Annotated in this window: 35 protein-coding genes and 7 pseudogenes (1 of these 42 running past the window's edge); 22 read left to right on the top strand and 20 right to left on the bottom strand. The window is 68.9% G+C overall.

The window, feature by feature from the left end:
• From V1J52_RS22160 to V1J52_RS22150, 3 genes and pseudogenes are all read left to right on the top strand, one after another.
• Nucleotides 1–98, top strand: a pseudogene (locus V1J52_RS22160) (IS5/IS1182 family transposase); the annotation flags it as partial.
• A 271-nt stretch (nucleotides 99–369) separates the two neighbouring features.
• Nucleotides 370–810 carry a hypothetical protein gene (locus V1J52_RS22155; protein WP_330141704.1) on the top strand — a complete coding sequence of 147 codons (441 nt, stop codon included), beginning with the start codon at nucleotides 370–372 and terminating at the stop codon, nucleotides 808–810.
• A 41-nt stretch (nucleotides 811–851) separates the two neighbouring features.
• Nucleotides 852–1,941, top strand: a pseudogene (locus V1J52_RS22150) (M20 family metallopeptidase).
• A gap of 132 nt (nucleotides 1,942–2,073) precedes the next feature.
• Here V1J52_RS22150 and V1J52_RS22145 read toward each other — a convergent pair.
• Together V1J52_RS22145 and V1J52_RS22140 are read right to left on the bottom strand one after the other, a co-directional pair.
• Nucleotides 2,074–2,556 carry a hypothetical protein gene (locus tag V1J52_RS22145; protein WP_330141703.1) on the bottom strand — a complete coding sequence of 161 codons (483 nt, stop codon included), beginning with the start codon at nucleotides 2,554–2,556 and terminating at the stop codon, nucleotides 2,074–2,076.
• 365 nt (nucleotides 2,557–2,921) lie between these two features.
• The gene (locus V1J52_RS22140) at nucleotides 2,922–3,314 is read right to left on the bottom strand and encodes a hypothetical protein (RefSeq protein ID WP_330141702.1); all 393 of its coding nucleotides are present in this window, start codon (nucleotides 3,312–3,314) and stop codon (nucleotides 2,922–2,924) included.
• Between the two features lie 590 nt (nucleotides 3,315–3,904).
• Between V1J52_RS22140 and V1J52_RS22135 the strand changes: the two genes are divergently transcribed.
• Nucleotides 3,905–4,336: a DUF6283 family protein gene (locus tag V1J52_RS22135; protein WP_330141701.1), complete on the top strand. Its 432-nt coding sequence runs from the start codon at nucleotides 3,905–3,907 to the stop codon at nucleotides 4,334–4,336.
• Between the two features lie 432 nt (nucleotides 4,337–4,768).
• Here V1J52_RS22135 and V1J52_RS22130 read toward each other — a convergent pair whose 3' ends face one another.
• The 3 genes from V1J52_RS22130 to V1J52_RS22120 all read right to left on the bottom strand — a co-directional run bounded on the left by V1J52_RS22130 (nucleotide 4,769) and on the right by V1J52_RS22120 (nucleotide 8,199).
• Nucleotides 4,769–7,180, bottom strand: a complete 2,412-nt coding sequence (locus V1J52_RS22130; RefSeq protein ID WP_330141700.1) for an ABC transporter permease family protein — start codon at nucleotides 7,178–7,180, stop codon at nucleotides 4,769–4,771.
• On the bottom strand, nucleotides 7,177–7,857 hold the full coding sequence (locus tag V1J52_RS22125) for an ABC transporter ATP-binding protein (protein ID WP_330141699.1): 681 nt from the start codon (nucleotides 7,855–7,857) through the stop codon (nucleotides 7,177–7,179). Before V1J52_RS22125 ends, V1J52_RS22130 begins: the two co-directional genes overlap by 4 nt.
• A 114-nt stretch (nucleotides 7,858–7,971) precedes the next feature.
• Complete coding sequence (locus tag V1J52_RS22120) at nucleotides 7,972–8,199, bottom strand: hypothetical protein (RefSeq protein ID WP_330141698.1); 228 nt, start codon at nucleotides 8,197–8,199, stop codon at nucleotides 7,972–7,974.
• Between the two features lie 837 nt (nucleotides 8,200–9,036).
• Here V1J52_RS22120 and V1J52_RS22115 point away from each other — a divergent pair.
• The 4 genes from V1J52_RS22115 (at nucleotide 9,037) to V1J52_RS22100 (ending at nucleotide 12,118) form a co-directional block, all read left to right on the top strand.
• A complete protein-coding gene (locus tag V1J52_RS22115) occupies nucleotides 9,037–9,627 on the top strand; it encodes a lytic polysaccharide monooxygenase (protein ID WP_330141697.1) in 591 nt (196 codons plus the stop codon).
• Between the two features lie 141 nt (nucleotides 9,628–9,768).
• Entirely contained in the window at nucleotides 9,769–10,287 is a 519-nt protein-coding gene (locus V1J52_RS22110; protein WP_330141696.1) for a DoxX family protein, read from the top strand.
• A gap of 49 nt (nucleotides 10,288–10,336) precedes the next feature.
• On the top strand, nucleotides 10,337–11,551 hold the full coding sequence (locus V1J52_RS22105; RefSeq protein ID WP_330141695.1) for an ABC transporter ATP-binding protein: 1,215 nt from the start codon (nucleotides 10,337–10,339) through the stop codon (nucleotides 11,549–11,551).
• Between the two features lie 213 nt (nucleotides 11,552–11,764).
• Nucleotides 11,765–12,118: a DUF6233 domain-containing protein gene (locus tag V1J52_RS22100; RefSeq protein WP_330141694.1), complete on the top strand. Its 354-nt coding sequence runs from the start codon at nucleotides 11,765–11,767 to the stop codon at nucleotides 12,116–12,118.
• 245 nt (nucleotides 12,119–12,363) lie between these two features.
• On the opposite strand, the gene V1J52_RS22095 is transcribed toward V1J52_RS22100, so the two are convergent.
• Nucleotides 12,364–12,936: a hypothetical protein gene (locus V1J52_RS22095; RefSeq protein ID WP_330141714.1), complete on the bottom strand. Its 573-nt coding sequence runs from the start codon at nucleotides 12,934–12,936 to the stop codon at nucleotides 12,364–12,366.
• A gap of 179 nt (nucleotides 12,937–13,115) precedes the next feature.
• Nucleotides 13,116–13,454 (bottom strand): annotated as a pseudogene (locus V1J52_RS22090) (hypothetical protein); the annotation flags it as partial.
• A gap of 394 nt (nucleotides 13,455–13,848) precedes the next feature.
• Between V1J52_RS22090 and V1J52_RS22085 the strand changes: the two are divergent.
• Nucleotides 13,849–14,757 carry a helix-turn-helix domain-containing protein gene (locus V1J52_RS22085; RefSeq protein WP_330141693.1) on the top strand — a complete coding sequence of 303 codons (909 nt, stop codon included), beginning with the start codon at nucleotides 13,849–13,851 and terminating at the stop codon, nucleotides 14,755–14,757.
• 742 nt (nucleotides 14,758–15,499) lie between these two features.
• Nucleotides 15,500–16,033, top strand: a complete 534-nt coding sequence (locus V1J52_RS22075) for a hypothetical protein (RefSeq protein ID WP_330141692.1) — start codon at nucleotides 15,500–15,502, stop codon at nucleotides 16,031–16,033.
• On the opposite strand, the pseudogene V1J52_RS26195 reads toward V1J52_RS22075, so the two are convergent.
• Nucleotides 16,015–16,329: pseudogene (locus tag V1J52_RS26195) on the bottom strand (NucA/NucB deoxyribonuclease domain-containing protein); the annotation flags it as partial. The gene V1J52_RS22075 and the pseudogene V1J52_RS26195 sit on opposite strands and share 19 nt — an antisense overlap.
• Nucleotides 16,330–16,491: 162 nt before the next feature.
• Between V1J52_RS26195 and V1J52_RS22070 the strand changes: the two are divergent.
• Together V1J52_RS22070 and V1J52_RS22065 are read left to right on the top strand one after the other, a co-directional pair.
• Nucleotides 16,492–16,797, top strand: a complete 306-nt coding sequence (locus tag V1J52_RS22070; protein ID WP_330141691.1) for an SDR family oxidoreductase — start codon at nucleotides 16,492–16,494, stop codon at nucleotides 16,795–16,797.
• Nucleotides 16,797–17,324, top strand: coding sequence for an SDR family NAD(P)-dependent oxidoreductase (locus tag V1J52_RS22065; protein WP_330141690.1), 528 nt, complete (start codon nucleotides 16,797–16,799; stop codon nucleotides 17,322–17,324). Before V1J52_RS22070 ends, V1J52_RS22065 begins: the two co-directional genes overlap by 1 nt.
• On the opposite strand, the gene V1J52_RS22060 is transcribed toward V1J52_RS22065, so the two are convergent.
• Nucleotides 17,276–18,049: a transposase gene (locus tag V1J52_RS22060; protein WP_330141689.1), complete on the bottom strand. Its 774-nt coding sequence runs from the start codon at nucleotides 18,047–18,049 to the stop codon at nucleotides 17,276–17,278. The two genes, V1J52_RS22065 and V1J52_RS22060, sit on opposite strands and share 49 nt — an antisense overlap.
• A 46-nt stretch (nucleotides 18,050–18,095) precedes the next feature.
• Here V1J52_RS22060 and V1J52_RS22055 point away from each other — a divergent pair.
• Both V1J52_RS22055 and V1J52_RS22050 read left to right on the top strand, forming a co-directional pair.
• A pseudogene (locus V1J52_RS22055) lies at nucleotides 18,096–18,326 on the top strand (transposase); the annotation flags it as partial.
• Between the two features lie 85 nt (nucleotides 18,327–18,411).
• Nucleotides 18,412–19,473, top strand: coding sequence for a short-chain dehydrogenase/reductase (locus V1J52_RS22050; RefSeq protein WP_330141688.1), 1,062 nt, complete (start codon nucleotides 18,412–18,414; stop codon nucleotides 19,471–19,473).
• Nucleotides 19,474–19,514: 41 nt separating this feature from the next.
• Here the strand turns inward: V1J52_RS22050 and V1J52_RS22045 are convergent, their stop codons facing one another.
• On the bottom strand, nucleotides 19,515–19,844 hold the full coding sequence (locus V1J52_RS22045; RefSeq protein WP_330141687.1) for a lipocalin-like domain-containing protein: 330 nt from the start codon (nucleotides 19,842–19,844) through the stop codon (nucleotides 19,515–19,517).
• Nucleotides 19,845–20,234: 390 nt separating this feature from the next.
• Between V1J52_RS22045 and V1J52_RS22040 the strand changes: the two genes are divergently transcribed.
• Genes V1J52_RS22040 through V1J52_RS22030 form a run of 3 tightly spaced genes read left to right on the top strand, consistent with a single transcriptional unit; the run spans nucleotide 20,235 to nucleotide 28,225 of the window.
• Nucleotides 20,235–27,845 carry an SDR family NAD(P)-dependent oxidoreductase gene (locus tag V1J52_RS22040; protein ID WP_330141686.1) on the top strand — a complete coding sequence of 2,537 codons (7,611 nt, stop codon included), beginning with the start codon at nucleotides 20,235–20,237 and terminating at the stop codon, nucleotides 27,843–27,845.
• Nucleotides 27,846–27,890: 45 nt separating this feature from the next.
• Entirely contained in the window at nucleotides 27,891–28,019 is a 129-nt protein-coding gene (locus V1J52_RS22035; protein ID WP_330141685.1) for a hypothetical protein, read from the top strand.
• Nucleotides 28,020–28,057: 38 nt separating this feature from the next.
• Nucleotides 28,058–28,225, top strand: a complete 168-nt coding sequence (locus tag V1J52_RS22030; protein ID WP_330141684.1) for a hypothetical protein — start codon at nucleotides 28,058–28,060, stop codon at nucleotides 28,223–28,225.
• Nucleotides 28,226–28,562: 337 nt separating this feature from the next.
• Here V1J52_RS22030 and V1J52_RS22025 read toward each other — a convergent pair whose 3' ends face one another.
• Nucleotides 28,563–28,916, bottom strand: a complete 354-nt coding sequence (locus V1J52_RS22025) for a hypothetical protein (protein WP_330141683.1) — start codon at nucleotides 28,914–28,916, stop codon at nucleotides 28,563–28,565.
• Between the two features lie 467 nt (nucleotides 28,917–29,383).
• On the opposite strand from V1J52_RS22025, the gene V1J52_RS22020 reads away from it, so the two are divergent.
• Nucleotides 29,384–30,201 (top strand): IS5 family transposase gene (locus tag V1J52_RS22020; protein WP_330141713.1). Its coding sequence is split into 2 segments (ribosomal slippage): nucleotides 29,384–29,984 and nucleotides 29,984–30,201, totalling 819 coding nucleotides; the frame shifts between segments, so codons are not numbered across the junction.
• Nucleotides 30,202–31,068: 867 nt separating this feature from the next.
• On the opposite strand, the gene V1J52_RS22015 is transcribed toward V1J52_RS22020, so the two are convergent.
• The 9 genes and pseudogenes from V1J52_RS22015 to fabG all read right to left on the bottom strand — a co-directional run bounded on the left by V1J52_RS22015 (nucleotide 31,069) and on the right by fabG (nucleotide 39,930).
• A complete protein-coding gene (locus V1J52_RS22015; RefSeq protein ID WP_330141682.1) occupies nucleotides 31,069–31,305 on the bottom strand; it encodes a hypothetical protein in 237 nt (78 codons plus the stop codon).
• Nucleotides 31,306–31,357: 52 nt separating this feature from the next.
• Nucleotides 31,358–33,100, bottom strand: a complete 1,743-nt coding sequence (gene ilvB / locus V1J52_RS22010) for a biosynthetic-type acetolactate synthase large subunit (protein ID WP_330141681.1) — start codon at nucleotides 33,098–33,100, stop codon at nucleotides 31,358–31,360.
• Between the two features lie 140 nt (nucleotides 33,101–33,240).
• Entirely contained in the window at nucleotides 33,241–33,648 is a 408-nt protein-coding gene (locus tag V1J52_RS22005) for a hypothetical protein (RefSeq protein ID WP_330141680.1), read from the bottom strand.
• A gap of 260 nt (nucleotides 33,649–33,908) precedes the next feature.
• A pseudogene (locus tag V1J52_RS22000) lies at nucleotides 33,909–34,338 on the bottom strand (transposase family protein); the annotation flags it as partial.
• Nucleotides 34,339–34,652: 314 nt separating this feature from the next.
• The gene (locus tag V1J52_RS21995; RefSeq protein ID WP_330141679.1) at nucleotides 34,653–36,002 is read right to left on the bottom strand and encodes an acetyl-CoA carboxylase biotin carboxylase subunit; all 1,350 of its coding nucleotides are present in this window, start codon (nucleotides 36,000–36,002) and stop codon (nucleotides 34,653–34,655) included.
• Entirely contained in the window at nucleotides 36,002–36,499 is a 498-nt protein-coding gene (locus V1J52_RS21990; protein WP_330141678.1) for an acetyl-CoA carboxylase biotin carboxyl carrier protein, read from the bottom strand. Before V1J52_RS21990 ends, V1J52_RS21995 begins: the two co-directional genes overlap by 1 nt.
• A 17-nt stretch (nucleotides 36,500–36,516) precedes the next feature.
• Nucleotides 36,517–38,325 (bottom strand): carboxyl transferase domain-containing protein, encoded by a 1,809-nt coding sequence (locus V1J52_RS21985; RefSeq protein ID WP_330141677.1) that lies wholly within the window; start codon nucleotides 38,323–38,325, stop codon nucleotides 36,517–36,519.
• The gene (locus V1J52_RS26190) at nucleotides 38,322–39,062 is read right to left on the bottom strand and encodes a wax ester/triacylglycerol synthase domain-containing protein (RefSeq protein WP_443075898.1); all 741 of its coding nucleotides are present in this window, start codon (nucleotides 39,060–39,062) and stop codon (nucleotides 38,322–38,324) included. The genes V1J52_RS21985 and V1J52_RS26190 overlap by 4 nt, the downstream gene beginning before the upstream one ends.
• 154 nt (nucleotides 39,063–39,216) lie before the next feature.
• The gene (gene fabG / locus V1J52_RS21980) at nucleotides 39,217–39,930 is read right to left on the bottom strand and encodes a 3-oxoacyl-ACP reductase FabG (RefSeq protein ID WP_330141676.1); all 714 of its coding nucleotides are present in this window, start codon (nucleotides 39,928–39,930) and stop codon (nucleotides 39,217–39,219) included.
• Nucleotides 39,931–40,210: 280 nt separating this feature from the next.
• On the opposite strand from fabG, the gene V1J52_RS21975 reads away from it, so the two are divergent.
• From V1J52_RS21975 to V1J52_RS21960, 4 genes and pseudogenes are all read left to right on the top strand, one after another.
• A complete protein-coding gene (locus tag V1J52_RS21975; RefSeq protein WP_330141675.1) occupies nucleotides 40,211–41,464 on the top strand; it encodes an SDR family oxidoreductase in 1,254 nt (417 codons plus the stop codon).
• A gap of 127 nt (nucleotides 41,465–41,591) precedes the next feature.
• Nucleotides 41,592–44,660, top strand: a complete 3,069-nt coding sequence (locus V1J52_RS21970; protein ID WP_330141674.1) for a beta-ketoacyl synthase N-terminal-like domain-containing protein — start codon at nucleotides 41,592–41,594, stop codon at nucleotides 44,658–44,660.
• 77 nt (nucleotides 44,661–44,737) lie between these two features.
• Nucleotides 44,738–45,235, top strand: coding sequence for a MaoC family dehydratase (locus V1J52_RS21965; RefSeq protein WP_330141673.1), 498 nt, complete (start codon nucleotides 44,738–44,740; stop codon nucleotides 45,233–45,235).
• A gap of 93 nt (nucleotides 45,236–45,328) precedes the next feature.
• Nucleotides 45,329–45,897, top strand: a pseudogene (locus V1J52_RS21960) (transposase); its annotated part runs 82 nt beyond the window's last position; the annotation flags it as partial.

Below are 45,897 nucleotides of genomic sequence, written 5' to 3'. Positions count from 1 at the left end.
ACCTGAAGTCCTGGAGGATCTTCCGCAGATCCCGATGCAGCCCCAACCGCATGACGTCAATCGTCAAAGCTGTCCTCACCCTGGAGCGGCAACGCTGAAGAGGCTCAGTGGCCCGAACAGATCGGCTGCATCCTCGTGGAGCCCATGCTCGGCTCCGGCGGCCGCATCCAGTCCGCCCCCGACTTCCTCGCGGGCCTGCGCCGGATCTGCGACGAGGGGCCCCGTGCTGCTTTTCGATGAGGTGCAAACCTCCAGGATGTCGTACGGCGGGGCCCAGGACCTGTTCGGCGTACGTCCGGATCTCACCACCATGGGCAAATACCTTGGCGGGGGTTCGGCCTCGGCGTCGTCGGAGGCACCGAGCGAATCATGCTGCAGCTTGCCCGGGGTCAGCAGCCCTCGTACGACCACTCGGGCACCTTCAACAACAACCGCTTTTCCATGGCGGCCAGCGCCGCCATGTTGAGCTCAGTGCTCACCCAGGATTGCCCCGACGCGCTCTTCCGGCGCGGCGAGCAGCTGCGTAACCAAGCGGATTCGCTGCTGCGCGATCAGGGCTTCCAGGCCACCGGCTGGGGCTCGCTGATCGGGATTCACCCGACCGACATGCCGGTTGCGCGGGCCAGTGACCTGGCGGATGTGGACCGGCGGCCGATTGAGCTGCTCTTCCACGAGTTGCTCGGCCGTGGCATCTACATCGGCAAGAGCGGCTTCGTCACCCTGTCCCTGCCGCAGACTCCGGAGACCGACGCGCGCTTCCTCGAGGCGCTGGAGAGCTCCCTACAGGTACTCGCGCGTGTCCTCCGGTAAGCCTGTTGTACCGTCATTCCCTCCCGAGCCAGAAGGTCGACATGCACCAAAGCACTGAGATCAGCACCGAGGCGATGCTCGCCGACCTGCGGCAACTCGTCGAGATCGAGTCGCCCTCCCGCGACCTGGCCGCTCTTGAGGAGTCAGCCGAGGCGGTCGCCGAGATCCTGGAGAAGCGGCTGGGCGGCAAGGCGGTGCTGCAACCGGGGGAGTCCGGGACTCATGTCCGCTGGTCCGGCGGCGGCCCCCCGCGGGTTCTCGTCCTCGGCCACCACGACACGGTGTTCCCCAGGGGCACCCTTGCCAGGCGCCCCTTTCGGGTGGCCGACGGGCGTGCGACCGGGCCCGGTGTCTTCGACATGTTGGGCGGGCTGGTGCAGGCGGTGCACGGGCCGGCCTCACTGGATGATCTGTCGGGCGTGGAGATCCTCGTGACTGCGGACGAAGAGGTGGGCTCGGGCACTTCTCGGGCACTCATCGAAGAGCTGGCGCAGGAGTGCGGCGCCGTGCTGGTGTTTGAAGGCTCCGCAGAAGGCGGTGGGTTAAGGCTGCGGCACCTTTCGGGTGAGCATCCAAGGGCGTGCGGCGCACGCCGGTCTCGAGCCTGCCGCCGGGGTGAACGCCTTGGTCGAGGCGGCCCATCAGGTTCTGGCCATCGCGGCGCTCAGCCGACCGGAAATGGGCACGACGGTGACTCCGACGGTGGCCACTGCGGGGACCTCGGACAATGTGGTGCCAGCCGAGGCGACAGTGCTGGTCGATGTTCGTGTCGAGTCGGCGGAAGAGAAGGAACGGGTCGAGACGGCGGTCTCCGCGTTGACCCCGCCCCTTCCCGAGGCCCGGATCAAAGTGCAGGGCGCGGTGGGCCGCCCCCCGATGCCCGAGTCTGCGGCAGCAGAGCTGTTCACCATGGCTCAGCGGCTGCAGCCGGGCATCGAGGGCAAGGCCGTCGGCGGCGGCAGCGACGGCAACTTCACGGCCGCACTGGGCGTGCCGACCCTGGACGGGCTGGGCGCCGTTGGTGGCGGCGCGCACGCCGAACATGACTACTTGATGGTCGACGCGATGGCCGAGCGGGCCCGCCTCGTGAGCGGGCTAGTGGCCTCGATCCGTCACGCCCGCCAGGACTGAGCCGCTCCCGCCAGACCCTCTGACCGCCACGCTGCACATCGTGCATATGCCGGCCCACCGTTGGGAGGCCGCCCAGCTGTGTGCCGCCAGGACTCCCTCCCGTACAGCTGACGGGCCGCCACGGCAGCTCATTCAGTCGTCCGGAGGGACGGCAGAGACTGACTTCCGCAATCGAAGAGCGTCCGGTGGGGTACGCCATCGCACCCGGCGTTCAGCGGCCGGCCCTGGCCCGTGGCGTGGGTCCGGTTGCTGGGAGCGGTGCACCCGCTGGTCGCCCTCGCGCGCGGGGTGCTGCGCGGGGGCATCTTGTCGGTCGGCGTGCTTCTTCGTCCTCGTGCGGGCTCCGTCACCGACCTTCGTGAAGGCGTCCTGCACGTGGCGCAGCTGCTCGGCGGTGAAGTCCAGGGCTTCCACGTCTGTACGCGATGCCTCCAGGGCTGCCCGCAGCGCCATCAGGTCGACCACCGGCCGGGGCCCGGCTTCCGGCTCCTGGTCGTCGTGCTCGGATTCGGCGGCCTGGCCCGCGAGCCGCAGTTCGGGCATCGCCGCCTGCTGGTGGGCGGCCACGTCGTACCGCCGGCCCCGCACGACGGTGGTGCGCGGCTTCTCGCGCACCACCGCACCGGCGAGGACAGCGCGCTCGTACTGCAGCGGGACGCGGGGTATCTCCCACTCCCCCGCACCCTGGCTCGGGGGCCGGGGCGCAGCTGGCTCGCCGGAATCGGCCGGGGGCTGCCGGTCCGGATCAGGCGCAGGGGTGGGTTGGCAGCGCCGGGCGGGGAGGTCGGACAGGGACCACCGGGCGGTGTAAAGGCAGTAGCCGGCTTCCAGGCCGCGTACGGTCTTCGGCTCGCCCGCTTCCAAGGGGCGTCGGGGTCCTGCTGGTGTCAGCCGCTCGACCAGGGCGCGGGCTGCGTCCGGCCGCAGCGGTGTACTGCGGTTTAGCGGGCATCAAGCACGTTTGCGCCCGGTGACGAAGCTCATGATTGGGATTCACCTGTGGCTCCGGCGGGGTTGGTGTCCGGGAGGGGGCCAGCTGCTTCCTTGAGCGGGCAGTGAGGTTCGAAACACTGTGTGTGGTTGCAGGCGCGGAGGTTGGCCAGGGCAAGGCGCGCTTCGATCAAGGCGTGGTCGTCTTGGTCCGGGCTTCCGTACAGGAAGCGGGACATGGCGTCGAGGGGTGTGTGGGCGTTGCGTACGTCGGTGAGGATGCCGAAGGTGACGGTGCGGTCCAGTCGACCCTCGTGAGCGGCTCGGGCCCAACCGAGGAGGACCTGGTGTGCGTCGTCGCGTACGTCTGGCTGTCGCAGGGTCTGCATCCAGCCGTTGATCAGGAAGTCTCGGATGGCAGGGGCAGCCTGTGCTGCGCTCACCAGGGTGTCCAGGACTCTGTATGCGGGATCGGTGAGGGCTTAGGCCGCGGACTGCTGCGGCACGGCGGCGGAGTCCGGGAGCCCGGCGGCCGAGGCGCGGCCGGCAACACCGGTCTCCCCCACCGGCACCCGGGCAGTTCGGGGCGATGACGGGCTCGTCGTCCGGAGCCGTAGCCGGACCCCAGGACGGGCCCGGGCCGGGACAGGCGTCGATCGCGTCGAGCAGGGCGGCGGCAAGACCCACCCAGAACCGGTGACGGACGAGCTCGAAGGGGAGGTGCTCACACTGGACCGCCGATGCGGAGCCAGCGCGGGGACCCGCAGCGGCCCGAACGTCTCGGTGCGGGGTGGCACGCTGTCACGCCCGGCACCCAGAGGCCAAGCATCCGGGGAATGTGAACACCGAGCATGACACCCTCGGGGCTCCGGCTGACCCCGGGAACCGGGGGACACGGAGGCGCGGTTCGGCGGTGACCGCTGTACACCAAGCCGGCCAGCGCCGCCGGACACATGCCGGGCCCACCCCGCACCGCTCGTCGGGATAATCGAGCGCAGGGCGAGCAGGGTGGAGGGACCGGTGGAGGAGACCTGTGAGGCGAGCGCGGCCCGGGAGCAGCGGGGCCGCGGTGTGGCACCTGCAGCCGGGCGCCGAGCACGAGTACCGCGACTGGCCGTGCACCCGGTGTCCGTGGCGCATGGATGCCGACCTCACCGCGTTCACGGAGCGGGACATGGACATGATGCGGCGGACTGACGGGAGGCCGGGGGCGGAGGCGCCGGTCGGCGCTCCTGTGGTCGCCTGCCACCTCGACCAGCCGGACACGGCCCACGCCTACCGCTGGTGCGCGGGCTGGCTCGCCACAGTGGGCGAGTACCACCTCGCGATCCGGCTGGCGCTGGCTTTCGACATCCTGCCCGGCCACGCAACGACACCGCGCCCCAACTGGCCGCGCCTATATGCCAGCTTGGACGCTCTCCTGACAGCCCGCGCCGAGCAGCTGGGTCTGCCCGCACACGACTGACCGTGCCCCGGCCCTCGGTACCCCCAGGCGGCGGCCCAGACCCTGTACCCCGGCGAATGCCCAGGTCGGCGGAGACACCAGGGATTCCCGAACCTGCTCTTACGGCGCTGCCTCATCGGACTGACCGTTCCGGGCAAGGGACTCCGGGATGAAGTGTGAGTAGCTCTCGCGCAGGTGCTGAGTGACGCGGTCGTCGGTCGCCTCGTAGTTCAGCTGTTCCTGGAAGAACCGCAGTCTCTCCCGCGTTGAGGTCTCGCCCCAGCTCTTGACCCAGAACTCATAGCCGTCCTGTACGTCGGCAGGGCCAGCTGGGCGGTCTGCCGGATATCGCGGAGCGCCACTTGGAGCCGGCCGGGCGGTGGGTGTGGCAGGCGGCTCGCAGAGCATCGGCGACCAGCCCGGTCCACCTGCGCGGGAGGGGAGCTGACTGCGTCATTCGCGGGTACGGAGGGCGTCGAGCGGTACTTCCCTGGGGGTGCTGGTGCGGGCGATGAGCTGGATCAGGAGCGTGAGGAGTAGTGCGGTGGCGGCGCCGGAAATGTAGGGCGCGGTGTCGATGCGGACGGGGATGCGCACGAGGCGGTCGAAGCCGAGGTCGGTGAGGAAGGTGAGGAGCCAGGCAGCCGGGAGGAGGATGAGGACGGGCAGGATGCTGTAGAGGGCCCAGGCGCGTCCCAGGGCGCGGGGCGGGACGCCGACGATGCCGAGGTAGGCGTGGACGCGGCGGCGTTCGATCAGGGTGGTGAGGGCGGAGACGAGGACGAAGGCGGTGGCGACGCCGAGGGTGACGATGGCGGCGGAGGTGAACCAGCCGCGGTAGTGACCGGTGCGCTGCAGGCGTTCGCTGTAGGCCGCGGCGTCACTTTGGACTTCGGCTGCGGGGTCGGCGGCCAGGGCCTGGGCCCGTACCGTTGCCGTGTTCGCGTCCCGGGTCGACAGGAGCACTGTTCCCGCGTGGAGGGGCGGGCCTCCGGCCTGTTCCCACGCCTCCTCATCGACAAGTAGCGAGAGGTCCGCTCCCAGAGCGGTTCCCGCGACTCCTGGGAGCGCTTCGTGGCGCAGTACCTGGCCGGGCAGAGGGAACCGGAGTGGTCTGCCGCTTGCGGTGTCTGTCTGGCGAAGAGCGAGATCGATGCTGCCCCCTTGGGGCAGAGGGTTGGGGAAGGGGGAGGGCTGGAGGCTGACGGTGCCTTGTGCGCACCGGGTGGGGTCTTGGCCTACGAGGGTGAGGTAGTTCTTGCAGTCGCCGACCATGACGTTGACGGTGAGGTCCAGGAACGGATCGTTGGTCAGGGGGTGGGTGGAGCCGTTCCTGGTGCGGATATGGGTGACGGTGACCGGGGTGAGGGCGGTGGCGCTGGCGGGCAGGGCTTCGCGGACGGCGGGGAGGTCCTGGGTGCTGATGGTGGTGGCGGAGCGGGTGGGGTCGGTGCGGTAGAGCTCGGTGTCGATGTAGGCGATCTGGCCCGTGATGGCGCCGACGACGCCGGATGCGGCGACGGCCAGGGTGATGGCCAGGGCTCCGAGGGTGCCGGTGTGGGGGTCGGCTGCCAGGCGTCCGCTGCCCAGGGCAAGCCATGGGGTGTTGCGGCGGGCGAGGCGGATCCCGACGGCGCGGACGAGGACCGGGCCGGCCCAGGCCAGCCCGGTCACGGCCAGGACGAGGGCGGCGATTCCCAGGTAGATGACCCATCCCCGCGGTTGCGCGTCAGGGGCCCAGGGGTAGGCGGCGATCCCTGCGAGGATGCCCACGCCGGCGGTGAGCGGTGCCAGCCGCGCCAGGTGGCGCGGGGCGCGGTGTGTGCGGAGCCGGTCGGTGGTGCGCAGGGCGGTGACAATCGCGGCGAGGACGAAGAAGCCCATGGTCGCCAGCGCCGGTCCCCCCTGCCAGGCGACGTCGCTGGGGAACCAGGCGGCAGGTTCGGGCGGCCAGGTTGCCGCTGCTCGGAGCAGGGGCGTTGTTGCGAGGACGCCGACGGCCCATCCGGCCACTGCGACCAGGACGACTTCCGCGGTGGTGATCAGGCGTACCGTGCGGGCGGGCACGCCGAGGAGGTCCAGGGAGGCCAGCGTTCGGCGTCGTCGTTCGCGCATCAGGGCCGAGCTGCCCAGGACGAGCATGGCCAGGGGAACGCAGATCGCGACGGTGGCGACCGTGAGCAGGGTGCGGATGGGGCCGCTCAGCTGGGGAACGTCGCCGAAGCTGCCGTAGTCGGTGGTGTCGGGGAGACGGCCGAAGCCGTCGATGGGGGTGAGGCCGGTGGCCGGGACGTCTGGGGCGATGGCGACGTAGGCGAGGTTCTCGTCGGGGTGCAGCAGCCCTGGCTCGGTGACGGTGCCGATCACCTGCCCGAACTGGTCGCGCACCCGGTCTGGCTTGCCGGCGTCCAGGGCGGTCCGGAGGGCGGGGGAGACGATGGTCTGTCCGGGCCTGGGCCACTGGGACAAGCCTGGTGGCAGGGGTGTGGCCGGGTTGTCCGGGACGCTCAGGAGGATCCGGGTGACCGGTTCGCCGTTCCAGGATCCACTGCGCTGCCCGAAGCTCACCTGGTCGGCGGCAGGCTGGTCGTTCTCCTGCAGCTGGTGATAGGGGGAGCGTGCTTCGGCGCGGGCGGTGCGTTCACCGATGATGTGCGGCATCGACAGGGCCGCGACCAGGCTGACCGTGCCCACGGCAGTGCACAGCACGACGGCCAGGGTGATCCACGACCGGGCCCGCAGGGCCAGGTGCACGCCCAGGCGCGCTCCGGCGGCCCACTGGCGTGACCGGCGCGGGGAGCGCGGCCCGTGCGGGCCGGTGGAGCGGGAGGGGGCGGAATTGAGGGAAGGCGTGGTCGTGTTCATGCTGGCAGCCGCCCATCGGCCATCCGTGCGATGCGGCCCATGCGGCCGGCGACCCGTTCGCTGTGGGTAACTACGACCAGCGCGGCGCCGGTGCGGGCGGTCTGCGAGAGCAGCAGTTCCACGACCTCGTCGCTGGTGGTGCTGTCCAGCGCGCCGGTTGGTTCGTCGGCGAGCAGCACAGCGGGTTCGTGCACCAGGGCCCGGGCGAGTGCCGCCCGCTGCATCTCCCCGCCCGACACCTGAGCGGGCCGCTTGCCGTGCAGGCCCGGGTTCAGGCCGGTGGCCTCCAGCAGTGGGCGGGCACGCTCGCGGGCCTCGTCGCGTCGCATGCCGGTCAGCCACAACGGCAGGCTGGCGTTGTCCAGCAGACTGAGCTCGGGCACGAGTTCACCGAACTGGAACAGGAAACCGAAACGGCGCAGCCGCAACTCGGAGCGCTGCTCCGGCGGGAGGTGGTCGAACCGCTCCCCCTCCAGGGCGACCGTGCCGGTGGCCGGGCTGATCACCCCGGCCAGGCACTGCAGGAGCGTTGACTTGCCGGCCCCGCTGGTGCCGACCACCGCAACGCTGTGCCCTGCGGCCACGCTCAGCGAGGCGCCCTTGAGTACGTCGGCGTCCCCCAGCCGCACGTGCAGGCTCTCCGCGCTCAGGCAGGCTGCCCCAGTCGTCGAATCCACGCGACTGTCCTTTCCCCACTTCGATGTTGCCTGCCGGTGCTCAAGCACCGACGAGGCGGTGCCGCGGGCAAGGTCACGCCTGCGGCACCGCCTCACATCAGGACGCGGCCCAGCTTACGGATACAGCGTGCGGGTCGCGCCGACGCTGTCCGGCCACACGCCGCGGTCGGTGACCGCCTTGAAGGTGAACTTGTCCTCGCGGGCGAAGGTGTAGGTGAAGCTGGCGTAGGTGCCGTTGCCGCTGCGCAGCATGTCCTTGCCGTCCTTGCCCGGACCGCTCCACTCGATGCGCACCGGGTTCCCGTCGGCCTTGGTGTCCGACAGCCGGCAGCTGACCCTCATCCCGGCACCACCGGTGTAGATGGTGCAGGTCGCCTTCGCTCCGACTGAGTCGGACGTCGCACTGTCCCCGTTCGCGGCCTGCGCCGACGGAGCGAAGAGAATACCGGCCGACGCCACAGACGCAGCCACGGCCAGCACAGCACGCGTTCTCATGATTTCCCCTCCTAGATGGCAGCGAAGAACCGCTCCCCCCTGCCTGAAATGGCCGTCACCCGACCTGCCGGGCCGACGGCGGCCCGAACCGGTGCTTGGTCGAACACCAGTGGCCATCGGTAACCCTGCCATCGCCTAGCGCTGTGGACCCAGCAGTTTGGATCACGGTGATCCTTTCTCGGACACCGCGCACGCTGCACAGCCTGGAACGAACACGCCATGGACTTGCCAACAAAACCGACCAGTGAGCGCATATGCCACTGCCCCAGGGCTTGATCACATCACCGATGCCGGCACGAACTTGGCTGAGACACCGCGTCAGCGGACAGGGCCACCGGAGACGAGACGACGCCGGAGCCCCGGCGGCCATGACAGCAACCCCAGCCGAGACTGCGGGCGCAGCACGGGGAAAAGAGCCCTCGGGCAACGGGTTGCGCCGTAGGCGATCACGGACTCCACCACCCCGGCGTGCTGCGGCAGCTCTGCGCCCCACCCGCCGCACGCAACGCTGCATCCCCGTACCGATCGGTGCGGCATCGCCGGCCCCAGCGAACCGGTGAGCAGCAGCCGGACCCGTGCAGCATTCCACTGCTGCTCGTTGGTGCTGCGCCGTTGTGTCGGCACCGGCCAACGCTGACCAGGTCCCGCTGTACCGCGCTGGGCGCCACCGTCCTGGCCACGAGCATGCTGGGCCTGCTCGCCCAGGCGCCGACCGTCTCCGCACACGGCACGGTCATCGCCCCCGAGACCCGCAACTACGGCTGCCTGCAGCGCTGGGGCTCCAGCGAACCCAACGAGGCACAGGACCCCATGTGCTACCGCACCTACCACGAGAACCCGAACGCCATCACCGCGTGGAAGGCCGTCTACGCCAACAACACCGGGGACAACTACCAGCAGGTCATCCCCGACGGGCAGATCTGCAGCGCCAGCGGCCAGGGCGAGACCAACTACGGAGCGCTCGACCGCCCCGGCCCATGGACCACCACCAGCCTCGGCTCCGACTTCACCGTCGACGTCTACGACGAGGCACGGCACGGCGCGGACTGGCTGGAAATCTACGTCACCAAGCAAGGCTTCGACCCACAGACCCAGCTGATCGGCTGGGACGACCTCGAGCTGGTGAAGAAGACCGGCCGCTACCCCTACCAGGCGCACTACACCACAGACGTCAGCACGTCCGGGTACAGCGGAAGGCACGTCGTGGTGACCGTCTGGAAGGCGTCGCACATGGATCAGAAGTACTTCCTGTGCAGCGACGTCAACTTCGGCTGACCTCGACCTGCGCGGGCTGAGCACGCAGCGACCGCACACCGTCCCGCGAGAGCCGCAGCGCTCTCGCGGGGCCTTCATCCACTCCACCGCCCGGCCGCCGTCGCGGACACCGCCGGGCCGGTACCCCCCTGGAGGCGCCGGATGCCCCGAACCCGCCCCGCCCCGCCCGACCGCCACCGTCACCTCCCGCGCCGCCGGTCTTCCCCACCGGTGCGCGCGTACCGGCCACGCGGGGCGACAGTCCGGCGGGCGGCGGCCTTCTACCAGCCGCGCAGTATCGCAGTTCTGCGCGTCAGCCTCGGGGCGCTCTTCTGCGGGTTCGGCATCCTGAAACTCTTCCCGGCCGCCAGCCCGGCCGAAGAGGTCGCAGCCCTCGCCATGACGAAGATGACCGGCGGCCTGCTCCCTGCGCAGGTGTCCATACCCGCACTGGGCGCCGCGGAGACCCTCATCGGACTCGCCCTCATCACCGGCCTGCTGCTGCGGTGCGCGTTAGCGCTGTTCTGCGCCCACATGGCCGGCGTCTTCGTCTCACTGCTCCTCCTGCCCGAAGCCATGTGGCACCACGGCACCCCCACCCTCGAAGGCCAGTACGTGCTGAAGAACCTCGTCCTGGTAGCCGCCTGCCTGGCCGTCACCGCCGACGAACTCAGCCGGTGAAGACCGCGTCCCCCCGCGAACCACTGCACGAACCCCAGGAGAGCACGCCGTGGGCAGCACCATCACCCTGCACCACCTCAGCAAGATTTACCCCAGCGGCCACCGAGCCGTCCACGACGTCTCCCTCCACATGGACGCCGGCGAGTTCCTCGTCCTCCTCGGGCCCTCCGGCTGCGGAAAATCCACCCTCCTGCGCATGATCGCCGGGCTCGAGACCATCACCAGCGGCGAGCTCTCCCTCGATCAGCAACCGGCCAACGACCTGCCCGCCAGCGAACGCGACGTGGCCATGGTCTTCCAGAACTTCGCCCTCTACCCCACCATGACCGCCGCCGAGAACATCGCCTTCCCCCTCACCGCTCGCGGCGGCGACGGACACGCCACCGCCCAGGCAGTGAACACCGTCGCCGACCGGCTGGGCATCCGGTCCCTGCTCAGCCGCGTCCCCGCCCAGATGTCCGGCGGAGAACGCCAGCGCGTCGCCATGGGCCGGGCCGTCATCCGCCGACCCTCCGTCTTCCTCATGGACGAACCACTCTCCAGCCTCGACGCCCGCCTGCGCGTGCGGCTACGCACCGAGATCCTCTCCGTGGTGCGACGCACCGGCGCGACCACCGTCCACGTCACCCACGACCAGGCCGAAGCCATGGCGCTGGGCGACCGCATCGCCGGCCTGCATGACGGCACCCTGCAGCAGATCGGCACCCCGGAAGAGCTGTACGCCCTGCCCGCCAGCGCCTTCGTCGCCTCCTTCGTGGGCACACCGCGCATCAACCTCGTGCACGGCGCCCTGTACGCGCCGATCGACGGGGCCATGACCATCAGCCTCGGACCACAAAGACTCGTCCTGCCACAAGAAATGGCACAGGCCCACCAACTTCCCCACCACCCCAGCCCACCGCCTCAGCCCGCACCGCCGTTGCCCGACCACTACAGCGTCGGCGAACTCGTCCTCCGAGCCCGCCACAGAGCGCGCAGCTGGCCCGGCGACCGCGTCACACTCCTCGTCGACATGCGGGCGCTCATGCTCTTCAGCGCACAAGGCCAACGCGTTTTCCCCCACCCCACACACCGGCAGGCCGCCCCCACCATGACCACCTACGTCGACGGACAGCCCGTCGCTGTTCCGGCCACGATCGCGGCCGTCCGCGCGATCAGACTCCATCGGCGGCCTCCGGCGCAGGGCGGAATGTCTACCAGTCACGGTAACGGCGCAGCGGTGACCGCCGCTGCTGATCGGTACAGAAGTCCGGGGAAAGGGTGAGGCGGGAGCGCTGGGCCGAAGCCGGGCGGCTGGAGGCTGGAGTCTTGCCGTCCGGGCCCGGGCAGGTGTGGGTGCGCTCATGGACACCGCCTCCGTTGCTGGGTGCGTCGGCCGCCCGTGTTCGGGTCGATCCCGGCGGACCGTTGGTCTGCGGACAAGGCTCCGGCGGCCCCAGACCGTCCTGGCCTGTCCCAGGTTCGTGGAATCGAACACGTGACCGATGAACCGTCGCGGCTCCAGCTGCTCCACTTCACCCGCCGGGTGGTGGTGCAGCAGGCGACGGCAGCCCTCGCCCAGGTCGACGGCTGGATCGCAGCCGAGGAACGACGCGAGGCGGAACGGCGCCGGGGCCAGCAGAACCGCCCGACGCCACCGGACTGGCTGGTCCAGTACGGCCGCGACCGCACCAGCGTCGAGGCCGTGCACACCGGCGACTGCTGGGCAGTGGCCAAGAGCAAGCGGCGATGCCGTCCCGCCACCCGGCAGCAAGCAGCCGACGCCCTGCGGCAGCAGGCCCCGCCCTGCCCCTGCTGCCGCCCCGACACCGCCCTCGGCATCCTCGACTAACCCCAAGGGCGGCACCGACCGGTCGGCAGCGGACGGTAGGAACCGGGCCTGACACGGCACCCCCGGGCCAGAGCAGCCTGGTACGCCGGATGGGGGGGCCAGGCGATCCCTCCCCCGTCCGTACCGGCCGGTGCTCCTGTTGACGGCTCCTGGCCCCACCAGGTTGAGGGGGTTGAAGAGCTTCCGGGGATTGTCCGTCTTGCGGTTGCTGTAGCTGAATCGGTACCGGCTGTCGGAGGCGCGGTCTAGGCTGCGGCCATCGCTGTCCTGCGAGGGGGAGGGCCTTGGTAGAGCTTGATCCGCAGCGCTTTTTCGGTAGTCAGCAGCGCCAGGTCGAAGTGCTCCTTCGCGCACAGCCCGCACATACCGGTGCTCCCGCTGCCCCAGGGCCGGCCCCGCCCGAGCACCTCCTGCCAGCGGGCGTCGGTGAACCTCTGCCCGCAGCCGGTGCACACCGGCCGCTGCGCCTCCCGCTCCGCTGCCTCCCGCTCCGCCTCCCGGCGCCGGGCCCGCTCCCGCTGGACGGCGTGCAGCCGGTCGCCGTCCGGGTTGTCCAGCGCCTCGGTCAGGGTCTGCCACCGTGCGCATCCGAGCCTGCGCCACACCTCCCCGGCGGCCCCTGCCGGGTCGGCGGTGATCCGCTCGAGTTCGGTGACGACCACAGGCACCGCCTGGTGGTAGTCCACGGCCGTGATCCCCGCGGCCTTGCCCGGACAGGGGGTGCCGACGAAGTAGCGGCGGGCGTTCTCCTCCAGGCGCCGGATCCGGCTGGCGCGCTGCGCGGCGGTCTTCCCGGTGAACACGAACGCGACGGGCACGTAGCCTTCCCGGCCGGGCACCGGGTAGAGGCGCCGCCACAGCCGGAAAGTTTGTACCGCCGCTCCCCCGTATGCGCGGGCCACCCGCTCCCTGTCCTGTCGGCCTTCGGCGCCAGGAGCTCGAACCACTCGGTGTAGCGGCGCAGCTTGGCCACCAGGACGTCGATGGGCTCGGTGAGGCGATCGACCTCCAAGAGCATCGTCGGCACCCCGGCGGCGGGGGCGCGCATAGTCAGGTCGGCGTACTGGGTGAATCCGTAGGGGAGCTTGTGGGCGATCTCGGTCTGCCAGGACAGTGGCGTGCCGAACCCGGCCCCGGTCAGCACCGCGGCGGTCGTGGTGACGGCGGCGGCGTGTTCGTCGAAGCCGTCGCCGGTGACCGGCTCGCCGTCGTCGTTGTACTCGAGCTTGCATAGCGCGGAGACTCGCACCGTCTTCGGAAGCAGCTGCTTGGCTTCCTTGTGTCCTCGCTCGGTGAGCACCAACAGCTGGTGGCCCGACTCCAGTCGTGTCTCCACCCGGACTTTCCCGTCGTCCTTGAGGGCGTTGAGGGTGTCCCTGGTGCACCGGTCGTGCCGGTCGACGGGGCGCGGTATCCGTCACAGGTGCGCGGCGGTGGCTTTGCCCATGAGAACGGACAGCAAATGTTCACCACTTCGGGAGGCACCTGCCTCCGGCTCTGTTCGATTCATGGCTTTCGGTGTCGCAGCTCCGGGATGAGGCGGCCGCGATGGGCTGTCAGCCCCTTCTGTGCGACACCTCGTGGGTTCCCGTGGTTCTTGCCGGAACCCTGAGCCCCTGGCCTGGGGCTTCTCTCTAGTCACGTGATCTGCCGGTCAGTGATGTGACTTCGGGATTCGTCGCACTGAGGCGCTTGAGTCTCCAGCCGCCGGAGGGTTCAGGATCTTACTCATGGACGACGAACGCCCCGACGTGCTCACCATTGGCCGGCTCGCGCACCGCACCGGACTTCCGGTGCGTACCCTGCGCTTCTGGTCGGACGAGGGGGCGGTGCCGCCTGTGGCCCGCTCCGCGGGCGGCTACCGGTTGTACGACGCCGAGTCCGTGGCCCGCGTCGAGCTGGTCCGCACCCTGCGGGAGCTGGGCCTCGGGCTCGACGACGTGTGCCGCGTCCTGAGCGGCCGCACCACGGTCGCCGAGGTCGCCGACGCGCATGTGGCCGCGCTCGATGCGCAGATCCGCTCGCTCAAGGTGAGCCGGGCCGTCCTGTCCACCGTGGCGAAACGGGGTTCAACCGTTGAGGAGACAGCACTGATGAACCGGTTGGCGCGGCTTTCCGCCGCCGAGCGCAAGCAGATCATCGACGAGTTCAAGGAGGAGGTGTTCGGCGGCCTCGACGACCCGCGCCTGCGCGACCGCATGCGCACCTTCAGCATCGAATTGCCCGACGACCCAACACCTGAGCAGGTCGACGCCTGGATCGAACTGGCGGAATTGGTGCGGGACCCCGGATTCCGCGCCCGGTTGCGCACATGGATGGAGCTCAACACGCCCGTACCGGGGCAGGGCAGTCCCCGCGGGGCGTCCATCTGGTGGGCCCGGCAGATCGTGCAGACCGTCGCGGAGGTCAGAAAAGGCGGGGTCGCTCCCGACGGGCCGGCAGCGGCCGAGGTGCTGTCCGAGCTGTTCGGTGACGCCGACCGGGCCGCCGTGCTGCGCAGCCTGGAGGCCGGGATCGAGGCAGGAGCGGAGAATTACCGCAGGCTCGTCGCCCGTGTGCGCGGGCAGGCTTCGTCGCCCGACGCGACCGAGGAGCTGGAATGGCTGGCGCGGGCCCTGCGCGCCGCGGGTCAGACCTGACCGCGTTGGCACACTGGCGACGACCGGTGGGACTGATCGCTCCGTCCTGCGCAGTCATAGGTTGCGGACTGTTCGAATCCTTGGTGCCTCCCGACGTGGTGAACATTTGCTGTCCGTTCTCATGGATGGAGCGTGTCGAGGTCCCACGACCCGCGACTGCGAGCTTCGTACCGATGAGGAGGGTCGCGGACGTTGTCGTGCACCGAGTAAGCGGGCTCCGCTCGGTGGACGAGGCATCGTCACCCCAGCCAGGCGGTGGAGTGCCGTAGCCGGAACAGGGCGCGGGCGTCACGGCGCGTGGCCGCGCTGCCGACCCGGCTCTGCCGAGACCGGGGCCAGCGCGACTGCCCGGCGGCGGCGAGGCGGCGCGCCCCGCGTCCCGGAGCCGCCGCCACTGCTCGCGCAGCTCCTGCTTCTTCGCCACCTTCGACTTCGGCGTCCGGGGCCGCTTCCAGACAAGCTGCCACCCCACAAGCTCATCGGGCTCGGACTCCTGGTCCTCATCGAACGCGACGGCTACTTCGCGCTGGGTGCTCACGCGACTCCTCCTGTGGTCCGGCCCGGTGTGTGCCGAGTTCCGGAGTCTTCTCCGTAAGATTCCGCTCACGACCAGCACGAGAACCCCCAGGGCCGATCACACCAGCCCTTTGAACTGAGAGCTTGATTTGGCGGGAACTCCTTCCGTCGCAGCCGTCGTCGGTGCAAACATTGCGATAGAGACCATGGCCTGGGAGGAGACAAAGTGGCATCGGTGATACGGCGGCAGGAAGTAGCGTTTCTCGTGGACTTTCACGGCTTCGCGCTTCAGGAGTACGACGACATGGAATTCCCTGCGTCCTTCCCAGAAGGCCGAGAGGTATCTGCCGATCGTCCATTTCTGACGGCGTATGGCATGCGCCTGGACTTTGAGAGCGCGGCTCACACCCACACTGCAGTGATGGTGACGGAAGTGTGGGACGCAGAGCCCCCGCAGAACGAGACCGTCTGGGAGGCGGAAGGCGAGGCCCAGCTGGTGTCGGTCACCGGCCGGCTGTCCGTCGAAGTGATTGCCGGGAGCGCGCCGAGCACCGTCGAGCTGGGGATCGAGGGAATGCGCTGGCAGGTGCGGGCGTACTCCTCCGGCCGTGCCGCGGTGGCGCAGCTGGCCGCCGATGGCGTTCCGCGGCGTGGAGCGTTACCTCGTACAGTTCTGGCCGGATTCCCCAGTGACCTGAGGGGGCGCCGGGGCCGCCGATGCTGTCGGCCCCGGCGCCGAGGTCAGTTGACCTTCACGTAGTAGGCGTCCACTTCCTCGGTCCCGATGAACCCGTCAACGATGCGGTTGCGGTTGCGGAAGGTAGCCAGAATGTTGCCGGCCGCGCCGTTGTCCGCCTTGGCCAGTGGCCTGGCGGAGTAGTTGTCCGCGGGCTTCGTCGAGTCGTGCTGGGACTGAGCCGCTCCCTCGTAGGTGCTGGCGAAGGGGAACTCGTCGCACTCCCGTGGGCCGGCGGGGTCGCTGCTGGCGTAGTCCCGGCCCCAGTGCTGAACGCAGGTGGCGATTGCCGTGCTGCGATTGTCCGACCGGCGCTGTTCGTCGTGGTAGAGGCGGTGGAGCGGTTGTTGCGTCTCGAACCGGCGACGTCCTTGGCCGGGTTCACCGGCTTGGTGGTTCCCGGCCGGTTGCGGGCGTCGTCCAGGTGCTGCGCGACGGCGCTCTCAGGCGCTGTGGCGCTGGTGCTGTAGGGAAGAGAGACCATGACCGGGAAGACGGCCCCGCCGCGCTTCTTCGGGTCTCCGCCGCCGTTCCTGGCCAAACTCTCCCGGGTGCGGCAGTCCATTCTGGACATGTGCGGATCCGCGAAGGTTTCGATTTTTCCTGTCGATCTATCTGATCCCTCGTCTGTGCAGAGGATGGTGGATGGCATTCCTGAGGGAAGGCACGTGGATGTCGTCCACTCCGCCGGGTTGGGTGCGGCGAACTACAAGATTCCCGACGATAATCCGTATCTTCCCGTCGAACGGACACCCACGGTTTCCCTGCCCAGGAGTTCGATGCCGTAGTGACCACTCTCCTGCTACTGGTGCAGAAAATCATTCCACGGATTGCAGGACAGGAACGCACGCGGCTGATTGTCATCGGCTCCATGAGTGGTATTCGCGCGTATCCTTTTGGGTATTCGCACGCCAGCGCCAAAGCCGACCTGCATCACGCTGTACGTACATCGGCTCTGGAGTTGAACCAGCGCGGCATCCACGTCACCGAGGTGAATCCCGGCGTCGTCGACACGGGACTCTACGACAATCCTGCGGTGGCCCAAGCTTCGGCAGCCGCCAGCAAGGCCTTCGGATATGCTTTCGAAGGAAACAGGATCCCGCAGATGCCGCCTCGCGAGGTGGGCCGGGCTGTCGCCTATACGCTGAACTCGGCGGCGCACGTACTGACCATCAATCTCGTTCCCTTCGGGCAGGAACCTCACACTGGCAGCTGCGCTTTGCCGGCCAAGAGAGGGAACGGGCCTAAAGGTTGTCTCGTAAGGGGTCAGCTGTGGGCGAGGTTGTGCATGGCGATGCTGGTGGCGGCCCAGTAGACGCCGTTGTCACGGCGGCGGCAGTCGCAGAGGATCTTCCAGGTCTTCATCCGGGCGAAGACGTGCTCGACGCGGGCTCGCACCTGGCGGTGGGAGGCGTTGTGCTCCTCCTTCCAGTCCGGAAGGTGGGCCTGTCCGGCTCTGCGGCGGTGCGGGATGATCGCGCCGGTGCCCTGGTAGCCGCCATCGGTAACCACTATCGCCTTCCCGCAGGCTGCCTCGGCTCCCGAGGCGTGGAAGGCGGTGCAGTCGTTGCGGTTGCCCGGCAGCGGGTCGCCGACGGTGAACACCAGGCGGGTGTCTGCCTGGATGACGACCTGGAGGTTCGTCGAGTAGCGGTAGTTCTTCGACGGCGCTGCCACGGTGCGATCGCGGGTGGGTACCAAGGTGCCGTCCACGATCAGCACCTCTTCTCGCTTCGGGAGTCGCCGCAGCGGCTGGAGGGCGAGCCAGGGCGCGTGACGGTCAATGACGCGGCCGACAGCGGCCACCGAGACGCCGAACAGCGGCGCGAGCTGCCGCATCGTGAGGTTGGTGCGGTAGTATACCGCCACCAGGAGCACGCGGTCGGCCAGCGGCAGTGACCATGGCCTACCCGGCCTACTCTCGGCCAGCTCGGCCCCGCCAGCCTTCTCCACCGCTGCAACCAGCCGCCGAAACCGGGTCGGCGCCAGACCGGTGAACACCTCGATCACTTCCCGACGTTCCGCACTCAGCACCTGCACGACCAGCCCAACGCACACCAGCCCCAACAGTTATGAGACAACCTTTAGGAAGTCGGCACTGGTCTATATGCGGGGATTGATCGCTCCGCTGTGGCGCAAGAATGGCTGGACCTTGACCGAGGAGACCAGTCACGGGGCCCGGACCACATCCACCGGATGCTGACCCAATTCGACAACTTGGGTGACCGGGACGCCGTGCTGATCGTGGACGACACCGGCTTTCCGAAGAGGGGTGCGGTCGGTGGGAGTGCAACGGCAGTACTCCGGCACCGCTGGGCTGTCCAGTGGACCGCACCTATGTGCCTCCCGTCGGCCCGTGCCCGCCTCCGGTGTACGGGCGCGATGCTCCCCCGCCCGGCGACATGCCTCAGCTGGTACGCGGGAGACGTGCGAAAGACCGCCATGCTGTCCCGGCGATCACCAGCACATCACGTAGCCCATCCGACATGAGGACGCGGCCCATGCCCAGATACTCCCTGCCCGGTAAAACCGTTCTCCTCACTGGCGCCGCTGGGGGCATCGGGGCAGCCAGTGCCCGAGCGTTGCACGCCCGCGGGGCCAACATCGTTCTCGTGGGCCGCAACCTCTCAGCGGTCACGGTCCTGGCACACGAGTTGGGAGACCGACGCGCGCTACCCCTGAGCGTCGATGTCACCGACCCGGCGGCTCTGCGGAACGCGGTGATCCGCGCGGTAGACCGGTTCGGTGCGCTCGACGTCGTCTTCGCCAACGCGGGCGTCGCGCCCAAGGCCCCTGCCACCATCGCTGGCATCGACCCGGAGCTGTTCGAGCACATCGTTGAGGTGGACCTGCTGGGCGTCTGGCGCACGGTACGGGCGGCTCTGCCCCAGGTCATCGCCCACCGTGGCCATGTACTGGTCACAGCATCCATCTACGCGTACGTCAACGGGGCCGCCAACGCCCCCTACGCGGCGTCCAAGGCGGCCGTCGAACAGTTCGCCCGCGCCTTGCGCGTCGAGCTGGCCATGCACCAGGCCACCGCCGGGATCCTCTACCCGGGCTGGGTGCACACCCCGATGAGCCGCCCGGCATTCGGTGGCGACGAGTTCACCACCAGAATGCGCACCGCCGCCTTCCCCCGCCCTCTCGCTGCCGCTGTCACCCCGGAGGCGGTCGCCCGCCGCGTGGTCCGTGGCATCGAGCGACGCGCGCCCAGCATCACCGCTCCTCGCCGCTGGCAGCCGGTCGGGATGCTGCGCGGCCTGGTCAATCCGCTCGTCGATCGCGCCTTGATCCGCCACAGGACGCTTCAGCCACTTCTGCGGGCGGTGGGGAGCGGCGCGCAGGACGGTGGCATCACTGCAGCACCACCGGCGCGGGAGGAGGGCTCGGGGCAGGCACCGTGCGCGGAAGGCAGGGACGGTCGGCCTTCCGCTCCTGCGGCGGCACCCGACGAGCGATGAACCGAGCGTGGCCTTCGCCACGACGCCCGTAGGCGGATCCCCTACGCATCGCCCGTCCGCTCCCAGACCAGGACGCAGGCGATGACCGTTCCCTTCGGGGCGAGGGCGAGGCTCAGGCACCGGTCGGTGAGCAGTTCCGCGTGGCGGCGAAGTTCCCTCCCCGGGCCGAACGGCCATGTTCCGCTGCTCACCCGGTGGATCACCTCGTGGCCGTCGATGCGGAAACGTCCTGTGTAAGCGACGGCTTTACGGGGGCGAGAACGGGGGGAGCGGCCGACGTGCATCACGACGGAGACGGTTTCCCCGGCGGTGTAGACGAGAGTTCCCTGGGCGAAGACCTTGATCGGGCGGTTTCGCCATTGCGCGTTCATCTCGGTAAGTCGCCAGGTTCCGATCAGGGAGTCTCGCGTCAACGTGTTCATGTGCAGTGCCATTTCGTCGGCTGCGGCGACGGTTGGGGGACGCCGTCAGGATTATGTGCACAACGCGTTCCCGCCCATTCGGTAACGGGAGCCGCGGGCCGTCACGGTTCTGACGAGTGATCGCCGGTTACCCCGTGCGGGTGGTCCTCCTGGCCGGGAGGGGGCTCCGCGAGCACTGCCCGATTACGTGCCACTGCTGGTCAGTGCCTGTGGGGAGCGGCTGAGTGGAACCGGACCGCGGACGGCTCGGCGGTATGCCGTAGGCGGCCTGCGTGACAGCATCCGCGTTGTCGTTGACCACCTGCTGTGTTCCGGCAGCCGCACCGTGGGGGACTCATCGTGAATGCTCGCACCAGCCCGGGAGGAGCGCGGCAGATCGCCATCGTCGGTGCCGCCTGCCGCCTGCCCGGAGGCATCGTCGACCTTGACGGCCTGTGGCGGGTTCTGGAAGAGGAGCGGGACCTGATCGGTGAGGCGCCGCCGGAGCGGTTCGACCGGGATCGCTTCGTCGACCTTGACATGCCGCGTCCTGGCAAGAGCTACACGGCGGCGGGCGGGTTCCTGGAGGACGTGGCTTCCTTCGACGCCGACTACTTCGGCATCACGCCGAAGGAGGCCGCGCGGATGGACCCGCAGCACCGGATGCTTCTGGAGCTGGCGGTGGAGGCTTTGGACGACGCCGCCCTGCCGTCCCGGTCGCTGGCGGGTTCGGACACCGCGGTGTACGTCGGCGTCTCGGACGCCTCGTACGCCGCGTTGCAGATGATGCAGCAGCGGTCCGTCAACGCCTACACCATGGTCGGCGGCGCCTCCAGTCTGGCGGCCAACCGCATCTCCCACTTCCTGGACCTGCGCGGGCCCAGCATGGCGATCGACACGGCCTGTTCCTCGTCCTTGGTGGCCCTGGACAGGGCCTGCCGCACCCTGCACGAAGCCACCAGCCGGATGGTTCTCGCCGCCGGCGTCAACGTGCTGCTCAGCCCTTACCACTACGTGGGCTTCTCCCAGGCGTCCATGCTGTCCCGGCAGGGCAGGTGCGCGGCGTTCTCGGCGAACGCGGACGGATTCGTGCGGGCCGAGGGCGGCGGTCTCGTCGTGCTCAAACGGCTGGAGGACGCCCTGGCCGACGGGGACCGCGTCCACGCGGTCATCGTGGGCAGCGGCTCCAACAGCGACGGGCGCACCCCGGGAGTGTCCCTGCCCAACCCCGACGCGCAGGAGGAGCTGCTGCGCGGAGTCTATGCGCAGGCCGGGGCGGACCCGCAGGACCTGGTGTACCTGGAGGCCCACGGCACGGGCACGCTGGTGGGGGACCCGGCCGAGTGCCGCGCGATCGGTTGGGCTCTTGGAGCGCGCCGCAGTACGGTGCTGCCGATCGGCTCGGTGAAGTCGAACCTGGGCCATCTGGAGCCGGCCTCCGGGGTGGCGGGGTTGTTCAAGGCGCTGCTGGTGCTGCGGCACGGGTCGGTCCCGGCCACACTGCACACCCGACCGGCCAACCCCGACATCGACTTCACCGCGCTCAACCTGGCCCCGGTCGCCCGGGCCACTGTCCTGGAGCCGACCGAACGGCCCCTGGTGGGCGTGAACTCCTTCGGTTTCGGCGGCGCCAACGCGCACGTCATCCTCGCAGCCCCTCCAGCGGCTGCACCCGTCGAGCGCCCCCTGGGCGGCGGCGAGGGGGTGACGCTGCGGCCGGTCACCGTCTCGGCGCACTCACGGCCCGCTCTGGCCGAGGCTGCAGCCCGCATGAGCGAGCACCTGGAAAAGGCTGACGTCGCAGGCTTTTACGACCTGGCGTACACGGCGAGCATGCGCCGTGACCTGCGTGGTCAGCGGGCGGTCGTCCTCGCCCAGGATCCGCAGGAGGCAGCTCGACGCCTGGCACGGCTTTTCGCTGGGGAGGAAGTCGAAAAGAGCCCGGGGGAAGCCGAGGAGAAGCAGTCCGCACAGTCATCGCCCAGCGCGGTGCGGGCCGACACCGGCGTCTTCGGCCGAGCGGTCGAGCGCGGGCGGGTGGCGTTCGTCTTCTCCGGCAACGGCTCGCAGTGGACGGGTATGGCAGCCGACCTTCTCACGCACGACGGCGCCTTTCGCGACGCCGTACGTGAGGCGGATGCCGCGCTACGCCCGCTCCTGGGCTGGTCGGTAGCGGACCGGCTCACCACCGTCACCGCCGGGGAGATGGCGGCCACCGAGATCGCCCAGCCCCTGCTGTTCGTGGTGCAGGTGGGTGTGACCGCCATACTGCGCCGGTACGGCGTCACCCCCGCGGCAGTCCTCGGGCACAGCGTGGGCGAGGTCGCCGCCGCACACGCCACCGGGGCCCTGAGCCTGGAGCAGGCGGCCCTGGTGATCGCGGAACGCAGCCTCGCCCAGGCACGAACGGCCGGCAGCGGCCGGATGGCGGCCCTCGCCGTCTCCCCCGAGCGGGCCACCGAACTCCTCGCCGGCTATCCCGGAGTGGAGCTGGCCGCCGTCAACACGGCCCAGGACGTCACGGTGGCCGGACCTACGGACCACGTATTGCGGCTGGCCGCGGACATCGCCGCGCAGAACATCGCCTGCACGGTGCTGGAGTTGGACTACGCCTTCCACAGCGCCGCCATAGAACCGCTCCAGCAGCCCCTGCGCGCAGCCCTGGAGGGGCTGACACCCTCACCGACGCAGATCCCTTTGTACTCCACCGTGACCGGCAGGCGGGCCGACGGTCCGGAACTCGACGCCGCCTACTGGTGGCACAACGTACGCGCCCCCGTGGCCTTCGCTTCCGCGGCCGAGGCGGTCCTCGCGGACGGCGCGGACGTCCTGGTGGAGATCGGCCCGCATCCCGTCCTGCGCTCCTACCTCCGGCGCACGGCCGCCCAAGCGCGGGCCGAGGTGGCGGTGGTGCCCACCCTGCGCCGCCAAGTCTGCAGCACAGCGGCCCTGCGCCGTACGGTGGAAGCGGTGATGGCGGCAGGCGCCGACCTCGACTGGAGTGTGTACTTCCCCCGGCCCGGCCGGGTGGCGGACCTGCCCGCGTACCCGTGGCAGCGCAAACGCCACTGGCAGGGCGCTGGGCGGGACTGGGTGCGTACCAGCGGCAGCGGCGCCATCGACCATCCGCTCCTGGGCGAGCGGATGCCCGGCCCGCATCCCGCGTGGGACGGGGCGGTGGAACCGACGCTGGTCCCCTGGCTGGTCGACCACAAGGTCACCGGATCGGTCGTCATGCCCGCCGCCGGGTACGTCGAGATGGCCCTGGCCGCCGGGCGCATCGCGCTCGACGCGCCGGTTGAGGTGGACCACCTCCAGATCGCCGCTCCGCTGGCGGTGCCGTGGGCGGACGCCGGCGGTGTCCGCACGCAGGTGGCGTTCAACGCCGACGACGGGCGGCTGACCATCACCAGCACCGACCAGCACAGCCGTGAGCCTCGTCCGCACGTGAGGGCCCGGGTGCGGGCGCGGCTGGGTACCGCCCCAGACCCTACGGACGTGGCCCGGCTCGGGGAGCGCTGCCCCCGGCGGATCTCCGCCGCCGACCACTACGCCTGGCTGGACCAGGTGGGTCTGGGGTACGGGCCGGCGTTCCAGGTCCTGACCGAGTTGCGCGTGGGCAAGGGCGAAGTACTGGCCCACTACGACCACCGATCGTCCGACGAGCGGTTCACCGTGCACCCGGCGCTGCTGGACGGTGCCCTCCAGGCCGGAGTGCCGTTCCTGTTGGACAAGCTGCTGGACGGAAAGACCGGTTACCTGCCGTCGGGCATCGCCAGGGTGCGGATCTGGCGCACCCCCTCTCCCCGTGGGCTCATCCATGTGCGCGAACGTTCCTACACGGGCGCGGAGGCGTGCTGGGACATCACCGTTGTCGACGAGGACGGCACCGTCAGCGTCGAGCTGGAAGGCTGCCGCCAACGCCGCTTCACCCATCCCGACCATGTGCCCGTCCTGTACCAGCACACCGAGATGCGTGCCACTCCCCTGCCGCGCACGTCGGCCCCGGCCAGTCCGCTCCCGTCGGCGACGCGTATCTCTGCGAAGTGCGCGGAACGGATCGCCGAACGGCGCCATGCTGATGCCCCGTTGCAGCTTGAGGCCGGGTTCGCCCTGCTCAGGGAGCAATACGTGCACTCTGTCGCCGCGGAGGCCGCCGAGTTCCTGTCAGACCCCGCGCAGCCCTTCACTGTTGCGGACCTGGTCCTTGGAGGGCTGCAACCGGAGTTCGCCGCGCGGTTCGAGCACGCGATGTCGATGGAGGAGTGGCACGGCATCGCCGAGCCGGCCGGTGCCGGCGCGTGGTGGCTGAACGCTGCCCACCGGGCGCGGGCCCTCTACGGCGAGGCGATGCGCCACAGCCCCGGTCTCAGCAATCTGTTCATGCTCCGAGTACGCAACCAGCGGCACGCCTCCGCGGTCCTGCGCGGAGCGGCCGACGCCCTGGAGCTGCTGACCTCGGACGGCGTCCTGCCCGCGTTGGAACAGTTCTACGACGTCGCGCTGATGACGCGTTTCTACAACCGGAGCGCGCAGGTGTTCGTACGGGAGATGGTGCGGCGCTGGCCAGCCGACCGGCCTCTGCGCGTGCTGGAGGTCGGGGCCGGGACCGGCGGCATGACCAGTGCTCTGCTGCCCTTGCTGCCGGCCGACCGGACCACCTACCTCTATACCGACCTCTCGCCCTACTTCATGCCTCGCGCTCGACAGCGTTTCAGCCACTACGACTTCGTCCGGTACGGCACCTTCGACCTGGACGCCGATCCGGCCGGGCAGGAGTTGACCGAGGGCAGTTTCGACCTTGTCGTCGCGGCCAACGCCCTGCACACCAGCAAGGACCTCGCCGCCGCAGTGCGCCGGGTCGCCGTGCTGCTGGCACCCGGTGGGCACCTCCTGGCCTTCGAGGTTCATTCCACCGATGCCCTGGCGCCCTTCTTCGGTCTGCTCGACAGTTTCTGGGATCACCACACCGACCGCTCGCTGCGCCCGGTCTCCCCGCTGTTGCCCAGTGCGGCCTGGCCGCACCTCCTCAGGCGATGCGGGTTCGCCGAGGTCGCGCAGGAGCGCCAGGAGGGCGGACCCCTCGGCGAGGGCTCGTCCGTACTGCTGGCCACCGTTCCCATCGGGTCCCGTCCCCGCACCGCCGTGGCCCCGGACCACGACGGGCAGACACCGTGCACCGTGGTCCTGGCCTGCGAGGCACCCGGCGAAGACCTCCTGGCCATCGCGGTGGAAGCGACCCTGACCGGCACCGGGAAGTACGCCGTCCGGCGCGTTCGGGCCAGTGCGGACGCCGCGGACTGGGACCCCGGGCTCATCACCGCGGACACGGAGGTCCACCTGGTCCTGTTTCTAGCGGACACCTCCTGCGACAATCCGCCGGAGCTGCCGGCCCGCGCCGCCCGGCGGGCCGCGATCCTGCGCGCCATGGCACACGCGGGCCGACGGACGGCTCCGGCTTCCCCTGGCTGGGTGTGGCTCGTCACCCGGCCCAGCGGTGCGCTGCCCGCGCCCGAACAGCCCACCGCGCCGGCCGACGCGACCGCGTGGGGCATCGCGCGCACACTGGCCAACGAATGCCCCGATCTCCGGGTGCGCCGCGTCAGCCTGGAGCGGTCCGCGGACCGCTGCATCGACGCGCGGCGGCTCGCCGACGAGTTGCGCGCACGCACCGAAGAAACCGAAGTAGCCCTCGTCCGAGGTGGCCGGTTCGTTCCCCGCGCGCTGCCGCTGCCCGCCACCACCCGCCGGACCCCGCACGGCTACTCCCTCGGCGTGCGCAGTCCCGGACTGTCCTACAGCCTCGCGTGGAAGGAGACGGAGCCCGCCGTCCCCGGCCCGGAAGAGGTCACCGTGGCCGTGCGCGCCGCCGCGCTGAACTACCGCGACATCATGATCACGACCGGGCTACTGCCCCCCGAGGTGCACGAACGCATGCCGTGCAGCGTGCCCGGCCTCGAATGCGCGGGTGTGGTGAGCGCGGTAGGAGACGGGGTGATCGGGCTGCGGGTGGGAGACAGGGTCTACGGGATGGCTCCCGGTGCCCTCGCCTCGCACGCCACCGCTCCGGCACCGGCCTTCCACCGGATGCCGGACGGCATGACCTTCGAGGCCGCGGCCACGCTTCCCGTCGCCTTCTCCACCGTCCACTACAGCCTGGAGCACCTGGCACGGCTGCGCAGGGGAGAAACCGTGCTGGTCCACGGGGGTGCGGGCGGTATCGGACTGGCCGTCCTGCAGTTCGCCGCTCTGCATGGGGCCCACGTCATCGCCACCGCAGGCAGCGAAACTAAGCGCGACCTGCTGCGCAAATTCGGAGTCCAGCACGTCGTGGACTCGCGCAGCCTCGACTTCGCCCCCGACATCATGCGTCTCACCCGGGGTCGCGGTGTCGACGTCGTGGTCAACTCCCTCGCCGGTGAGGCCATCAACCGCAGCCTGGAACTGCTGCGTCCCGGCGGCCGGTTCATCGAGCTCGGCAAACGCGACATCATGGACAACAACCCACTGTCCTTGCGGCCCTTCTACGACAACCTCGCCTTCTTCGGCGTCGACCTCACCGCCCTGGCGCAGCAGCGCGACGTGGCACTCACGTTGGCGGAAGAGGTCCACCTGCGCGTACAGGCCGGCGACTACCGGCCCCTGCTGCACTGTGTCTATCCGGCCGCCCGGGTGGCGGAGGCGTTCGAGTTGATGCAGCATTCCCACCATGTCGGCAAGGTCGTCGTCGCCTTCGACCCCATGGACGCACCTCCCTTGGTGGAACCCGCACCGCGGCAGGTGCGACTGGACCCGGACGGCACCTACCTGGTCACCGGCGGCCTCAGCGGATTCGGCGCGGCCACCGCACGCTGGCTGGCCGACCGCGGCGCCCGCCACCTCGCCCTGGTCAGCCGACGCGGCCACCACGCGCCCGAAGCCCCCGCACTGCTGGACGAACTGACCCGGCGCGGCGTGCACGCACACGCCCACGCCGGAGACGTCACCGACGAAGACCGCATCCGTGTTCTGCTCGATGACATCGACGCGGGCGCGCACCCGCTGCGCGGCGTGGTGCACTGCGCCATGCACCTGGACGACGCCCCGCTGGACGAACTGACCACCGAGCGTTTCACCGCGGTGATCGCCCCCAAGGCGCGAGGGGCAGCGGTACTGGACCGGCTCACCCGCGAGCGGGACCTCGACCTGTTCCTCATGGTCTCCTCGGCGTCCGCGGACTTCGGCAACATCCAGCAGGCCCCGTACGCGGCCGGCAACCTCTTCCTCGAGGCACAGGTCCGTCAGCGGCGCCGCGCCGGGCTACCCGCTCAGGCCATCCGCTGGGGAGCACTGGACGAGACCGGCTACGTCGTCAACAACAACCTCGCCGCCCGGCTCTCCGCCGTGGGAATGGAGCCGCTCGGCCTGGAAGACGCCTTCAGCGCCGTCGACCACGTCCTCACCCGGCGCATCCCCGTCTCCGGTGTCGCCCGCTGGAACTGGAACCGATTCCGCGGAGTACTGAGCGCGGCCGACGAGGCCCGCTTCAGCCTTCTTATCCCGCCGGCCGAGGAGATCGACGGCCGGACACAGGAAGCGTTCATGGCCTCTCTGGCCGCCCTGCCGCCCGAGGAGGCACGGGCCGCGCTGCAGAAGGCCATCACGCAGATCCTCGCCAAGACCACGCAGACAGATCCGGACGAGCTTGACCCGCACAGGCGGCTCGCCGACCTCGGTATCGACTCCCTCATGGCCACCGAACTCCTGGTGTCGGTACGCCAGCAGTTCGATGTCGACATCCCCCCGATGGAACTGCTGCGCGGCGGCTCCACGATCCACGACCTCAGCGCCCTGCTACTGCTGCGTCTGGGGCTCGCCGCCCCAGCCAGACCCCGCCCCGCAGAAGACACCGACGGCCCCCGGCTTCCCTCGCAGCCGGTCCCGGCCAAGCCCCCGTCGACAATCGCATCTCCCGGCGCTCCGGCGGTGTAGCACCGAAGTTGACTGACCGCCACACACCGGACGCTGCGGACGGCCGTGCCCCGAACGCCCGGCCTCCTGGAGACGGCCGACGACGGGCTGTACGAGGGCGGAAACTGCACCTGCTGGTCCGTCAAACGGTTCGGGCCGCCCTGCGCGCCGGAGAGCTACTGGGACAGCCTCTGACCGCTCCCCCGCCTCCGTGAGACCCCGGGCCCGCCCTGATGGCCTGGGGGCTCGTACTCGACATCACCGGCTGGACAGCGGACGAGAACCCGACCGGTGTCACGCTGATGACCGAGCTCGGGCAGTTCGGCGCCGGCGGCCGGGCGATACACGACCCGCGCCCCGGCGAGCGGAACCGCTGGGACTGGTCCGGCGGCACCCCCTGAGCCGTGGTGCGCTACATGCAGCTGTGACCGGCCACGAGGTCGAAGCCGCCCGCACGCCCGCCGGGGTTGGAAGCGCGACCAGCTCGCCGCCTGGGGTGTTCCGTCGCCGCAATGACGGGTGGGCACAGGGACTACCGAACACGGGTGAGAGAGCCGCGCTGGCGCCGCCCGCCAGGCCGGGCGTGCGCTGCTACCCGGCGGCCAGGGTGGCGAGGGAGGTGGCGGTGGAGCAGGCCAGTGTGTGAGGGCCGCATGGCCCGGTGAGGATCGCGCCGGTACCGGGGCGCGGTACCGGCGCGACGCCTTTGGGTACAGATGCGGCCGCTGTTCAAGGTTCTCAGACGGGTGTGATCAGTAGTTCCAGGATGCCGTTGTTCAGGTTTTGCAGCCCTTGTTCGCTCATGCACTCGGTGAGTGCGTCCACTCCCGAGTAGGTGACCGTCCGCCGCATCCAGTTCCCCTCGAACCGACCTGCTGTCACCTCTCCCTCCCGGACGATCTGAAGCGTGGAGTTGACTTGGGCAAAGAAGACTGTGCCATCCACGACGGAGGTTTCGGCGCTGTCTTCCCAGCGCAAAGTCGTCCTAGCTGGCGCCGGCGAGAACAGGTCGGCGCAAGAGCGCGTGGTTGTCTGGATGGTGGTCTCGCTCTCGGCCTGTGCGAGTCCGATACAGGGCAGGTAGGTGTACACGGTGGTCGCCTTGACCGGCCGTGCGGTGTAGGTGATGCCTGGGGCGTACTCGGTGTCGGCTGTTCCGTTGCACGACACTAGTAGTGGAAGTGGTTCGGCCTGAGCAGACGTGGCAGTCGCGGTGGCGAGAGGTGCCAGAACCGCCAGAACGGCAGATATTAAGGCAGCACGACGACGCATGATCCGGTCTCCTCGATCTCATGATCAGCCATTCGGGTGCTTGAGTCCGCTCATAGTCCTGCGTGGGCTTAGAGAGATGCCATAGCTTCAAGGGGTCAGGGCACACTACCTGTCTGGGCCATGCCGTTGCGATGCGGAGAAGAGCACGGATGGCGCTCAGCCGTCGTGATTGTCCGACTCGTGGGCGGGCCCGGGTAGTCCGAGAGACCTGGGCAAGCTCTGTCGAACTGCGGCCAGCCCCATCTTAAGACCGTGTCCTATGTGGTGAGGCGGTTGTTGGGTTGTTCATGGGGCGGGGTACGTGGAGTTGGATTGTTCCGGACGGGCTGTGGGAGATCGCGGAGCCGTTGATCCCGCCGTCGAAGGTACGGCCGCAGGGCGGTGGGACGCAGGACACGTCTGATGAGACGCTGTTCGCGGCGATCATCTACGTCCTGGTCAGCGGGTGCGCTTGGCGGGCTTTGCCGCCGTGCTTCGGGATATCGAAGTCGACGGCCCACCGCAGGTTCCTGATCTGGTCAAGAGCCGGCGTCTGGGGCCGTCTCCACGAGGAAATCCTGCACCGCCTGGACGACGCCGGCCTCCTCGACCTGTCCCGGGCCGTGCTCGACTCCGCCCACGTCAGGGCTAAAAAAAGGGGCGAACTCACAGGTCCGAGCCCCGTGGACCGGGGCAAGCCGGGTTCCAAGATGCACATCCTGTCGGACGCGAACGGACTGCCCCTCCTCGTGGGCGTCTCCGCGGCGAACACCCACGACAGCCTCGCGCTGAAGCCCATGGTCGCCGGTCACCAAACAAGACACGATCCCCACCGCGGCCGCTACCTCAAACCCCAGCGCCTGCACGCGGACAAAGCCTACGACGTCCCCCACCTGCCCCAATGGTTGTGGGCAAGCACATCGGCGTCCGCATCGCCCGCAAAGGCATCGACTCCAGCGAACGGTTAGGACGCCGCAGGTGGGTCATCGAGCGGACCATGTCCTGGCTGACCGGCTACCGCCGCCTCAACCACCGCTACGAACGCCACCCCCGCAACTACCTGGCCTTCCTCGGCCTCGCCGCAGCACTCTGCTGCTACAAACGACTCCTCCGCCTCACCACATAGGACACGGTCTTACTCGTGTGGCATGAGGAAGGCGACCTGCCGTGAAGGCCGACGCCGGACAGGCGGATCTGCCCCGACGTCCCTCTCCCATCGCCTGCCCGCAGCCCGCGGGCCCGCAGCGCCGCCGGGCGGGCCACCGATGCCGAACCGGCCCCCGAATCCAACGACCGCCGCTGCGCGCGGGGCGGCGGTCGCTGGGTTCGGGCCGGACGGCTCTGCGCATGCACGGGCTGAACGCCCCGTACACCGACCGCGCCGTGCTCGCGCGGCAGTTCCCGGGAGACAGCAACGCCGCGCCCTGGCCGTCTCCTTTGGCGGCTGAGGTGCGGAGGGCGGAACGTCTGCCTGACCGGCACCGGGGCGGCTGAGCGGGCCCGTTGTCGTCAATAGGGACAGAGCCCTCACCGGCACCGTCCATCGCGGCACGGCACCACTGCAGTTCGGTGTCGTGAAGGACCAGGAGGTGACGGTTCGGGACAGCGACAAGCGACAGTGGCGGCCATGGCAGACAGCAGCCCGTCCGCCAGCGCGGCGCGGCCCTCCTCCCCGGGCGGCTCGGCGCGATCGTGTCCGCTCGCACGGTCCTACTGCCGCAGACGGTGCCATGCGTCCGCGCCCACACGTCCTGCATCCCCATGAGCCCCTGCCCTCCGCACCGCTGCCCGCATCGACGTCCCGATTCTGCTGCTCCGGGAGCACCAGGGAAGGGGACTTCGGGGAAGGCCAGCCGACTGAGGCCGGCATACGGCACGGGCCTGGGCCCGGCCCCTCCGAGGGACCGGGCCCGGATCGTACGGGTAGCGGAAGCCCGCGACGGGACTTCGCGGCCCCACGCGCTGACGGTCCAGACTGCCGGCCTGCGTGTGGTCAGGTGCCGGACAGCCCGCGGGCGACCTGTTCCAATCCCCTCTTGGTGGCGTTCAACTGGTCACCGACGACGCTCAGCCGCCTTTGCAGGTGGTCGAGGCGTGCGGCGACCGCCAGTGTCGCGAAAGCCTGCGCCAGCTCGGCCGCGCCGGGCTGCCCCAGTCCCGCCTTCCCGGCCCAGTCCATCGCCAAGCGCTCGAACTGCGCAGCACGTTCGGCCGATGCGTTCCCAGCCATCCATGAACCCTTCCGCGGTCAAAGCATCACCGTCGGGCCGGGTGGTCCGGTCTCAGTCGATGCCGTCGAAGTCAGGAAGAAGATCCGGTACCGGTGCCTGCGGTGGTGCCAGGGGATACGCCCTGGCCGATTTGGACACGAGAAACTCGACAACCACCGGGCGGTCGCGTACCGCGGAGGCCTGCGTCACGATCCGGTCCACCTCGCCCGGGTCCGCACACGTGAACGTGGCGCAGCCGTAGGCCCGCGCCAGCGCACCGATGTCCGGGCTTTCGGTCGCCTCGTGGTCGGACAGGTCCGTCTCCTTGTCGTCACGCGAGTACCACAGGTCCTGCCACTGGCGCACCATGCCCAGCATGGCGTTGTTGATGACCGCGACCTTGATGGGAAGCCGGGCCTGGACGCAGGTGGCGAGCTCCTGGCACATCATCTGGAAGCTCCCGTCCCCGTCGATGGCCCATACCTCCGCGTCGGGGTGAGCCGCCTGCACACCCATGGCGGCGGGGACCGCGTACCCCATGGTTCCGGCGCCGCACGTGGTGATCAAGGTGCGTGGGCGTTCGTAGCGGATGTGCTTGGCCGCCCACACCTGGTGCTGGCCCACGCCCGCCGTGTACAGGGTGTTCGGGCCGGCGGTGAGGGATCCGAGGCGTTCCACGGCGTACCGGGGGTCGAGGGCCCCGTCGACCTCCTCGCCGTGGCCCGGTTCATGCCGGCTGCGCCAGCCGTCCAGGGTGTCCCACCAGGACGAGAGGTCCGGGCTGCGGTGCCGGCCGCTTTCGAGGGCTTCGCGGACCTGGTCCCTCATCATGGTGAGGGCGGGGCGGCAGTGCGCGTTGACGGCGATGTCGGCGTGCCTTCTGTGGGAGATCTCTCCATCATCGATGTCGATGTGGACGACCCGGGCGTCGGGAGCGAAGGTGTCCAGCTTCCCAGTCACCCTGCTGTCGAAGCGGGCTCCGACGGCGAAGATCAGGTCCGCCTTCTGCAGGGCGGCGGTCGCCGCGATCGTTCCGTACATCCCGGGCATGCCGAAACCGAGCCGATGGCCGTCCGGGAACACACCGCGTGCCATGAGGGTGGTGACGACCGGCACGCCGATCTCCTCCGCCAGCTCCCGCATGGGCCCGGCGGCCTCGCCCCGTACCACTCCACCGCCCACGTACAGGACCGGTCGGCGGGCATCCAGCAGCGCTGTCACGGCCTGCTCGATCCGGGCGCGCTCGGGCGTCGGCGGGTCGGCTGCTTCCGGTCCGCCGCCGGGCGCCGGGGCCCTTCCGTTGAGCGCGTCCATGGTGATGGAAACCAGGACCGCCCCCGGGCGTCCGCTCATCGCCCTACGGGCGGCCTCGGTGACGGCCGGGAAGACGTCCGCCGCTCGGGTCACTTCCACGGAGTACTTGGTGACCGACGAGGCGACGGAGCAGATGTCGGCCTCCTGGAACGCCCCGGTGCCCAGTTGGTCACTCTCCACCTGCCCCGTGATCGCCAGGACTGGCACGGAATCCTTCTGCGCGTCCATCAGGGCGGTGACGAGGTTCGTGGCACCCGGCCCGGAGGTGGACAGACACACTCCGAGGCGGCCGGCGGCCTGGGCATAACCCGAGGCCGCGTGTCCCGCACCCTGCTCGTGCCTGGTCAGGATGTGGCGCACCTCTGGAAAATCTCCCAACGTGTGGTACAGCGGGAGTATGGCTCTGCCGGGTATGCCGAATACGACCCGCACACCTGCGTTCCTCAGGGCGTGCAAAGCGGCGGCAGCACCTGTCACGTCGCGCTCTTCATCGGTGGCCATGCTCCTGCCTTTCCAGTGACGGATGCCGTTGCCCCCTCGGGAGGGGCACGTGCTGGACGGTCCTCAGCACAGTGGGGAGATGCGGCGGCCGGACCGGAGCGCTGCCCCCGTGCCGATGCTCACGCGCTCGGCTCGGTGCGTCATTCGGGCAGGCTGTAGACGCTGTTGACGTGACCGTCGGGGGTGATCTCACCCTTGGCGCTCATGTTCTTGCCGTCCAGGTCCTTGAACACACCGCCCGTGCTCTGCGCCCTCATGGAACCGCGCAGACGGTAGGAACCGTCGTCATCGCGCTCGCCCGACGAGGAACCGGTCAACGCGATGGTGTCGAAACTCCCCTCCGCTGTGGCGATGATCCGGCAGGTGGTCATCGCGGTACCGTCCTGGAGGCGCCGCATCAGGTGGTTGGCGATGACCTGCACGGCATGGCCGTTGATGTTCCCGGCCCCTGACGCCAGGACCTCGAGTTCTACGAGGCTCCCCTCCATGGAGATGATTCGAGTCGCGTCAATATTTTCAGCAAACTCACAGATCACCTTGTTGGACACTTGATCGCTTCCCTCCTGGGTGGGGCTGTAAGGGGAACAGTAGACTCGTGGACAAGGTGCGGCAAGGCGTGACCCGGCCAACTGCGTCGCGCACGCGAAGAATTCTTGATCAGACAGGAGAGCGTCGAGACGAGGCCACCTCCCGGACTCTTCGCCGGGAGGTGAGACTCCGATTGTCGAAATCCCCGGGAACAGGCGATCACCGCGCTGAACGCCGAGATCTTTTTCCTCTTGATCAGAAAGTCATTGAGGCTTTTCCATCACCGGCTTGAGCTGGCCAAATGCAGGGTGGGGACGGCCAGGGCGAGGCAGGTGATCCGGGTGGTCGAGCCCCGGAGCTTGCGAGGGAGCCGCCAGGACTTGAGGGTGGCCGCGGGGCCTGCTCTACGAGGGCGCGGGTCTTCGCGTGGGACCGGTTCACCGCCTGCTGGGCAGCGGACAGGGTCTCCCACCGCCCCCAGCACGGGGTACGGACTCCGTGCCGCCGGCGCCCCGATCGCCCTTGTCGGCCCGGCAGGTGGTGACAGCCTCGGTGAGGGCCTCGACGATGCCGTGTTCGTGAGCCGCGCGGATGTCGTGGACAGCGCCGGGCAGGGCCGGTGAGGCCCGCAGCAGCCGGCCGAAGGGATCGGCGAGGACCTGCACGTTCATCCCGTGCCCCTTGTGCTTTCCCCAGTGGTAACGAGGTCGTGCGCGGGAGGCAGGAAGGTGTCGAGCTTCCGATCGTCGATCATGGTCGTGTGGTGGGGGACGCGTCTTGTGCAGCGATCATCAGCGACCGGAGGATCACGGGTCTGTCGGCCAACGTGATCGCTGAACTCGTCGCGGAAGCGGACCCGTGTGGCACGAACGGCACCAGGCCAAGCTTGCGGCACGGCCGGGGAAGCGCGCTGTGGGCGCGGGCGCGAAGCACCGGCTGGTGTTCGTCGACCGGCACCTGGCCACGCTCGTGCACCCTTTCCACCTCCCGTTGACCTCTTGAGCCCGCCCAGCCGCAGGCGGCGTCAGCGGGTGGGAGGTATCGAGGGGAGCGCCGTGTCGAGGTTGTGCCGGTCCTCGCGAAATGGTGCACCGTCGACAACGGCTCGGAGAACCTCAATGTTGGTCGGAAGACCGGAGCAGGTGAACTCGCCTAGCGCCCTGGAGAGCCGGCGCCGGGCTGTCTCCCGGTCGCTCCCCCAGACGATGACCTTGGCGAGCAGGGAGTCGTAGCGAGGCGACACGCGCACCCCGGCAGTGACGTGGGTGTCGACGCGTATGCCGGGGCCAGCGGGAACGTGCCAGTGGGTGACGAGGCCGGCCGAAGGGCGCCACCCTTGATGCGGGTCTTCCGCCAGGATCCGTACCTGGATCGCGTGCCCCCGTGTTCTTCGGCCAGCGAGGAGCGGAGCGACGCAGGATCCGTCCGCCTCCTGGATCATAGTGGTGACGAGGTCGAGTCCGCATACCTCCTCGGTGACGGTGTGTTCGACCTGGAGCCGGGGGTTGGCCTCGATGAAGTACCACCGGCGGGCGGCGTCGACGAGGAACTCGAAGGTCGTGGCGCTTCGCAACCCGACCCGCCGGGCGGCACGCGATGTGTCGTCGCATAATCGGGAGCGCTCGGCCTCGGTGAGCCAGGCCGCCGGGGACTCCTCGATGATTTTTTGGTGACGCCGTTGCACGGTGCAGTCCCGTTCCGCGAGGCAATACACATGGCCGTGGACGTCGGCGACGATCTGGACTTCGATGTGCCGGGCGCCGGGGAGGTACTTCTCCAGGTAGACACGGTGGTCGTTGAAAAGCCGTCCGGCGGTGCTGCGGGCACTGTCCAGGGCTTCGACGAGTCGGTCGGGGGTATCGACGCAGGTGACACCCCGGCCGCCTCCTCCGATGGTGGCCTTGACCGCGACGGGGTAACCGAGCGCATCGGCGAGACGGTGTGCTTCCCGGGGTTGGAGGGCGGTGGCCGGGCTGCCGGGGAGGATGGGGACGCCAGCTTCGGCCAGCGCTTCGCGTGCGGCCGTCTTGTCGTTGAAGAGTTCCAGATGCGCCGGGTCGGGTCCGACGAACGTCACTCCGGCCTCGGAGACGGCGCGGGCGAACGCGGGATCTTCGGCGAGGAAGCCATACCCGGGGTGGACGGCTTGGGCCCCAGTTTTCGCGCACGCGTACAGGATGGCGGGCACGCAGGTGTAGCTGAGGTGAGGGGCTGCCGGGCCGAGGCAGAAGGTGTCGTCGGCGAGGCGGGCAGCCATGCCATCACGGTCGGCCTCGGAGCAGCCGACGATGCTGCGGACACCCAGGTCTCGACAGGCTCGTACTAAGCGCACCGCGATCTCGCCACGGTTGGGAATCAGAAGACTGTCGAACATCACTGCCCCTGTTCGCCGATGGAGCGGGCGGCACGGGAAGAAGGGGCCAGCATCATCAGGTGCTCCCCGTATTCGACGATCTGGTTGTCTTCGACGTGGATGTGAATGATGCGGCCGGGACGGTCGGTGGTGACGGGGGTAAAGGTCTTCATCGCTTCGATCAGGCCGACCTTCGTTCCGGCAGCGACCTCGTCGCCGGATTTTACGAACACCTCGTCTCCGGGGGCGGGCGCCCGGTAGAAGACACCGGCGCACGGCGCCTTGATCGCGGCATCGGCAGCCTCGGGCATTTTGAGCGCGGGCTGCGCCGGAATGGGGGTGGACGGGTCGGCCGCAAGGTTCTGGTGGATATCGAGCTCGATATCCAGCGCGCGGAGTCTGAGGTGGTCGATGGCGGTTCCGGTCACCACCTCGACAGCCTCCCGCATCAGCGAGGCGAGGGTATATTCGGGACCGACCTCGGTGTTGTTCCTGGTCGGTGCGTCGGACTCGTCCATCATTGCCGTCCTTCTCCTCAGGCGTCGCGCGGGGCCGTTTCTTCGCCAAGATCCCATACCGTGCCAAATGACGTCAGACGTTTCTCGCGCTGAGTGAGCAGGTTTGCCGTATCCAGGCGTTCCGTCTCGGCTAGCGTGCGTCGCAGCGCGGCTTTGAGCAGGGCAGCCGCGGCGGCGGGGTCCCAGTGCGCGCCACCGTCCGGTTCAGCGACGATCTCGTCGACCAGGCCGTGCCGATGGAGGTCGTCGGCGCGCAGCCGCAGGCGCGCCGCTATGTGCGGAGCCTGGGCGGTGGTGCCGAATAGCAGGGCGGCGCCGCCTTCGGGGCTGATGACCGACAAGGTGGCGTTCTCCTGGATCAGCAGTCGGTCTCCCAGGCACAGGGCGAGCCCTCCGCCGCTGCCGCCCTCGCCGATGACCACGCAGACGATGGGTACGGGCAGACGGGCCGCGGTGGCGAGGGTTTCGGCGATCGCCGCGCACTGGTTGTTCTCCTCGGCCCGTGGGCCGGGGTAGGCCCCCGGGGTGTCGATGAGCGTGACGATAGGTATGCCCCAGCGTGCGGCGAGTCGCATCACCCGTGTTGCCTTGCGGTACCCGCAGGGGCTGGGCATCCCCCAGTTGTGGGCGGGGTCGAACCCACCTGGGCCGCGCACGTGACCGATGAGGGCGACCCGTCGCTGGTCCAACCATCCCAAGGCCGTGAGCAGCGCCGGGTCGTCGCCCTCGCTGCGGTCGCCGTGCAGGGTGACCATGTCGTGGAAGACGGTGTCGCGATAATGGTCGAGGCGTGGGCGCTGCCGGTGCCGGGCGAGGGCGACGGCCTGCCAGCCGCTCGCAGGCGCTGCGCTGACATGGGGGTGAGGCGGCTCGCCGGGGCCGGGGGGAAGGGCGCTCCGGGCGGCGAAGGCGATCAGGTTCTGCAACAGCGGACGCAGTTGCCGGCGGGTAGCGACGATATCGACGTGGCCGTGCCGGAGAAGGAAGTCAGAGGTTTGGAAGTCGGCGGGGAGTTTGGCCCCGATCGTGCGCTCGATAACCTTGCGTCCCGCAAACCCGGCACGTGTGCCCTGCTCGGCGATGACGACGTCACCGATGCTGGAGTAGGAGACGGCGACCCCGCCGAAGACCGGATCGGTCAGGACGCTGAGGAAGGGAGTGCTGGTCTCCCTCAGCAGGGCGACGGCGGTTGCGGTCTTCAGACCTTGGAAGAGGGCGAAGGTGCCTTCCTGGATTCGCCCCCCGCCCGACGCGGAGACGACGGTCAAGGGGACCGCTCGCTCGATGGCTAGCCGGGCGGCCCGCAGGAATTTCTCGCCGACGACGACGCCCATTGTGCCGCCCATAAAATCGAAGTCCAGTACCATCATCACGGTCGGGTGTCCGCCGATCGCACATGTGCCGTAGACGGCTGCATCATGCAGTCCTGTCTTCTGACGGGCGGCACGATGTCGCTCCGGATAGGGAACGCGGTCGGTGAAGCACAGCGGATCTCCCGCTTCGAGCATAGCGTCGTGCTCGTGGAAGGAGTCGTGGTCCACTAGGAGCGTAATGCGCTGTCGGGCGGAGAGGGGGAAGGAGTGGGCACATATGCCGCAGGTGTTGTCGGAACTGCGGGAGGCGGTGTCGGCCCACACGGAGCAGCGGGGACACTGCCGCCACCGGGAGGCTATTCGGCTAATGCTCTGCACCGTCTCCGCTTGCCTTCGCCGATGAGCTGGTTGTGGTTCGGAACGGGCTGACAGCCGCGCGGGGCCGTGCTGTTCGTTTCCGGCACGGGTGGGCTCGGTGCCCCGCTCCTCGTCGGGTGGGGTGTCTTCGGTCATCTCGACGGCTGTCTCGGCTGGTGGCTGCCTGCCCCCGCCCGCAGCGTTTGCCGGGAGAAGCGGGCTACGCGGCCCCAGCAGCGGTCATCAGATCGCGGGCCGCGGTGCGTATGCAGTGGTGGATGAGAGAGTCCGCATCGCGCGCCATGGCGGGGTCGACGTTGAGGGAGAGACGGCAGGCGCCCAGGTAGGACACGAGGGGGACAGTGATCGCCGTGCTCAGGGGCGGAGCGGCCCCGCATCTCTGGATCGCCTGGACGTGGCCGAGCGCCGGCGGTGTGTGGGGGCCCGGCCCGGCCACGCTCATTCGGGCTTGCCGGCGGCTCGTGGGCGGGGACAACCGTGGCCGGGGAGACGGGGGCTGTCGTCTCACGGAAGAGGAACTGACGCAGCCGCAACCCGTCGGCGACGCTATGGGAGAGCTTCATGACGTACCCGCTGATGCCTAAGCGATCGTCTGGGAGCAGGTAGGCCTCCCACGGGGAGCGCCCCGGCACACACGGCTGTTCCTGCAGTGTGGAGATGTGGTCGAGCAGCGTCTCGGCGTCGCGGAGGCCGGCGGCAGGCAGACGTCGTAGGTGTCGCTCCAGCTGGAAGCCGGGTTCCGGCTCCCATCTCGGCGGCTGCCAGGGCGAGGACGGAGCTACCGTCTTGGACCGCAGGCGCGGCAGTAAATGGGTGGCGCGCTCGTGCCAGGCCACCAGCCCGTTCCGGTCCACGACGCCTTCGAGAAGCATCGCGATCAGGATGAGGGGACGCACCGACGCCTGGGACTCCAGTCCCCACACCAAGCGGTCCTTTGGGTTCATCACGTCTGCGGCCGAGCTGCGTCGCAGGCTACCCATCAGGTCTCTCCTTCCGGGCGGATGTCCGCGCATTGCTCAACGGTGATCAGAACGACAACCCGCCGTCGATTCTGATCACCTGACCGGTAATATAGCCAGCGCGCGATGAGGCCAAAAAACGAACAAGATCTGCCACCTCTTCCGGCTCGCCAAACCGCAGCAGCGGGATGCGATTTCTCCAGCGACTTGCGTACTGTGCGGTGAATTCTGTGGCGATGAATCCTGGCGCCACGGCATTCACTCGCACTCGGTGACGACCGGCTTCTTTAGCCAGAGCCCTGGTCAACCCTTCCAGAGCCGCTTTCGATGCCGAGTAGTTGGACTGCCCAGGCAGTCCAACAGCGCCACTTATGGAAGAGATGTTGATCACTGACCCACCCCTGCGGGCATACAGGTCGGGCAAGAAGCACCGGGTGACGCGAAACGCCGCGTCACTGTTGACCGCCATGACGGAAAACCAGTCATAATCGGTCATCCGGTGCAATGATGCGTCGCGTACCACCCCTGCATTGTTGATGATCACGCTGACTTCGCCAAGTTTCTTCCGCACTTCGTCGCGTAGTTTCTCGACATCTTTTTGCGAGGTCACATCACACTGCACGGCCAGGACGGGCACCCCCGCTCCGGACGCCTCCTTGCGGGTGCGCACCGCTTCATCGCTACTGGTCAAAAACGTGAAGGCGATAGCGTAACCGTCACGTGCCAGCCCCAAGGTGATGCTTCGACCGATGTTTTTCGCCCCGCCCGTAACTAGGGCCACAGGCGCACTGTTAAAGCATTCCACCAAATTGGCCTCTCTGGCATGCCCTGTCCCACTGAGGCCTTCCAAAGGTACGGCGATAGAGTTCAACGGTCAACCCGCCCACGGCCGTCAGGCAGCAATGTGAATACTGAGACAGATTTGAACTGCAGATAAATGACGGCAGTAAGTGAACGTTTCTTTCTCCTGTTGCGCATGTTGCCAACATTTTTTGCACACACTATCACGGGCAATCACCTGCCGAGGGTATAGTCGCCGATGACCGCCACGAATACGTCCGATGGTCAAGCTGCCGAAGGTCGACATGAATGACGCCAGCATCCACGAGCGATCCCTTTCCCTGGCCGAGCAGGACGGCATATTGGATGAGCATATTCGCCCCGCAATATCGACTCAGGCCGTCAGGTACCGCACCGTCGTCCTCACGGGCGCGACGGGTCATCTGGGCGGATACCTGTGTGCCTCGATTCTGGCCCGAACCACCTGGCGTGTGATCTGCGTCGTAAGGGCAGAGGACGAACACACCGCGGTCCGCCGTGTCCGCGATACGACCCTGAACGCGCACCCCGGCTCCCAGGCCGCTCTGGACCGGGTCACGGCCGTACCCGGCGACCTGAGCGCGCGGGACTGGGGCCTAGGCGCCGAAGTTTTCCAACAACTCGCCCACCATACCGACGCCGTCTTCCACTGTGCCGCCACCGTATCGATGCGCCGATCGTACGAACAGCTGCGCGCGGCCAACGTGCACGGAACGGCTGAGGCGATCCGCCTCGCCGCCACCGGCCGCCCCAAGCCACTGCATTACGTGTCAACTCTGGGTGTTTTCATCGCCTCCCGCCGTTATGGCGCGCAGGTGGTGTGCGAAGACGACGAACCGCACATCCGGGAGGCTGGCCGACGCGGGTACGCCCGCAGCAAAGCCGTGGCTGAGGCCCTGGTACGTCAGGCACGACAACGCGGACTGCCGGTGTCCATCCATCGCTTTCCGCTGCTACTGGGCGACTCCCGCACCGGGGCCTGCAACCCCACCGACTATCTGGCGACCTTGATGAGTGCCTGCGTGCGGATCGGCATGGTTCCCCAAGGAGCAGTCCGGTTTCCCGCCACCGCCGTCGACCACTTGGCACACGTCATCGTCGAAACCGCCCGCCACGAGCCGCCGATGACCGCGACCCTGCACGTCCTCTACACAAAATGGCTCACCCTGTCCGACATCTCGGCTGAACTGAATGCGGCCGGATACCTGTTACAGCCCGTACCGCCGCAGCACTGGAACAGCTCCATGGCAACCGCCTTCTCGCACGCTCCGCAGATCAGCGCCGTACTCAACGCCCTGAACCCGCACGTGCTCCGTCCCTCAGCCCCGGAAGCCCTACCGGCGATATCCTCCGCGCGCACCGAACGCTTGGTCAGGGGTATGGGCTTGGCCCACCCTCCATTGGACCGGGAGTTCGTCGCACGGGTTGTCCATCACCTGATGGCTACCGGCGTCCTGCCGCCACCCGGCACCGTGGCCCAGCCGGCCGTGCAGTGACCATCGCCTAGCCGAGGAGCTTCCCTGTGCCGACATCCATTTCACAACACGACAAACTCCAGTCTCGCCTCACGCCACCCGACGTCACCGCCTCACCCGAGACCCGCCACGTCGCTAGGAGGTCGATGTGACAGCCCACCCCGGTGGCGACATCGCAGTGGTTGGCATCGGCTGCCGCTTCCCCGGCGCCCACGGGCCACGGCAACTGTGGGATCTGCTGATGAGTACAGCGGCTACCGTACGCACTCCGCCTTCCGATCGCTACGGACTCGACTCTCTGGGACAGCCGGTCCGCGGCACGGACCAAGAGGTACCACGCGGTGCCAGTCTGCTGGATGAAGTCGACGGATTTGACGCGAACTTCTTCGGCATCGGCACTAGGGAAGCGCTACGTATGGATCCCCAGCAACGGATCGTCTTGGAGACCGTCTGGGAGGCGCTGGAGGACGCCGGTATTCCACCCCACACCCTGACGGGCAGCCGCGCCGCCGTCTACGCCGGACAGATCTGGTCCCACTACGGCGACCTGCTCGCACGAGACAACACCCCCGACGCCTACGCCCTGATGGGGTCCTGGGTCAGGGGCATGCTCAGCGGGCGCGTGTCTTACACCCTGGACCTTCGGGGGCCTAGCCTGACCCTCGACAGCGGTTGTTCCTCGGGGCTCGCCACCGTCCACCTGGCCGCGCGAGCGCTCCGCGAGGGCGAGGCCGACCTCGCCCTCGCGGCTGGCTCACAAATTCTGCTGCACGACCAAGAGCACACCGCGTTCGCGCGCATCGGCGCGCTTTCGCCGGACGGCTGCTCAAAGTTCGCCGACGCGGCGGCCGACGGCTTCGGACGGGGCGAAGGCTGCGCCGTCGTCGTCCTCAAACCCGTGTCGGCCGCCGTCGAGAACGGCGATCGCATCTACGCGGTCGTCCAAGGCAGTGCCCTCAACAACGATGGCAGAGCGAGCGGTTCCCTCATGGTCCCCGCCGTAGAGACCCAGGTTGAGTTGATACGTCACGCGTGCCGGACCGCGGGGATATCCGCCGCTGACCTGCACTTCGTCGAGGCCCACGGCGTCGGCACGCCCGTCGGGGATCCCGTCGAGACCACAGCACTGTCCACCGTCCTGAACGAGGCCGGCCGACGCTGTCCTCCGGTGTGGCTCAGTTCAATGAAAGGCAACGTCGGTCACAACGAATCCGTCGCCGGTCTGGCCAACCTGATCAAAGCCTCCCTGGCGCTGCACCACCGCGTCCTTCCCGCCACCCCGCACCACGCCAACCCGTCGACCGCGATCGACTGGGATGCCCTGCCCGTCCGCGTCCCAACCACCCCGATCAACCTGACTCCTACCGGCACGCTGTACGCCGGGGTGAGCGCTTTCAGCGCCACCGGCAGCAACGCCCACCTCGTGCTTTCCTCGCCGCCCGCCCACACCGCGCCCGCCGCGCCATCCGCTCCGACCCCCTACGTCCTGCCGGTCTCCGCACGCCACCCCGACAGCCTGCGCCGTCTGCTGCACGCTTACGCCACCTTCGTGGAAAGGCACCCAGAACTTCCGTTGCGCGACGTGTGCTACACCGCCACTGTCCGCCGCAGCCATCACCCCTGGCGCACCGCGGTAACGTTCACTGACCACCCCACTGCCGCCCGCGCCCTACGCCACGCCGCCGACCACCTGCCCCTGTCGCCCTGTGCCGCTGCTCCGAGCATCACCTTCGTCTACCCCGCGGAGAACCCTACGACTGAGGACTGGCACGCCCTGTCCGAGGCGCATCCTCACATTGACCGCCTCTTGACCGAATGCGTCCAGGAGGTAGAGGAGTTGACAGGCCGCCCCTGGAGCTTGTCCGACGACGCGGAGAAAACCACGGCCCACCTGCGCTGGGCCGTCTACACGGCGACCACTCGCCTGTGGCGGCACTGGGGAGTCGCCCCCGCCGCTGTCGCCGCCGCGCCCGGTACACAGGCCGCCGCCCAGTACGCAGCCGGCCTCACCACCCGACAGGATTCCCTACGTCGCCTCACCGACGACACGCGGTTACCGTCAGCCCCAGGCGACGACCATCCGCCATATCACCTCGTCGAGAGCTCCGCCCTCGACGAGACAAACGCCGACCATGCTGGCGACACACACCCGTCCGCCTCTAGCACCGACTTCCGGCTTTTTCTCGGCTTCCGCCCCGCCGTAACCGACGCCTCCGCCGTTACTCCGCCGGAGACGGACCGTCCAGCTCCGGCGCACGCGCTCATGGAGGCCGTCAGTACGCTCTACACCCTGGGTTTCCCTCTCAAATGGGCGGAGATTGTCCCGGCCGGTTGCATCGTCACCCTGCCCACCTACCGCTGGCACCGCACCCGTTACTGGGCACCCACCACTGGTGGCCCACCCCAGCACCGTCACCCGCTGCTCACCAACCGCGCCGTTGAACGCCGCAGCGTGGCATGGACGGCCCCATGGGCCGCGCCCCAGTACTCGACCGACAGAGCAACCGGAGTGGCACCGCTCGCACACCTGTCACTGCTGGAGCTGACAGCGACCTGCAGTCTGCGCGCGGCCGGGTACGAACCCGTGGAACTGACGAACATCACCACCGGTCCCGGCCCGTGGCCGTCCCCCGCCCACGTCTTCGTTCGTGCCACCTCCGGACGCCACGGACAGTGGCACCTGACGTGTCACCTCAACGCAACCGACGACGTCCCGGATGGCACACGACCGACCATCACCGCCCAAGTCGAGCTCAGCCCCCGGTCCAGCCGGGGCACCAGAACACCGTCGACATCCGGACCATCGCACGGTCACCCGACAGTGCATGCGCCCACGCTCCCACTCCCCGTCGACCACCCGGCCTCCCACCTCTACCGCATCACTGTGCTCGCCACCGAGGAAGACGACACGGCCTGGGACATCACTGTTTCATCCCAGGCCGGCGGCAGGGACCAGGACTGGGTCGGGCGGGCATTCGACCCGCAATTGACCGACTTCCTTCACCAAGCCGCTCTGTCCGCGTGCGCTCGACTCCACACGTGCCCCCCCATCGTCACCGCGTTGAAGCTCTACGCCCCCCTCGGCCCAGGGCCTCTGCGCTACCTACTCCGTCTCCCCTCCTCCGCGACGCCGCCTAACGCCCCGATGACGGTGGACATCACCGCGTATGACAACACCGGCCGCCTGCTCCACACTCTCACCTCGACCTTGGGGTAGGCGGACCCAGCGACCGGCCCTCTATCTCGGCGCACGCACGGCACGGATGCGACTCGGCCCGCAGAAGGGACAAACTGGTGCGATACCTCACATGGCGCGATTTAAGCATCGGAATGACGTTCCAGGCAGGACCGGTTGCCATCACCCCCACATTGGTGAGTGAGTTTGCACGGATCACCGGAGACAACGCGGCCCTTCACACCCAGCCAGACGCTGCCGCCCGCACGATCTACGGAGGGCTCGTCGCCCACGGCATGCTCGGCATGTCACTTGCTCACGGCATGCTGCGACAAGCTCTCGCCGGGCTGCACGACGATCTCATCGCCCTGACCGCCGTTGGCGCTTGGCGCTTCCATGCCCCCATCCGCGCCTCCGATAGCCTCCTCGCCCGCTTCGAAATCATCGAGCTGGCCTCGCACACCGGGCTGCCGCGCGGAACCGCTACGTTCACGGTCACCGTACTGAACGGGCCAGGCCACAACGCCCAGACAGGCCGAACCACCCTGCTGATCCGAACCGATCCGCACAGCGACGCCAAGGCGACAGCGCGAGCGGACGGTAGCCCAGCGGGCTAGCCTCAGGCTTTCATGAAGCGGGCTGTCCGGCAGTTGGCCAGGAAAGCAGAAAGTGCCTCTGACCAGCAAGAATGAGGATTGTCGAGGTCCTTACTCCTCGAGCGATACGGCTCCCCGCAGGCCCAGCGAAACGGCCGCCGCAAACTCATCGACGTCGTGCGGCCCAGGGCCCCGCGCATGGCCGAGCAGCCGGTCCGTGACATCTTCGACGCGCTCGAGGAGCAGACCATCGTCGTTTCCGGCACCGGCACCCTCGAGGTGATCGTGCCCTCGCCGGCGACGTCTTTGGCCGCCGTCCACGAACAACGCCGGGCCCTGGAGACCCGGATCGAGGACACGCTCGAGGCCCACCCTCTTGCCGAGGTCCTGACCTCGATGCCCGGCGGCGGCGTCAGGACCGCCGCGGTCCTCCTCACAACCGTCGGCGACGGCAACTCGTTCCCGACCGCCGCCCACCTCGCCTCCTACGCGGGCCTCGCCCCGGCCACGAAGCAGTCCGGCACCTCGACCCACGGCGAACACGCCCCCGGAGGCGGAAACCGCCAACGCAGACCCGGGATGTTCCTCTCCGCGTTCGCAGCCCTTCACGACCCCGCCTACCGGGGCTACTGCAACCGCTTCCGAGCCCGCGGCAAAACTCACACCCAAGCCCTCCTCCGCCT

It is taken from the genome of Streptomyces solitudinis (assembly GCF_036323765.1).
Taxonomy (GTDB): Bacteria; Actinomycetota; Actinomycetes; order Streptomycetales; family Streptomycetaceae; genus Streptomyces.
This window is presented reverse-complemented; position numbering and strand designations above follow the sequence as displayed.

Excerpts from the sequence above, each read along its gene's own strand:
- V1J52_RS22155 (WP_330141704.1), top strand. The coding sequence starts at position 370 with ATGCTGCAGCTTGCCCGGGGTCAGCAGCCCTCGTACGACCACTCGGGC.
- V1J52_RS22130 (WP_330141700.1), bottom strand. The coding sequence starts at position 7,180 with ATGAACACGACCACGCCTTCCCTCAATTCCGCCCCCTCCCGCTCCACC.
- V1J52_RS22120 (WP_330141698.1), bottom strand. The coding sequence starts at position 8,199 with ATGAGGGTCAGCTGCCGGCTGTCGGACACCAAGGCCGACGGGAACCCG.
- V1J52_RS22115 (WP_330141697.1), top strand. The coding sequence starts at position 9,037 with ATGCTGGGCCTGCTCGCCCAGGCGCCGACCGTCTCCGCACACGGCACG.
- V1J52_RS22110 (WP_330141696.1), top strand. The coding sequence starts at position 9,769 with ATGCCCCGAACCCGCCCCGCCCCGCCCGACCGCCACCGTCACCTCCCG.
- V1J52_RS22085 (WP_330141693.1), top strand. The coding sequence starts at position 13,849 with ATGGACGACGAACGCCCCGACGTGCTCACCATTGGCCGGCTCGCGCAC.
- V1J52_RS22070 (WP_330141691.1), top strand. The coding sequence starts at position 16,492 with ATGACCGGGAAGACGGCCCCGCCGCGCTTCTTCGGGTCTCCGCCGCCG.
- V1J52_RS22050 (WP_330141688.1), top strand. The coding sequence starts at position 18,412 with ATGCCTCAGCTGGTACGCGGGAGACGTGCGAAAGACCGCCATGCTGTC.
- V1J52_RS22045 (WP_330141687.1), bottom strand. The coding sequence starts at position 19,844 with ATGAACGCGCAATGGCGAAACCGCCCGATCAAGGTCTTCGCCCAGGGA.
- V1J52_RS22030 (WP_330141684.1), top strand. The coding sequence starts at position 28,058 with ATGGCCTGGGGGCTCGTACTCGACATCACCGGCTGGACAGCGGACGAG.
- V1J52_RS22015 (WP_330141682.1), bottom strand. The coding sequence starts at position 31,305 with ATGGCTGGGAACGCATCGGCCGAACGTGCTGCGCAGTTCGAGCGCTTG.
- ilvB (WP_330141681.1), bottom strand. The coding sequence starts at position 33,100 with ATGGCCACCGATGAAGAGCGCGACGTGACAGGTGCTGCCGCCGCTTTG.
- V1J52_RS21995 (WP_330141679.1), bottom strand. The coding sequence starts at position 36,002 with ATGTTCGACAGTCTTCTGATTCCCAACCGTGGCGAGATCGCGGTGCGC.
- V1J52_RS21990 (WP_330141678.1), bottom strand. The coding sequence starts at position 36,499 with ATGGACGAGTCCGACGCACCGACCAGGAACAACACCGAGGTCGGTCCC.
- V1J52_RS21985 (WP_330141677.1), bottom strand. The coding sequence starts at position 38,325 with ATGACCGAAGACACCCCACCCGACGAGGAGCGGGGCACCGAGCCCACC.
- V1J52_RS26190 (WP_443075898.1), bottom strand. The coding sequence starts at position 39,062 with ATGCTTCTCGAAGGCGTCGTGGACCGGAACGGGCTGGTGGCCTGGCAC.
- V1J52_RS21975 (WP_330141675.1), top strand. The coding sequence starts at position 40,211 with ATGGTCAAGCTGCCGAAGGTCGACATGAATGACGCCAGCATCCACGAG.